Origin of the sequence: Streptomyces sp. NBC_00370 (genome assembly GCF_036084755.1) — a bacterium.
Taxonomy (GTDB): domain Bacteria; phylum Actinomycetota; class Actinomycetes; order Streptomycetales; family Streptomycetaceae; genus Streptomyces.
This window is the reverse complement of the sequence record NZ_CP107968.1, coordinates 1,828,998-1,886,206: the sequence shown is the minus strand read 5'-3', so window position 1 is coordinate 1,886,206 and position 57,209 is coordinate 1,828,998. Positions and strand designations below refer to the sequence as shown.

The following is a 57,209-nucleotide window of genomic DNA, read 5'->3' as shown; positions in this document are numbered from 1 at the left end:
GTGGTGGTCGGCGGGCCCATGACCCGCAGCGCGGGCTTCCTGATCGAGGCCACCGGCGCCCGGATCACCCTCCCCGAGCTGACCGTGCTGCTCAACGAGACCTTCGAGCGGCGCATCGGGCTCGGCGTACCGCTGATGCCGGGCGCCGCACGGCTGCTCGCCGAGCTGTCGGCCCACCAGGTGCCCACCGCACTGGTCTCCGCCTCGCACCGGCGCATCGTCGACCGGGTGCTTCTCTCGCTGGGTCCCGACAACTTCGCGCTGACCGTCGCGGGCGACGACGTGGCCCGTACGAAGCCGCACCCCGACCCGTACCTGATCGCCGCCCGCGGTCTGGGGGCCGATCCCGCGCGCTGCGCCGTCGTCGAGGACACCGCGACCGGGGTGGCGGCGGCCGAGGCCGCCGGCTGCCAGGTCGTCGTCGTACCGTCCGTCGCGCCCATCGCACCCGCGGAAGGGCGCACGATCGTCGGATCGCTGGAAGAAGTCGATCTGGTATTCCTGCGCGGACTGATGACGCCCAGGCGCTGATCCGCACTGCGCGTCTCTGCATTTTGCATTCAGAAACTCATCGCATTGGCCCGTGTATTTTCCGTGACATTGAGGGACCGCTATTCACCGCGGACTCGGCACGGAGTGAGTGACGTTTATCACGCGCCATGCCGTCGACAGCCGGGACAAGACCCTGCTTCGGGTGGTGCGGAGGGGGTTTGGCTGTGCCCATGTGTCCCGATTGGTGAACCGGTGTACGAAACATGACGGCACCAGGAAATGGCACCCCGGTCGGTAGTGATCACTTAGCGTTTACGCCGCCGTTCGCACCCGGTCCTGCATTCCCCGCACCGCCGACTAATCTCGTGCCGAGTACTTCGCCGCATCACCGACGTGTCCCGACGGTCCACCAAGTCGCCGTGAACACGGGACCGATCACCCTGTATCCCGGCCCGAACGCGCAGCCCCGAACGGGTGGCACGGCGGAGTCTCCTTCACACCGCTGTATCCCAGTGCCGCATGAGGAGTACGTCCAGGATGAACCGCAAGACCTTGGTGTTGACGGCCGTTGCCGGTCTGCTCGCGCCCGTGCTGGCCGGTTGCGGTGGTGCGGAGGGCGGTTCGGGCGGTGACGCCGCCATTGTCGTGGGCACCACGGACCAGGTCGTCGCCACGAAGGAAGTGCCGGCTCCGCTGGATCCCGCTTCCACGTACGACACTTCGACGTGGAACGTCATTCGGCAGACCCTGCAGACCTTGATGGCCGTGCCGCGCGGCGGCGGTGTGCCGGTGCCCGAGGCCGCCTCCAAGTGCGCCTTCACCGACAACGAGGACGAGAGCTACCGCTGCACGCTGCGCGAGGGCCTCACCTTCAGCAACGGTGACCCGGTCACGGCCGACGATGTGAAGTTCTCCATCGAGCGCGTCGTCGACATCAACGACCCCAACGGCGCCGCCGGTCTGCTGAACAACATCGACGCCATCGACACCAACGGCGACCTTGAGGTGATCTTCCACCTCAAGACGTCCGACGCGACCTTCCCCTACAAGCTCGCGACCCCCATCGCCGGTGTCGTCAACCCCAAGCAGTACGAGGCCAAGAAGGTCCGCAAGGGCTTCGACGTCGACGGCTCGGGCCCGTACACGCTCAAGGCCGAGGTCAAGAACGACAAGGTCACGAAGATCGTGTTCACCAAGAACCCCAAGTACAAGGGTGCTCTGAAGGTGAACAACAACAAGGTGGAGCGGATCACGTTCGACGATCCCGACACCATGGGCAAGGCGCTCGACAAGGGTGACATCGGGGTCATGCTCCGCACCATGTCGCCCGAGCAGATCAAGACGATGACCGAGCACCCCAGGGACGACATCGACCTGACGGAGATGCCGGGTCTGGAAATCCGCTACCTGGCCTTCGACACCTCGGCGCCCTCGGTGAAGAACAAGGCGGTCCGGCAGGCGATCGCGTACAGCGTCGACCGCAACAAGCTCGTCAACGACGTGTACGGCACGACGGCCGAGTCGCTCTACTCGCTGATCCCCTCGGGCATCAGCGGCCACACCAACTCCTTCTTCAACCAGTACGGCGACCCGTCGCTGTCCAAGGCGCAGACCGTGCTGAGGAACGCGGGCATCAAGACCCCGGTCGAGTTCACGCTGAACTACACGACCGACCACTACGGTCCCGCCACGAAGAAGGAATTCCAGACCCTGCAGAGCCAGCTCAACGCGACCGGGCTCTTCAAGGTCCAGATCAAGGGCACCGAGTGGTCGGCCTTCCGCCCGGCCGAAGTCGCCCGCAAGTACGAGGTCTTCGGGATGGGCTGGTTCCCCGACTTCCCGGACCCGGACAACTACGTCGCGCCGTTCCTCGACAAGGGCAACTTCCTCAACAGCCCCTACGTCAGCGCCGAGACGCAGAACCTGCTCATACCGGAGTCCCGCAAGGAAGCCAACCGCGCCGACGCTTCGGACACCTTCGGCCGGATCCAGGACATCGTCGCCCGGGACGTGCCGGTCCTGCCGCTCTGGCAGGGCAAGCAGTATGTGGCGTCGCGCGACGACATCACGGGCGTCGAATGGGCCGTCAACTCCGCGGCCGAGGTGAACCTCTGGGAGCTGGGCCGGGGCAGCTCCTGACCCCTGGGCACCGCCACAGCGGACCGAAGGGCCGGCCACGAGAGTGCGACGCACTCACGAGGCCGGCCCTTCGGCATGTGCCCTCCGTGTCCTCCGCGGCCCCCGGCGGCCGGGGGAGACCGGTCACTGGGCGCCGGGGCGCACCAGACCGCTCTCGTACGCGTACACCGCCGCCTGCACCCGGTCGCGCAGGCTCAGCTTCGTGAGCACATGACCCACATGCGTCTTGACCGTCGTCTCGCTCACGAACAGATCAGCCGCGATCTCCGCGTTCGACAGACCGCGCGCCACCAGCTTGAGCACCTCGACCTCGCGCTCCGTCAGGGTGTGCAGCGTGTCGGGGACCGGATCCTCGCCGGACGGCAGATGGTCCGCGTACTTGTCGAGCAGCCGGCGCGTGATGCTCGGCGCCAGCATCGCCTCGCCCGCGGCGACCACCCTGATCGCCTGCACCAACTCGTTGGCGGGCGCGTCCTTCAGCAGGAAGCCGCTCGCCCCGGCGCGCAGCGCCTCCACCACGTACTCGTCCAGGTCGAAGGTGGTCAGCACGAGCACCTTCGCCGGGCCGTCCCGGCCGGGGCCCGTGATCTGGCGGGTCGCCTCGACGCCGTCCATCCGGGGCATCCGGATGTCCATCAGCACCACGTCGGGCTGCAACGCCCGGACCTGGTCGATGGCCTGGAGGCCGTCCCCGGCCTCGCCGACGACCGCGATGTCCTGCTCCGCCTCCAGGATCATCCGGAAGCCGGTGCGCAGCAGCGGCTGGTCATCGACCAGTAGGACGCGGACAGTCACAGGGAACTCCCATTCACTAGACCGGCCCCATTCTGCCCTGACCGCCCCGCAGGGGCTCCGTCGGGCGCGCGGCCGCTATGCCGTCTCCCGCACGGTTTCCTGCTCCGGTACGGCGGCGGCCCCCGGCACCGTGAGGGGATAAACCGGCGGTGTGCCGCCGAATTCCGGACAGAGCGCCTGATGGTCGCACCAGCCGCACAGCTTCGTCGGCCGCGGCCGCCAGTCACCCGACTTCGTGGCGGCCTGGATCGCCTCCCACAGGGCCAGCAGCTTGCGCTCCACCCGCTCCAGGTCCGCCACTTCGGGGTCGTACGTCATGACCTCGCCGCTGCCCAGGTACACCAGCTGGAGCCGGCGCGGCACCACGCCCTTCAGCCGCCAGATCACCAGGGCGTAGAACTTCATCTGGAACAGCGCCCCTTCCGCGTACTCGGGGCGGGGCGCCTTGCCCGTCTTGTAGTCGACGATCCGCACCTCGCCGGTCGGCGCCACATCGACCCGGTCGATCACCCCGCGCAGCCGCAGCCCCGACGCCAGCTCCGTCTCGACGAACAGCTCACGCTCGGCCGGTTCCAGCCGGGTCGGGTCCTCCAGCGAGAACCACCGCTCCACCAGCCGCTCGGCCTCCGCCAGCCAGCCGGACAGCCGCTCACCCTCCGCGTCCTCGGCGAACAGCTCCGCCAGCTCGGGCCGCGACTCCAGCAGCCGGTCCCACTGCCCCGGCACCATCGCCCGCGCCCGCGGCGCCGTGCGCTCCGCCGCCGGGTCGTCGAACAGCCGCTCAAGCACCGCGTGCACCAGCGTGCCGCGGGTGGCCGCCTCACTGGGCTTCTGGGGCAGCTTGTCGATGACCCGGAAGCGGTACAGCAAGGGGCACTGCATGAAGTCGCTCGCACGCGACGGCGACAGCGACGAGGGCGGCGTGCTGGTAGTCATGACGCAGACCCTAAGGCCCCGCACTGACAGCAGGGTCCTGTCCGCCGGAGAGCACCCCGCCGAATACCATCGACTACAGAGCCTCTCGCACTGCATGATCGAGATAGCGACGCTGCCGCCGACGAAGGGGACCCGTGAAAGAGGACGACGAGAGCGGCGAGAGCAGCCGGCCGGAGCCCGGCCCCGGGGGCAAGCCCCCCGGCCGGAAGCCGCCGAGGCCCGCGGATCCCGGCGGTGGGATCCTCATGGGCCGGCCCTTCGGCGTGCCCGTCTACGTCGCCCCCAGCTGGTTCCTGGTGGCCGCGCTGATCACCTGGGTCTTCGGCGGCCAGATCGACCGGATCCTGCCAGGTCTCGGCGGTGCCCGCTATCTCGTCTCGCTCTTCTTCGCCGTCGCCTTCTACGCCTCCGTACTCGTCCACGAGCTGGCCCACACCGTGGCGGCGCTGCGCTTCAAGCTTCCCGTGCGACGCATCCAGCTCCAGTTCTTCGGCGGCGTCTCGGAGATCGAGAAGGAGTCCGACACCCCGGGCCGTGAGTTCGTCCTCGCCTTCGTCGGACCGCTGCTCTCGCTCGTCCTCGCCGGGGTCTTCTACCTCGGCATGCTGACCGTGGACGCCGACACCGTCCCCGGCGTCCTGCTCGCGGGACTGATGGTCTCCAACCTGATCGTGGCCGTCTTCAACCTGCTGCCGGGACTGCCGCTCGACGGTGGCCGGATGCTGCGCGCCGTCGTCTGGAAGATCACCGGAAAGCCGATGAGCGGCACCGTGGCCGCCGCCTGGGTCGGCCGGGCGCTGGCCGTCGTCGTACTCGTCGGCCTCATCGGGCTGCCCCTGTTCACGCACGGCGGCAGCTTCAGCAGCGCGGCGGGGGACATCGGCGGTTTCGAGACGGTCACCGACGCCCTGATCGCCGCGATCCTCGCCGCGATCATCTGGACCGGCGCCGGCAACAGCCTGCGGATGGCCCGGCTGCGCGAGCACCTGCCGGAACTCCAGGCGCGCACGCTGACCAGACGCGCCGTCCCCGTCGAACCGCAGACCCCGCTCTCCGAGGCGCTGCGCCGGGCCAACGAGGCCGGGGCGCGCGCCCTCGTGGTCGTCGACGGACAGGGCGACCCGACGGGCCTGGTACGCGAGGCGGCGATCGTCGGCGTCCCCCAGCACCGCCGCCCCTGGGTGGCCGTCAGCGGTCTCTCGCAGGACCTCACCGACGACATGCGGGTCCCCGCCGAACTGGCGGGGGAGGCGCTGCTCGACCGGCTGCGGGCGGCCCCCGCCACCGAGTACCTGGTCGTCGAGGAGACCGGTGAGATCTACGGCGTCCTGTCCACGGCGGACGTGGAGCGCGCCTTCGTCGCCGCGATGGCCCGCCCCGAGCCGCACTGACCGGCGTCAGGGGACCCCGCACAAAGCCGCTAGTGTGGTCGCATGTCCGAACCGACCGGTGCCGCCCGCCGACGTGGGCCCTTCAAGGTCGGGGACCAGGTTCAGCTCACCGACCCCAAGGGACGCCACTACACCTTCACGCTCGAAGCCGGGAAGAACTTCCACACCCACAAAGGGTCCTTCCCCCACGACGAGCTGATCGGTGCTCCCGAGGGCAGTGTTGTCCGTACCACGGGAAACGTCGCCTACCTCGCGCTGCGCCCCCTGCTCCCCGACTACGTCCTGTCCATGCCCCGCGGCGCCGCCGTGGTCTACCCCAAGGACGCGGGCCAGATCCTGGCCTTCGCCGACATCTTCCCCGGCGCGCGCGTCGTCGAGGCCGGGGTGGGTTCCGGGTCGCTCAGCAGCTTCCTGCTGCGCGTCATCGGTGACGAGGGCATGCTGCACTCCTACGAGCGCCGCCAGGACTTCGCCGACATCGCCCAGCAGAACGTGGAACGCTACTTCGGCGAACCGCACCCCGCCTGGACCCTGACCGTCGGCGACCTCCAGGACAACCTGTCCGACACGGACGTGGACCGGGTCGTCCTGGACATGCTCGCGCCCTGGGAGTGCATCGAGGCCGTCTCCAAGGCACTCGTGCCCGGCGGCATCCTCTGCGCGTACGTCGCGACGACGACCCAGCTCGCCCGCACCGTCGAGACGATCAGGGAGTTCGGCACGTTCAACGAGCCGGCCGCCTGGGAGTCGATGATCCGCAACTGGCACGTCGAAGGCCTCGCCGTGCGCCCCGACCACCGGATGATCGGCCACACCGGCTTCCTGGTCACCGCGCGCCGCCTCGCCGACGGCGTGGAGCCCCCGCTGCGCCGCCGCCGGCCGTCCAAGGGCTCGTACGGCGACGACTACGAAGGACCGGGCAGCAGCAACTCCCACTAGAGCCAGGCCGACCGGCCCTGTCCGGCCGAACGCCGCACCGCCGCCGCCGAGTTCCCGAGCAGCCCACGGAACTCGGCGGCGGCGCCGTTTTGTTGGCCGTAAGCACCGCCGAAGTTTCGTACCCCGCTGTTCCGCGCCGCTGTGACGTGTGGCACGATGCTGTCTCCCTCACACCGTTGGTTTCTTCTCCAGCACGGCCCTTCTCAGGAGACACTCCGCGTGCAGATCTCCGACGCTGCGGACCTCGCTCACACCAGGCCCGCCCCCATGCACTGGCTCGCCACGGCGACCGCGATGGCCGGTGTCGTGGCCGTCGCGGGACTCCTCCAGCCGGGCCCGGCCACCGCGTCGCAGGCGGCTCACCAGGGACAGGGACAGGTACGCGCGCAGAGCGCGCCGAACCACCAGGCATTGCCGGCCCCCGACCCGGCCGCCGCCCACTTCCCGCTGGAATGTGGCGCCGCCGGGACGGTCGTCACGAAAAAGGCATCCGGCGATCTGGACGGTGACGGCTCCCCGGAGACCGTGGCCGTCGTGCGCTGCGACTCCGGCTCAGGCACCCCGCCGAGCGGGGTCTACGTACTGACCAAGGGCACGGCGGCCACGCCCCGCATAGTGGCGACCCTGCTGGACCCGAAGGCGAAGCAGAGCGTCGGCACCGGCTTCGCGATAACCGGCGGCGCCGTCCTGGCCACCCTGCTGGGCTACTCGGACCCGAGCGTCCCGAGCTGCTGCCCCGACATCCAGGAGCGGGTCTCCTGGAAGTGGCGCGGCGGCGCGTTCGTCCGCAGCGAACAGCCCACCGCCAAGAGCGTCTGACGGCGGGCCGCGCCCCGGCTCAGACCGCGTCCGGGCCGTACACCTCGACGCTGTCCGAAACCCGCCGGACGTGGATGCAGTCGCCCGGACACTCCTTGGCCGAGTCCACCACGTCACGCAGCAGCGGCAGCGGCACCCGGGTGGTGGCACCGGGGGCCTGCAACAGCTCGTCCTCCGGGCTCTTCACATAGGCCAGGCCGTCGATGTCGAGCTCGAAGACCTCGGGCGCGTACTGGGCACAGATCCCGTCACCGGTGCACAGATCCTGGTCGATCCACACCTCCAGCGGATCCTGGGTCTCAGTGACACCTTCGGTGGGAGCCTCCTGCTGCACGATCATGTCTCCTGCCGTTTGCCGCTCCGGGTGGTGCAATATGGGGTAAGTCGCGCCAGCCCTGACGGGTGTTGAACACTTCGACGATACAACCGGCGGCTTTCCGATGTTGTTCGGTGGGTATTCCCCTCACGTGAGGGCGAGCGCAAGGGTGAAGATCGGACACACCCCGACAGTCTTTGTGATCTAGGGGTTTCAATCATCACCGGCCCAGGTAGGGTCAGGAAGCGTCCAGCTCCCCTTGGAGGAGGTGAGGACCGTGGCAGCACACGACGACGACATCAACCGCGGCACCCGGCCCGGTCGGGGGTCTGAAGACCCCGCCGGCCAGGTTGCCTATCTCGAGCAGGAAATCGCCGTCCTGCGACGCAAGCTCGCCGACTCTCCGCGGCACACGAGGATTCTCGAAGAGCGGATCGTCGAGCTGCAGACCAATCTGGCGGGTGTGTCCGCGCAGAACGAGCGGCTCGCCAACACGCTGCGTGAGGCCCGCGACCAGATCGTGGCCCTCAAGGAAGAGGTCGACAGGCTGGCACAGCCGCCGGCCGGTTTCGGCGTCTTCCTGCAGGCGAACGAGGACGGTACGGCCGACATCTTCACCGGGGGCCGCAAGCTCCGGGTGAACGTCAGCCCCAGCGTGGAGCTCGAAGAGCTCAGGCGTGGCCAGGAGGTCATGCTCAACGAGGCGACCAACGTGGTCGAGGCCATGACGTTCGAGCGGGCCGGTGACATCGTCACCCTCAAGGAGATCCTTGAGGACGGCGAGCGCGCCCTGGTCGTCGGGCACACCGACGAGGAACGGGTGGTGCGGCTGGCTGAACCGCTGCTGGACATCACCATCCGGCCCGGCGACGCCCTGCTGCTCGAACCGCGCTCCGGTTACGTCTACGAGGTCATCCCCAAGAGCGAGGTCGAAGAACTCGTCCTCGAAGAGGTCCCGGACGTCGACTACGACAAGATCGGCGGTCTGGGCGGCCAGATCGAGATGATCCGCGACGCGGTCGAGCTTCCGTACCTCTACCCCGACCTCTTCAAGGAGCACGAACTGCGGCCGCCGAAGGGCATCCTGCTCTACGGCCCTCCTGGCTGCGGCAAGACGCTCATCGCCAAGGCCGTGGCGAACTCGCTCGCCAAGAAGGTCGCCGAGGTGACAGGGCGGCCCGCCGGCAAGAGTTACTTCCTCAATATCAAGGGTCCGGAGCTCCTCAACAAGTACGTGGGCGAGACCGAGCGGCACATCCGCCTGGTCTTCCAGCGCGCCCGTGAGAAGGCCAGCGAGGGCACCCCCGTCATCGTCTTCTTCGACGAGATGGAATCCCTCTTCCGCACCCGTGGATCCGGTGTCAGCTCGGACGTGGAGAACACCATCGTCCCCCAGCTGCTCGCCGAGATCGACGGTGTGGAGGGTCTGGAGAACGTCATCGTGATCGGCGCCTCCAACCGTGAGGACATGATCGACCCGGCGATCCTGCGCCCCGGCCGGCTCGATGTGAAGATCAAGATCGAGCGTCCCGACGCCGAGGCGGCCAAGGACATCTTCGCCAAGTACCTGCGCTCCTCGCTGCCCCTGCACACGGACGACCTGTCCGAGCACAGGGACTCCCGTGAGGACGCGGTCCAGGGCATGATCCAGACCGTCGTCGAGCGGATGTACACGGAGTCCGAGGAGAACCGCTTCCTCGAGGTCACGTACGCCAACGGCGACAAGGAAGTCCTCTATTTCAAGGACTTCAACTCCGGCGCCATGATTCAGAACATCGTGGACCGGGCCAAGAAAATGGCCATCAAGGACTTCCTCGACCAGAACCAGAAAGGTCTCAGGGTCTCCCACCTCCTCCAGGCTTGCGTGGACGAGTTCAAGGAGAACGAGGACCTGCCGAACACCACCAACCCCGACGACTGGGCCCGCATCTCCGGAAAGAAGGGCGAGCGGATCGTGTTCATCCGTACGCTCGTCACCGGAAAACAGGGCGCGGACACCGGACGCTCCATCGACACGGTGGCGAACACCGGTCAGTACCTGTAAAACGCACACCGGCTGCGGATGTCCGGAAGGACATCCGCAGCCGCTGCTTTTCCCGTACCTTCCACCACACCAGGCCAATGACGGAAATGATCTCCCCACAAGCGCCATGGCGTTCTAGGCTCGTCGGTACCGCCGGGTCGCGCAGTGCGGGGAAGGGCACCGCACACGCACCGGAGCGACAGCGGTACTTGAGCACCTTTCCCGAAGGGGAGCGGTGCCGGGCAAGGAGGGCCGCATGACTGTACGGCGAGTAATGGGCATCGAGACGGAGTACGGCATCTCCGTTCCGGGTCACCCGAACGCCAATGCCATGCTCACCTCGTCCCAGATCGTGAACGCCTACGCGGCGGCGATGATGCGGGCCCGGCGCGCCCGGTGGGATTTCGAGGAGGAGAACCCGCTGCGGGACGCGCGGGGCTTCGACCTCGCCCGGGAGACGGCGGACTCCAGCCAGCTGACCGACGAGGACATCGGCCTGGCCAACGTGATCCTCACGAACGGCGCACGGCTCTACGTCGACCACGCCCATCCGGAGTACAGCTCACCGGAGATCACCAACCCGCGCGACGCGGTCCTGTGGGACAAGGCCGGCGAGCGCGTCATGGCCGAGGCGGCCGAGCGGGCGGCGCAGATCCCCGGCGCCCAGCCGATCCATCTGTACAAGAACAACACCGACAACAAGGGCGCCTCCTACGGCACGCACGAGAACTACCTCATGCGCCGGGAGACCCCGTTCTCGGACATCGTGCGCCATCTGACGCCGTTCTTCGTCTCCCGGCAGGTCGTCACGGGCGCCGGCCGGGTCGGCATCGGCCAGGACGGCCACGAGCACGGCTTCCAGATCAGCCAGCGCGCCGACTACTTCGAGGTCGAGGTCGGCCTGGAGACCACCCTCAAACGGCCCATCATCAACACTCGCGACGAACCACACTCGGACGCGGAGAAGTACCGCAGGCTGCACGTCATCATCGGTGACGCGAACCTGTCGGAGATCTCCACCTACCTCAAGCTCGGTACGACCTCGCTGGTCCTCGCCATGATCGAGGACGGTTTCATCAACGTCGACCTGGCCGTCGACCAGCCGGTCCGCACCCTGCACCAGGTCTCCCACGACCCGACGCTCAAGCAGCTCGTCACACTGCGCAGCGGACGCACCCTGACCGCCGTCCAGCTCCAGATGGAGTACTACGAGCTGGCCAGAAAATATGTCGAGGAGCGGTACGGCTCCGACGCCGACGAACAGACCCAGGACGTGCTCGGCCGCTGGGAGGACACGCTCAACCGGCTGGAGAACGATCCGATGAGCCTGTCGGGCGAGCTGGACTGGATCACCAAGCGGGAAATACTGGAGGGATACCGCCGCAGGGACGGTCTCGACTGGGACGCGGCCCGGCTGCACCTGGTGGATCTCCAGTACGCCGACGTACGCCCCGAGAAGGGCCTCTACAACCGTCTGGTGGCCCGCGGCAAGATGACCAGGCTGCTGGACGACCAGGACGTGGAACGGGCCAGGACGAAGCCTCCGGAGGACACCAGGGCCTATTTCCGCGGCCGCTGTCTTGAGCAGTACGCGGAGGACGTGGCCGCCGCCTCCTGGGACTCGGTCATCTTCGACCTGCCGGGCCGCGACTCGTTGCAGCGCGTGCCCACCCTGGAACCGCTGCGCGGTACACGTAACCACGTCAAAGAGCTGCTCGACCGGTGCCGTACGGCGGAAGACCTGGTCCGGGTGCTGTCCGGCGGCTGAAATGGTCCCCGGACGGGAATCATGAGGGTGGGCCCCGGACGTTGTACGAAAGTGCGGGGCCGATGTCGGACCCTGCTTGTAGGGTCTGATCTTGAAGGTCACATCGAGCGGGGCGAACCGAGCGGGGTGAGGATATGGCGACCAAGGACACCGGCGGCGGACAGCAGAAGGCGACGCGTTCCACGGAGGACGTCGAGGAGCAGGCGCAGGACGCGCAGGGCTCCGAGGACCTCAAGGAACGTCAGGAGAAGCTGTCGGACGACGTGGACTCCGTTCTCGACGAAATCGACGATGTGCTCGAAGAGAACGCCGAGGACTTCGTGCGTTCGTTCGTGCAAAAGGGCGGGCAGTAACCTGCGTCGCCGCCCCGGCGCCACCGGCGAAAGCCGGTCGCACCGGGGCGGATGACCCGCTGCGGCGCGGGTAAGGTCCGTGCACAGTGCGAAAGATCGGCCCGGCCCCAGCGGCGGGCCGCAGCCAATCCGGAAGGAAACGTGTGGAAGCCAATCCTCGGAGCACCGGGCGTCTGCCGGCGGCCTTCCTGACGCCCGGCTCGTCCTCGTTCATGGATTTCCTGTCGGACCAGTCGCCGGACATGCTCCCCGGCAAGCGTTCGCTGCCGCCGTTGCAGGGTGCCGTCGAGGCGCCGCACGGCACGACGATCGTCGCCGTGACGTTCCCCGGCGGTGTGGTGCTGGCCGGTGACCGGCGGGCCACCATGGGCAACATGATCGCCCAGCGCGACATCGAGAAGGTCTTCCCCGCCGACGAGTTCTCGGCGGTGGGCATCGCCGGCACCGCGGGGCTCGCCGTGGAGATGGTGAAGCTCTTCCAGCTGGAGCTGGAGCACTTCGAGAAGGTCGAAGGCGCCACGCTCTCCCTGGAGGGCAAGGCCAACCGGCTCTCCACGATGATCCGTTCCAACCTGGCCATGGCCATGCAGGGCCTGGCCGTCGTGCCGCTCTTCGCCGGGTACGACGTGGACCGCGAGAAGGGCCGCATCTTCTCGTACGACGTGACGGGCGGACGCTCCGAGGAGAATGGTTACGCCTCGACCGGCTCCGGTTCGATCTTCGCCCGTGGTGCGATGAAGAAGCTCTACCACGACGAGCTGACCGAGCAGGAGGCCACGACACTGGTCATCCAGGCGCTCTACGACGCCGCTGACGACGACTCGGCGACGGGCGGCCCCGACGTGGCCCGCCGGATCTACCCGATCGTCACCGTGATCACGGAGGACGGCTTCCGCCGGCTGGACGACACGGAGTCCGCCGAGATCGCCCGGACGATCCTGGAGCGCCGGCTGCAGCAGCCGGACGGCCCGCGGGCCGCGCTGCTCTGACGTCCCCTCTCCCGAACACATCTGCCACTGACTGAAAGGGACGGATAGCCGGTGTCGACGCCGTTCTATGTCTCACCCCAGCAGGCCATGGCCGACCGGGCGGAATACGCCCGGAAGGGCATCGCCCGCGGTCGCAGCCTGGTTGTGCTGCAGTACGCCGACGGCATCGTGTTCGTCGGCGAGAACCCGTCCCGAGCCCTGCACAAGTTCAGCGAGATCTACGACCGGATCGGCTTCGCCGCCGCCGGCAAGTACAACGAGTACGAGAACCTGCGGATCGGCGGTGTGCGCTACGCGGATCTGCGTGGATACACCTACGACCGCGACGATGTGACGGCCCGTGGCCTCGCCAACGTGTACGCGCAGACGCTGGGCACGATCTTCTCCAGCGCCGGCGAGAAGCCGTACGAGGTCGAGCTGGTCGTCGCCGAGGTGGGCGCCACACCGGACGGCGACCAGATCTACCGGCTGCCGCACGACGGATCGATCGTGGACGAGCACGGCTCGGTCGCGGTCGGCGGCAGCTCCGAGCAGATCAGCACCTATCTGGACCAGCGCCACCGCGAGGCGATGACGCTCGCCGAGGCGCTCAGCCTCGCCGTCCAGGCGCTGTCGCGTGACACCAACGGCGGAGAGCGTGAGATCCCCGCCGAGCGGCTCGAAGTGGCGGTCCTGGACCGCACGCGACCGCAGAAGCGCAAGTTCAAGCGGATCGTCGGCCGTCAGCTCTCCCGGCTGCTGGAGGCGGACGGCGCCGCTTCGACCCCGACCGACGCCCCGTCGGACGACGAGGACAGCTCGGGCACGGACGGAACGGCAGGCCCGAAGTCGATTCAGGATGTCGAGAAGAAGCAGGACAGCTCCGACGAGTGACGTGGGCTCCGCCGCGCGGAGCCCTGTGCCCCGGTCCGCCCCGTGCGGACCGGGGCACAGTCGTACTCGGCGCCGACAGTGCGTCAGAGGCCCGGCGGGGGCGCTGTCGAGCCCCTGACGACCAGCGTGACCGGCAGCTCGCCCCCGGCCGGCTGACGGCCGTCCAGGACCGCCAGGAGCGCCGACATGCCCCGCTCGCCGACCTGTTCGGCCGGCAGTCGCACGGTGGTGAGCTCCGGTTCCACGGCGCCGGCCAGCGTCAGATCGTCGAAGCCGGTCACCGACACGTCCTCCGGCACCCGCAGACCGAGCCTGCGTACGGCCTTGCACGCGCCGGCCGCCAGGATGTCGTCGTCGCAGACCAGGGCCGTCGGCCGGGGCCCCGCCCCGGTCAGGGCGTGTGCGGCGGCCTCGCGCGCTGCGCCCACCTCCAGCGCCGAGGTGACGGTGCGTACGCCGGCGCCCGTACCGCCCAGCGCCTCGGCGAGGGCCCGCGCGCGTACGTCGAAGGTCCAGGAGTCGACGGCGGCGGCGAGATGGACGAACCGCCGGTGGCCGAGGGCCAGCAGATGGTCCGTCACCTGCCGCATGCCGTCCGCCATGTCGAGATTCACCCGGGCGGCGGCGCCCGGCCGCTCCGGATCGCTGTCCAGCATCACCAGCGGCAGATCGGCGCCCCGGATGGTGGCCAGCGCCTCGGCCGCCATCGACGAGGCGATGACACCGTCCAGCGCGGCGCGCGCCGAGGCGAACGGGTCCCTGGCCGGGCCGATCCCGTCGGGTGACGGATACAGCACGACGCCGAAGTCGTGTTCGGCGGCGACCGCGGCTGCCCCCGTGTACACCCGGGCGAAGAACTCGTTGGTGAGCGCCGGCACGACCAGCAGCGCCGTCCTGGTCCTGCCGAGCCGCAGGTTGCGGGCCGCGAGGTTGGGCCGGTAGCCCAGCTCCCGCGCGCTGTCCCTGACCAGCAGCGCGGTCCGCTCGGAGACCCTGCCCCGCCACTTGTCGCCGAGCACCAGCGAGACCGTCGCCTGCGATACACCGGCGGCCCGCGCCACGTCCCTGCTGGTGGGCCTGGCGGCCTGCTCGTTCATGACTGCCGACTCCCTGCCGGTGGACCCGCGTGCTGCGCACATGGTACGTATGACGCCTGACGTTATACGTAACACTCCGGCCGTCGGGTGAAACCGGCGCACCGGGGGAGAGGGGCGGAGCGGGCTGTGGGAGCCACCGGATACAAGGACCTGCTCAAAACCCCGCACGCGGCCCGGCTGCTGGCGGGCACGCTGGTGGGCCGGCTGCCCAACGCCACGGCCCCGATCGCCGTCGTGCTGCTCGTACGGGCCGAGGGCGGCGGCTACAGCCTGGCCGGCGCGCTGGCCGCCGTGTACGGCATCGCCAACGCCGTCGGACAGCCGCTGCTCGGCCGGGCCGTGGACCTCTACGGCCAGCCACGCGTCCAACTGCCCGCAGCCGTGCTCTCCGCGCTCGGTGTGGTGCTGCTCGTGGCCGTCGGCACCGACCCGCCGCTCCTCGCCTACCTGGCCGTCGTGGTGGCGGGCCTGTGCACCCCGCCGCTCGAAGGCGGGCTGCGGGCCCTGTGGCCCAGCGTCCTCGGCAAGGAGGACCGGGTGCACCGGGCCTACGCCATGGACGCGGTGGCCCAGGAAGTGATGTTCACGGTCGGACCGCTGCTCGTCACCCTGCTGGTCGCCCTCTGGTCCCCGGGTGTCGCGCTGCTCGTCATCAACGCGACCGGGGTGCTCGGCGCGCTGTCCGTCGTGGTGTCCGAGCCCTCACGCGCGTGGCGCTCGGCGCCGCGCGAGGCCCATTGGCTGGGCGCGCTGCGCTCACCCGGTCTCCTCGCGCTGCTCGCCGCCTTCCTGTTCGTCGGGGTGGCCCTGGGCTCCATCACGGTCGCCGGCGTCGCGTACGCCGACGACCAGGGCCGGGAGTCGGTCTACGGCTGGCTGATGGCGGCCCTCGGACTCGGCGCGCTGCTGGGCGGGGTGGTGTACGGCTCACGGCAGTGGGCGGGCGCACCCGAACGGCGGCTGCGGACGATCGTCGCGCTGCTCGCGCTGGGCTATCTGCCGCTCACCCTCACCCCCGGCGTGGTGGCGATGACGGGGCTCTGCGTGATCGCCGGAGTCTTCCTCGCGCCCGCCATCGCCTGCGCGTTCATCGTCGTGGACCGGCACGCCCCGCGCGGCACCGTCACCGAGGCGTTCTCCTGGCTGGTGACGACCTTCGGGGTGGGCGCCGCACTGGGCACGGCGGCCGCGGGACCCGCCGTCGACGCGGGCGGTACGACGGCCAGCTTCGCCGTCGCCGGGGCCGGTGGCGTCGCCGCGCTGCTCGTACTGATCGCCACCCGACGGGTCCTCGCAGCTCCCGGCCGTACTTCGAATGCCACGGCCGGAACCGAAAATGATCGAAGCGGGGCGGCCGAACCCGGTTTCAGCTCAGGCCATCAGGCGTAATGTTCAGACATGGACCGCCGCATTTTCGGGCTGGAGAACGAGTACGGCGTCACGTGCACGTTCAGGGGACAGCGCCGACTGTCACCTGACGAAGTGGCGCGCTACCTCTTCCGCCGTGTTGTCTCATGGGGCCGCAGCAGCAATGTCTTCCTGCGGAACGGCGCCCGCCTCTATCTCGACGTGGGTTCGCATCCGGAATACGCGACACCGGAATGCGACAACGTGACCGAGCTGGTCACGCACGACAAGGCCGGTGAGCGCATTCTCGAAGGTCTGCTCGTCGACGCCGAACGCCGCCTGCACGAGGAGGGAATCGCCGGCGACGTCTATCTCTTCAAGAACAACACCGACTCGGCGGGAAACTCCTACGGCTGCCACGAGAACTATCTCGTCGCCCGCCACGGAGAGTTCTCCCGGCTCGCGGACATCCTCATCCCGTTCCTCGTCACCAGGCAGCTGCTCTGCGGCGCCGGGAAGGTGCTGCAGACTCCGCGTGGCGCCGTCTACTGCGTCAGCCAGCGGGCCGAGCACATCTGGGAGGGCGTCAGTTCAGCGACGACCCGCTCCCGTCCGATCATCAACACCCGTGACGAGCCGCACGCGGACGCCGAGCGCTACCGGCGGCTGCATGTGATCGTCGGCGACTCGAACATGTCCGAGACGACCATGCTGCTGAAGGTCGGTGCCACCGACCTCGTCCTGCGCATGATCGAGGCGGGCACGGTGATGCGTGACCTCACCCTGGAGAACCCGATCCGGGCCATCCGCGAGGTCAGCCACGACATCACGGGCCAGCGCAAGGTCCGGCTGGCGAGCGGCCGCGAGGCCTCGGCCATCGAGGTGCAGCGGGAGTACTACGAGAAGGCCGTCGACTTCGTCGACCGCCGCGGCATCCGCACCGGCACCGTCGAGCAGGTCCTGGAGCTCTGGGGCCGCACGCTCGACGCGATCGAGGCCGAGGACCTCGACCGGATCAGCACGGAGATCGACTGGGTCATGAAGTACCAGCTGATCGAGCGCTACCGGGCCAAGCACAACATGACCATGTCGCATCCGCGGGTCGCCCAGATAGACCTCGCCTACCACGACATCCACCGCCGTCGCGGGCTGTACTACCTGCTGGAGAAGAAGGGCCAGGCGGCCCGGATCTGCAACGATCTGAAGATCTTCGAAGGCAAGTCGGTGCCCCCGCAGACCACCAGGGCGCGGCTGCGCGGCGACTTCATCCGCCGGGCCCAGGAGCAGCGGCGGGACTTCACCGTCGACTGGGTCCATCTGAAGCTCAACGACCAGGCGCAGCGCACCGTGCTCTGCAAGGACCCCTTCCGGTCGGTCGACGACCGGGTGGAGAAGCTCATCGCCGGTATGTGACCGACGGCCACGACCGGATTTTCGCCGGGTTTTGGCCGGATACGCACGGGCCCCGTACGAACGCCGTACGGGGCCCGTGCGCACGCTGTACACCTGAGCGATCGGCGCAGGGTCGTAGAGTGGCCGCACGGACATCCCCCTACACCCCCGAGGACCCTCTGTGCGACGCCGTCTTGCAGCCCTGCTGATCGTGCCGGCCCTGGCGCTGACCGCGTGTGGAGGTGGTGGGGACTCCAAGAAGGACGACTCCGCCGCGTCCAAATCCGCGTCCCCTTCGGCCGGTCCTTCCGCCCCCGCGTCGCCGCCGGCGGTTCCCAAGCCCGTCGACACGGCGGATCCGATGCCGACCGTCGCGGGGGCCACGGGCAAGAAGGCGACCATCACCCTGCCCAAGGGCGACCCGAGCGACAAGTTCGTCGTGCACACCATCTCCAAGGGCAGCGGCACCGAGGTCAAGAAGGGCGACCTCGTGATGGCCGACTTCACCGTCAAGGTGTGGAAGGGCGGCAAGGACCTCGGCAGCTCGTACGACAAGGGCGCGGCCCCGCAGGTCATCCCGGCCGGCGCGCAGAACGTGATCCCGGCGTTCTCGGACGGTGTGGTCGGCCAGAAGCTCGGCAGCAGGGTGCTGGTCGTGGCCCCGCCGAACGCCGGCTTCGGCCCGCAGGGCAGCCAGCAGCTCGGGGTCAGCGGCACCGACACCCTGGTGTTCGTGCTGGACCTCGAAAAGGTGATTCCCACCCAGGCCGAGGGCACCCAGTCCTCGATCCCGAAGAACCTGCCGCAGGTCAAGGCGGGCAAGGGCGTGGCGGCGACGATCTCCGTGCCGAAGAACAACCCGCCGTCCGCCCTGGTCAGCAAGACGATCGTGGAGGGCAAGGGCGCCACGGTCAAGAACGGCCAGAGCGTCTACATGCAGTACACCGGCGCCACCTGGAAGCCCAACGAGGGCAAGCCGGCGGCCACGCCGTTCGACGACTCCTGGAAGACCGGGGCGCCGTTCGCGACGACCATCGGCACCAAGCAGGTCATCGAGGGCTGGGACAAGGGCCTCGTCGGCAAGAAGGTCGGCAGCCGGGTGCTGCTGGTGATCCCGCCGGCGCTGGGGTACAAGGACCAGGCGCAGGGTGACACCATCCCCGCCAACTCGACTCTGGTGTTCGTCGTCGAGATCCTGGCGGCGGTGTAACACTGTCCCGGTTGTCCCGTTCATCATTTCGAGGAGCAGTTCAGTGAGCAACGAAAAGCCCGAGGTCGACTTCCCGGGTGGCGAGCCGCCTGCCGATCTGGAGATCAAGGACCTCTGGGAGGGTGAAGGCCAGGAGGCCAAGGCGGGCGACAGCGTCTCCGTCCACTACGTGGGCGTGGCCTTCTCCACCGGCGAGGAGTTCGACTCGTCGTGGAACCGCGGCACCCCGCTGCGGTTCAACCTTGGCGCAGGACAGGTCATCTCCGGCTGGGACCAGGGTGTCCAGGGCATGAAGGTCGGCGGCCGTCGCCAGCTGACGATTCCCGCGCACCTCGCGTACGGGGACCGCGGCGCACCGGGTGCCATCGCGCCCGGCGAGACGCTGATCTTCGTCTGCGATCTGGTCGCCGTCTGATCACATCCGGACATGATCCGTGTCCACCTGGGGCCCATGCCGTCAGGCATGGGCCCTCGGCTTTTGCGGGCACACTCCGGGACGGTACGGTCAACGGTCGGAAGTACCACCAGAAAGGGCTTCGATGGCCATTGCCAAGGCCGAGCGGTTGATGAACCTGGCGCTGTGTCTGCTCGGGACCAGGCGGCCGCTCAGCAAGCGCGAACTGCGCGGCTCCATCGAGGCCTATCTGGAGGCAGGCTCCGACGACTCCTTCAACCGCATGTTCGAGCGGGACAAGGACGATCTGCGCGAACTTGGCCTGGTCATCGAGACCGTGGAGAACCTGGACGGCGACACGGGCTACGTGGCCCGGCGCGACAGCAACCGGCTGCCCGCCATCACCCTCGACGCCGAGGAGGCCGCGGCCCTCGGCCTCGCGGCGAAGGTCTGGCAGCAGGCCCGGCTGGCCGGCGCGGCCAGCGGCGCGCTGCAGAAGCTGCGGGCCGCCGGGATGCCGGAGGCCGAGGACAGCTACGAGGCCCACCACAGCGCCCTCGAACCCCGTATCCCCGTGCACGAGGCGGCCTTCGAGCCGCTGATGCTGGCCTGCCGCGACCGGCGGCCCGTCGTCTTCGACTACCGCAAGGCCAACGCGGCGCGCCCCGAGCAGCGCCAGGTCGAGCCCTGGACGCTGGAGTGCTGGCGCGGCCACTGGTACTTGGCCGGCTGGGACCGGGAGCGCGGGGCCGAGCGGGTCTTCCGGCTCTCCAGGATCACCGGCCGGATCCGCTCCAGGTCGGGCGAGTTCTCGGCGCCGGTGCCCGACGTGGTGACCGTACGGGAGACCGTGGAGAGCTGGGCGGGGGAGACGGCGACCCGCTCCGCCCTGATCAAATTGCGCTCGGGCAGCGGCTATCCGCTGCGCGCCAAGGCGCTGTCGTCGCGTGAGCTGGGCGACGGCTGGGACGAGCTGGAGGTCCCGTACGGGCACGGTCTGGACGCCTGGCTGGTGGAGTTCGGCCCGGACGCTGTCGTGCTGGAGCCCGCGGACCTGCGGGCCGACGTCGTGGAGCGGCTGCGCGCCGTGGCCAAGGGCTGAGGGGAGGCGACCACCATGGCTGCCAACGCCATCGACCAGACCCGCCGGATGCTGTCGCTCGTGACGTATCTGCGGGAGCGCCCCGGCGCCCATGTCAGCGATGTCGCGCGGGCGTTCGGCATCACCGAGGACGAGCTGATCTCCGACCTCGACGTGCTGCCCATGTGCGGCACGAGCTTCCGGGGCGGCGACCTCCTCGACATCGACACCGACGGCGACCGCATCTGGTGGCACAACCCGGACGATGTCGCCGAGCCGCTGCGGCTCGCCGCCGACGAGGCGACGGCGCTGCTCGTCGCCGCCCGCGCGGTGGCCACCCTGCCCGGGCTCCGGGAGAGCGACCGGCAGGCGCTGCTGCGCGCCACGGCCAAGCTGGAGGCGGCGGCGGGCGAGGCGGCGGGAGCCAGCTCCCGGCTGTCGGTGACCTTCGAGTCGGAGGGCGGCGTCTTCGCCGACGTCGATCGGGCGATCTCCGAGCGCCGCAGGCTGTGGCTGCGCTACTACTCCCCGGCCAGGGACGAACTGACCGAGCGGGAGGTCGACCCGATCCGGCTGTTCGCCGTGGGCCACACGTACATGGAGGCGTGGTGCCGTACGTCCGAGGCCCGGCGGACGTTCCGGCTCGACCGGGTGGCCGAGATCAAGCTCCTCGACGCGCCCTCCGCCCCGCCCGAGCTGGAGCTGCGCGATCTGTCGGAGGGTCTGGTGCAGCCCTCGGCCGACGATCCCGAGGTGGTCGTCGAGGTCGGCCCCGGCGGTCGCTGGGTGGCCGAGTACTACCCGCACGACAGCGCGGATGAACTTCCCGACGGCGGGCTGCGTATCACGCTGCGTACCCCGGCCCCCGCCTCCCTGCGGCGCCTCGCGCTGCGGCTCGGCGGTGACGGCCGGATCGTCTCCCCGCAGGACCTGGCCGAGAGCGCGCGGCTGGCGGCACACGAGGCGCTCGCCGCCTACGACGGCCAAGAGTAGGAAGACTCAAAGACATGTCGGGAGTATCTGGGATGGTCGGAATGTCTGGGATGTCCGGTGCGGCGTACGAACTCTCGACCGTCACCCCGGTCCTCTTCAAGGCCGCCTGCCCGCATTGCAGAGCCGGCTTCGAACTGTCCGCGGGGGCGCTGTGCCTGGCGATAGGCGCGAGCAGGCGGACCACCTTCTACTCCTTCACCTGCCCGGAGTGCGAGAGCGCCGTACGCAAGCCCGCGGGCGAGCGCATCGTCGAACTCCTCACCGGCGGCGGGGTACGGACGCTGCGCCTCCACTCCCGCTCCGGGGCCAGCTGAGAAAGGGCCTAGGCTGCCGGTATGTTCTGGCCCATGCTCGCCATCGCCCTCGGGTTCTGCGGTATCGCCGTGCTCGGGGTGCTGGCCGTACGCGTCTTCCTGGAGACCCAGCGGCTCGGCCGTCAGGTCGCCGCCACCACGGAGCGGATCAACCGTGCCTCGGAGGATCTGGAGCGCGCCGCGACCCGGCTCGCCGCCACCGGCGAGGCCCTGCGGTAGCCGCACCCTCCGGTGCGATGTCCCGCCGTGACACCTACCCAGGTCAGGTCGTGCCCGACGCACCCTCCTGCATCGCCAGTTCGGGCGGTAAGGTGATCGGCGTGGCCCAGGTAGCGAGGCACGGGCCGCATGCGGAAGAGCGAGAGTGCCGTCAGGGGCTTGCTTTTTGTTCACCCCTGGGCGTTACGATCGCTGCACATGGCACGGTCGGGCCCCTATGCCCGGCCGCGATCGTGCAGGCCCGTCCCATGCAGCCTCGGTGAGAAGGTAAACGCTTATGTTCGGAAGGCTCGGAGCCCCCGAGATCATTCTCATCCTCGTCGTGATCGTGCTGCTGTTCGGCGCGAAGAAGCTTCCCGACATGGCGCGTTCGCTCGGCAAGTCGGCCCGCATCCTCAAGAGCGAGGCCAAGGCGATGAAGTCGGAAGGCGCTGCGACGGCCCCGGCGGACCCGCCGACCGACCCGACGGCCCAGGACCAGTCGGCTCCCCGTACCATCAAGGCCGCGCCCGGTGACGTGACGAGTGCCCGTCCGGTGAGCGAGCCGACGGACTCCACTCAGCGCTGAGACCAGGGCCGGAGCGGACGCTGTCAGCGGTGGTCCGCCGCACGAGATGAGGACGTGGGTTGCTCAAGTCTGCCCGCAAGCAGGAGACGGATCCCGAGGGGCGCATGCCCCTCGTGGAGCACCTGCGTGAGCTGCGCAACCGAATGGCGAAGGGCCTGCTGGCAATCGTCGTCGTCACGCTTGTCGCCGCCTTCTTCTACAACGAAATAATCGACTTCTTCACGAAGCCGGTGCTCCAGTCGGTCGGCTGCCCCACCGACTTCAGCGCGCTCGCTCAGCAGACCAAGGGCAACACCCAGTGCGCCCACATCACCCTCAACGGGCTCCTGGCGCCGTTCACCCTCGCCCTCAAGGTCTCCCTGACGGCGGGCGTGGTGCTCGCCTCGCCGGTCTGGCTCTACCAGCTCTGGGCGTTCCTCGCGCCCGGCCTGCACAGCAACGAGAAGAAGTACACGCTCTCCTTCGTCGGCGCCGGTGTGCCGCTGTTCCTCGGCGGCGCCCTCTTCGCCTACAAGGTGCTGCCGACCACGGCCAAGGTCCTGCTGGGCTTCTCGCCGAGCGGTGTGGACAACCTGCTGCCGCTGGACGACCTGCTCGACCTCGTGACCCGCATGGTCGTCGTCTTCGGCCTCTCCTTCGAGATGCCGCTGCTGCTCGTCATGCTGAACTTCGCGGGCATCCTCACCGGCCGCCGGATGATCGGCTGGTGGCGGGCCATGATCTTCGGCATCACCGTCTTCGCCGCCATCGCGACGCCGAGCACCGACCCGCTGTCGATGCTCGCCCTGTCCGCGCCGATCTGGGTGCTGTACTTCGCGGCCTGCTTCGTCTCGATGTACAACGACCGGCGCCGCCGGCTGCGCACCGCGACGGGCCCCTCCGACGACGAGGCGTCCGATCTGGACCTCACGCCGGAAGACGTCGACTCGGCCATAGAGCCCGTCTCCGCCTCGCCCGTGCTGCCCGAGCAGACGGACGCCGGCCGGGCGAACCGGCTCAACGGCTACGACGACGTCACCTGATCCCGTAACGGCTCTCGTCCGTCGGGGCACCGTCTTGTAGGGTCCGCCGGGTGACCAGCGAGATCACCCTCTTCGTCAACCCCACAGCGGGTCGCGGCAGGGGCGCGCGTGCCGTGCGGCCCGCCGCCGACGCACTCCGGGCCGCCGGCTTCTTCGTACGGACGGTCCTCGGCTCCGACGCGCCCGACGCGCTGCGCCGGGCAGGGGAAGCGGTCGACGGCGGCACCGGCGCCCTGATAGCCGTCGGCGGCGACGGGCTGATCTCCCTGGCGCTGCAAGCGGTCGCCGGTACCCACGTCCCGCTCGGCGTGATAGCCGTCGGCACCGGCAACGACTTCGCCCGCGCGCTCGGACTGCCCGTACGCGACCCGGTGGCGGCCGCCCTGCTGGCCGCCGACACGCTCAAGAACGGCACACCGCGCGCCGTCGACCTCGGCCGGGTCACCGGCGGGAGCGGCGACAGATGGTTCGGCACGGTCCTCGCCTCCGGCTTCGACTCACGGGTCAACGACCGGGGCAACCGGATGCGGCTGCCCGCCGGCCGGTTCAAGTACGACCTCGCCATGCTCGCCGAGCTGGCCGCCTTCGCGCCCGTCCCGTACCGGATGACCCTGGACGACGGGGTCGAGCGGCGGATCGAGGCCACGCTCGTCGCGGTCGGCAACGGCTCCTCGTACGGCGGCGGGATGCGGATCGCCGCCGGCGCCGAGATGGACGACGGCCTCTTCGACGTGACGGTCGTCGCCGGATGCAGCCGCTCCACCCTGCTCCGGGTCTTCCCGAAGGTCTACCGGGGGACACATCTGAGCCACCCCGTCGTCACGGTCCACCGCACCGCGCGGATCACCCTCGCGGCAGACGGCCTCACCGGCTACGCCGACGGCGAACCGCTCGGCCCGCTGCCGCTCACCGCCACCTGCGTGCCCGGCGCCGTGCGCGTCCTCGCCGGAGCGGACGACGGCCGCTCCAAGTCGAAATAAAGATCGCGGTGACTGTCATACCTGGCGGGTAGGCTCGACAGCAAGATGACTGAGGACCTCTCACCAGCCGAGCGGTACGCCGCTGCCCGGATCCGCGCCGTCGAGCAGGCCACGGCGCTCGCCTCCTTCCGGGAGATGTACGAGTTCGGCCTCGACCCGTTCCAGGTCGAGGCGTGCCAGGCCCTGGAGTCCGGGAAGGGCGTGCTGGTCGCGGCGCCCACCGGCTCGGGCAAGACGATCGTCGGCGAGTTCGCCGTCCACCTGGCCCTGGCCGAGGGCCGCAAGTGCTTCTACACCACGCCCATCAAGGCGCTCTCCAACCAGAAGTACGCGGATCTGGCCAAGCGCTACGGCGCCGACAAGGTCGGCCTGCTGACCGGGGACAACAGCGTCAACTCCGACGCGCCGGTGGTCGTCATGACCACCGAGGTCCTGCGGAACATGCTCTACGCGGGCTCGCAGTCGCTCACCGGGCTCGGCTATGTGGTGATGGACGAGGTCCACTACCTCTCCGACCGGTTCCGCGGCGCCGTCTGGGAAGAGGTGATCATCCACCTCCCCGAGTCGGTCACGCTGGTCTCGCTCTCCGCGACGGTCTCCAACGCCGAGGAGTTCGGCGACTGGCTCGACACCGTGCGGGGCGACACCGAGGTCATCGTCTCCGAGCACCGTCCCGTGCCGCTGTGGCAGCACGTGATGGCGGGCCGCCGGATGTACGACCTCTTCGAGGAGGAGTCCGACCACGGCGGCCGTGGCGTCGGCAAGCGCGAGACCAACCCGGACCTGGTCCGGATGGCCCGCATGGAGAACCAGCGCACGTACAACCCGCGCGACCGGCGGCGCGGCAAGATGGTCCGCGAGGCCGACCGGGAGCGCGAGCGCAGACAGCGCAGCCGGATCTGGACGCCGTCACGGCCCGAGGTCATCGAGCGGCTCGACGCCGAGGGGCTGCTCCCGGCGATCACGTTCATCTTCAGCAGGGCCGCCTGCGAGGCAGCCGTACAGCAGTGCATGCACGCCGGCCTGCGGCTGAACAACGACGAGGCGCGCCGCAGGGTCCGCGAGATCGTCGAGGAGCGCACCGCCTCCATCCCCGGCGAGGATCTTCATGTCCTCGGCTACTACGAATGGCTGGAGGGCCTGGAGCGCGGTATCGCCGCGCACCACGCCGGCATGCTGCCGACCTTCAAGGAGGTCGTGGAAGACCTGTTCGTGCGCGGCCTGGTCAAGGCCGTCTTCGCCACGGAGACGCTGGCGCTCGGCATCAACATGCCGGCCAGGACCGTGATCCTGGAGAAGCTCGTCAAGTGGAACGGCGAGCAGCACGCCGACATCACCCCCGGTGAGTACACCCAGCTCACCGGGCGGGCCGGCCGCCGCGGCATCGACGTCGAGGGCCACGCGGTGGTGCTGTGGCAGCGCGGGATGGACCCGGGCGCCCTCGCCGGGCTCGCCGGGACCCGTACGTACCCGCTGCGCTCCAGCTTCCGCCCGTCGTACAACATGGCGGTCAATCTGGTCCAGCAGTTCGGCAGGCACCGCTCGCGTGAGCTGCTGGAGACCTCCTTCGCCCAGTTCCAGGCCGACAAGTCGGTCGTCGGGATCTCCCGGCAGGTGCAGAAGAACGAGGAAGGGCTCGACGGCTACCGCCAGGGCATGACCTGTCACCTCGGTGACTTCGAGGAGTACGCGCGGCTGCGCCGCGAGCTGAAGGACCGGGAGAACGAGCTGGCGAAGCAGGGCGCCGTGCAGCGGCGCGCCGCTGCCGCCGCCTCGCTGGAGAAGCTGAAGCCGGGCGACGTGATCCACGTACCGACGGGGAAGTTCGCCGGGCTCGCGCTGGTCCTCGACCCCGGGGTGCCGGCCGGGCGCTCCAACGGACACCGCGGCCTGGAGTACCAGGAAGGGCCCCGGCCCCTGGTCCTGACCGCCGAACGGCAGGTCAAGCGGCTGGCGTCGATGGACTTCCCGGTGCCCGTGGAGGCGCTGGACCGGATGCGGGTCCCCAAGTCGTTCAACGCGCGCTCGCCGCAGTCGCGCCGCGACCTGGCGTCCGCGCTGCGCACGAAGGCCGGGCACATCGTGCCCGAGCGGCACCGCAAGCAGCGGGCCGAGGCGGCGGACGACCGGGAGATCGCCCGGCTGCGCACCGCCCTGCGGGCCCACCCCTGCCACGGCTGTGACGAGCGGGAGGACCACGCCAGGTGGGCCGAGCGCTACCACCGGCTGCAGCGGGACACGCGGCAGCTGGAGCGCCGGATCGAGGGCAGGACGAACACGATCGCCCGCACCTTCGACCGCATCGTCAAGCTGCTCACCGAGCTGGACTATCTGCGCGGCAACGAGGTCACGGAGCACGGCAAGCGGCTGGCCAGGCTCTACGGGGAGCTGGATCTGCTGGCCAGTGAGTGTCTGCGCGAGGGCGTCTGGGAGGGGCTCGGCCCCGCCGAGCTGGCGGCGTGCGTGTCGGCGCTGGTCTACGAGGCCCGGCAGTCGGACGACGCGGTGACGCCCAAGGTCCCCTCGGGCAACGCGAAGGCCGCGCTCAACGACATGGTGCGGATCTGGAGCCGGCTGGACGATCTGGAGGAGGACTTCAAGATCAACCAGGCGGAGGGCGTCGGTCAGCGCGAACCCGACCTCGGGTTCGCCTGGGCGGTCTACATGTGGGCGTCCGGGCGCGGGCTCGACGAGGTGCTGCGCGAGGCCGAGATGCCGGCGGGCGACTTCGTCCGCTGGTGCAAGCAGGTCATCGACGTGCTCGGACAGATCGCCGCCGCCGCTCCCCGGGAGAACAGCACGGTCGCGAAGAACGCCCGCAAGGCGGTGGATGAGGTACGGCGCGGCGTCGTGGCGTACAGCTCGGTCGGCTGACCGCCGGGCCGGCCGCGCCTCAGCCGCTCAGGTAGGCGCGCCAGCCACCGTACGAAGTGATGTCGACGGCGCCGTCGAGCGCAGCGGGCTCGCACAGGAAGCCCGCGGTACTCGCGCCGTCCGCCAGCTCCACCCGGCCGATGGTCATGGGCCGGGGGAGCGCGGCCACGATGGTGCCCAGCCCCTCGGTGGGCAGCTCCCATACCTCGGCCTCGATCGCGGCACCGGCCTCGGTCCCGGTCTCGACTGCTTCTCCGGTGTGCACGAGGCCCGGTTTGGGCGGGTCGGTGCGCAGGGCGTAGAGCCGGTAGCGGGGTGCGGTGCTGGTCGTACGGACCAGCCGGGCGCCCGCCGCGAGCAACTGCGGATTCAGCGGCTGCCCGGACAGATGCGCGCCGACCACGGTGAGAGTGACGCGCTGGCGGCTCCGGCCCAGGTCTTCGGCCAGCGTCGCCAGCCGGTCGTCCGTGCCTGCCGGGCCGACGAGCATGACCCCGAAGGGCCTGCCGCGCACCTCACCCGCCGGGACGGCGACGGCGGCCAGGTCGAAGAGATTCGTGGAGTTGGTGAACCGGCCGAGGTCCGCGTTCACGCCCAACGGGTCGGCGGCCACCTCCGCGAGCGTGGGATGCCGGGGCGCTGTCGGCAGCAGCAGGGCGTCGGCGTCGCCCAGCGTCGCCAGCGCGGCGGCGCGCAGCTCCGCGAGGCGCGCCTGGTCGGCGTAGAGCCGGTGCGCGGGGATGTCCCTGGCCCGGCCGATGATGGTCGCCACGGTCGGATCGAGGTCGGCGGCGCCGGTGTGTTTGTCGATAAAGGCACCTACGGCGGTGTACCGCTCGGCGACGAAGGCCCCTTCGTAGAGCATCGCCGCCGCCTCGGTGAACGGGGTCAGATCGACCGTCACGAGTTGGGCGCCCGAGGTGGTCAGGCGCGCGGCAGCCGCTTCGTACGCCACGGCCCAGCCGTCCTCCAGCGGTCCGAGCTGGTCCGTCGGCGGTACGGCGACCCGCCAGGGCCCCGGGCGCCTGCGTGGTGCGTCGCGGCCGGTCCCGTCCCGGCCGGACTCCGCAGGATCGGCCATCAGCGCCAGGGCGAGCCGCGCCTCGGTAAGTGTTCTGGCGAAGACGCTGACACAGTCCAGGCTGGCGCAGGCGGGCACCACGCCCCGGATCGGCACCAGCCCGCGCGACGGCTTCAGCCCGACGATCCCGTTGAAGGCGGCGGGCACCCGGCCCGAGCCCGCGGTGTCGGTGCCGAGGGCCAGATCCACGATGCCGAGGGCCACGGCCACCGCCGACCCCGAACTCGACCCGCCGGAGATACGTTCCAGGTCGACGGCGCACCGTACGGCGCCGTACGGAGAGCGGGTGCCGACCAGGCCCGTGGCGAACTGGTCCATGTTCGTGCTGCCGATGACCAGCGCGCCCGCCTGCCGGAGCCGCGCCACCACGGGTGCGTCGCCGGCGGGCTCGTACGCGTAGGACGGGCAGCCCGCGGTGGTGGGCAGGCCCGCGACGTCGATGTTGCCTTTGACCGCGAGCAGGTGACCGAGCAGCGGCAGCCGTGGGGCGTCCGGCGGGTGTGAGGTGTCCGGCGTGCGCGTGGCGTCGGGTCCGCGTGTGTCGAGGGCGCGGGCCTCGGCTTCCACGTCCTCCTGCGGCCGCAGGGTGATCCAGATCTCGGGCCGTCCGGTTTCTTCGATACGCCGGTAGGCGGCGCGTACCCGCTCAAGGACGGTGGTGACAGGGCCGGTTGCCATGGGGGCCTCCTGAGTCATGACGGGCCGTCAGGCCGGGGACAGGATCAGCAGCGGGGTACCGGCCTCGACCTGGGCACCGGGCGCGGTCAGCACCCTCGTGACCACGCCGTCGGCCGGCGCGTGGACCCGGGACTCCATCTTCATCGCCTCCAGGGCGAGCAGCGGCTGTCCGGCCTTGACCGTGTCACCCTGGGCCACGTTCAACTGCCACACCGAGGCCGCGAATTCGGCCTCCAGCAGCCGGCTGCCCGGTGGGACGGTCAGCTCGGCCCGATCGGGGTGCTGCGCGGCCGGCTCTTGTGTCGCGCGGGCGAACTCGCCCGACGCCTCCCACGCCGCGCGCTCGGCGCCGAACGCCGCCGCCTGCCGTGTCTTGAACTCCTCGATGGCAGCCGCGTTCCGGGCGAGGAACCGCTGATGGTCGGCGAGCGCGAACGTACCGTCCTCGGTGCGCGGTACGAAGCGTCCCGCCGCCATGTCGGCGCGCAGCGCGAGGAGTTCGTCCGCGCTCACCGAATACCACTTGATCCGGTCGAAGAACCGCAGCAGCCACGGCTGTTCGCGCCAGCGGGACCAGACCTGGGTGGTCCTGCCCACGAACTGGTAGCCGCCGGGCCCCTCCATCCCGTACACGCACAGATAGGCGCCGCCGATACCGACCGAGTTCTCGGCGGTCCAGGTGCGGGCCGGGTTGTACTTGGTGGTGACCAGCCGGTGCCTCGGGTCCAGCGGCGTGGCGACCGGCGCGCCCAAGTACACGTCGCCCAGGCCCAGTACGAGATATTCGGCGTCGAAGACCGTGCGGTACACGTCGTCGACCGACGCCAGACCGTTGACCCGCCGGATGAACTCGATGTTCCACGGGCACCACGGCGCGTCGTCCCGTACCCCCGTCATGTAGCGCTCGATGGCCTCGCGGGTCGCCGGATCGTCCCAGGAGAGCGGCAGATGGACGGTGCGCGACTCCACCACCAGCTCGTCGGCGGGCGGCAGCGCCGCCTCGGTGCGGCGGAGCAGCCGCAGCAGTTCGGACTGCGGCAGCACGGCCGGATCGGTCCGGATCTGCAACGAGCGGATACCGGGCGTCAGATCGGTGATCCCGGGGACGGCCTGGGCCGCCAGCGCTTCCATCAGGGCGTGCACCCGCATCCGCAGCGCCAGATCGAGCTGCATCGGACCGTACTCGACCAGGATGTTGTCGTCGCCGCAGCGCCGGTAGGTGACATCGTCCTCCCGGTACAGGACGCCGCCGTCGACGATCTCGGGCCTCGCCTCGCCCGTGACCGTCACCGGGGTGAAGCGGACGGTGTCGCCGGGGCGCAGCTGTCCCAGCTTCCAGCGCTCGGCGGTCACGACGGTCGCAGGGCAGACGAATCCGCCCAGCGAGGGGCCGTCGGGGCCGAGCAGCACCGGCATGTCGCCGGTGTAGTCGACGGCGCCCACCGAGTACGGCGTGTCATGGATGTTGGACGGGTGAAGTCCCGCCTCACCGCCGTCGGTTCGCGCCCAGCGCGGGGTGGGCCCGATCAGCCGGACGCCGGTGCGGGCCGAGTTGAAGTGCACCTTCCAGTCGGCGCCGTAGAACGCCCTGATGTCGTCCTCGGTGAAGAACTCCGGCGCCGCGTGCGGACCTTCGGCCACTGCGAGCTGCCAGGTGTGCGCCATGGCGGGCCGTTCGGCGGGCGGCACAGCACCGGCGGACGTGGCCTCCGCACCCCCGTGCAGGACGTCCCCTGTCCGCAGCGCCCGGCCGCCGTGGCCGCCGAACCGGCCCAGGGTGAAGGTGGCGGCGCTGCCCAGGAAGCCGGGGACGTCGATCCCGCCGCCCGCGAACAGGACGTACGTCCGCAGCCCGGTCCCGTCGGGCGCGCCGACGGTGAGGGACCCGCCGGCGGGGACCGTGACCGGCTCCCACAGCGGCGCGGGTGCGGTGACTCCGCCGCTGTCGACGGTGACCGGTGCCGGGGCGCCGGTGACACAGACCGTGGTCGCGTGGCTGAAGCGCAACGTCGGTCCTCGCAGGGTGCATTCGAGCCCGGGGGCGCCTTCGTCGTTCCCCAGCGCGCGGTTGCCGAGCCGGAACGAGCGGCTGTCCATCGGGCCCGACGGCGGCACGCCCACCTGCCAGTAGCCGGTGCGGCCCGGCCAGTCCTGCACGGTGGTCAGGGTGCCGCCCGCCGTCACCTCGATGCGCGGCGTCGGATCGGTGACCGAGGCGAGGGTGGCGGTGGAATGGGTGGCCGCCGCCACCGACGGCTCGGCGAGGGCGGCGCGGACAAGCCCCAGATTGGTCTCGATGCCGTCGACGCGGGTGCGGGCCAGTGCCGAGTCCAGGGTGGCGAACGCCTCGGCCCGGTCCGCGCCCCGGGCGACGACTTTCGCCAGCATCGGGTCGTACGCGGTCGTCACCTCCGTACCCGTCTCGATCCAGGAGTCGACCCGTACGGCCGGCATGTCGGAGGGGAAGGCGACCTGGGTCAACAGCCCGGCGCTCGGGCGGTGTTCGCGTGTGGGGTCCTCGGCGTAGACGCGGGCCTCGACGGCGTGCCCGCGAGGTGCGGCGGGCTGCTGGACGACGTCGGTCTCGCCCTGCGCGAGCCGGAGCATCCACTCGACCAGATCGATGCCGTGGATCGCCTCGGTGACGGGATGTTCCACCTGGAGGCGGGTGTTGACCTCAAGGAAGTACGCCTCTTCGCGGGCGGCGTCGTACACGAACTCGACCGTCCCCGCCGACCGGTAGTCCACGGACGCGCACAACTCCCGCGCCGAGGAGGCCAGGCGCTCACGTACGGCGCTGGGCAGGCCGGGGGCCGGGGCCTCTTCGAGCACCTTCTGGTTGCGGCGCTGGAGTGAGCAGTCCCGGTCGCCGAGGGTGACGACCCGGCCGAGACCGTCGCCGAAGACCTGCACCTCGACATGGCGCGCGTCCTCGACCAGCCGTTCCAGGAACACCCCGGCGGACGAGAACGACGCGGCGGCCACCCGCTGCACCTGCTCCCACGCGTCGGCGAGCCCGGCCGCGTCACGGACGGCGCGCATGCCGATGCCGCCTCCGCCGCCGGTGGCCTTGAGCATCACCGGATAGCCGACGGCCTCGGCGGCGGTGAGCGCGGCCACGAGGTTCGGCAGCAGACCGGTGCCGGGTGCGAGCGGGACACCCGCCGCCTCGGCCGCCGCCCGGGCGGTGTGTTTGGCGCCGAAGAGGTCGAGCTGACGGGGCGTCGGGCCGACGAACACGATTCCGGCGTCCTCGCACCGGCGGGCGAAGGCCGCGTCCTCGGAGAGGAATCCGTAGCCGGGGTGGATGGCGCCGGCGCCGGTGTCCTTGGCGGCCCGCAGCACCAACTCCGCGTCCAGGTAGGACTCCTTGGCGGGCGCGGGACCGATCCGTACGGCTTCGTCGGCGAGGCGTACGTGGGGCGCGGGGCGGTCGGGGTCGGAGAAGACGGCGACGGTACGCAGCCCGAGCCGCCGCGCGGTACGGATGATCCGTACGGCTATCTCGCCCCGGTTGGCGACCAGCAGCGTGTCGAAGCTCATGCGGCGGCGCCCGAGTCGGCGGCGGCCGTGTCGGTGGCGGGCGCATCGGCAGGGGTCGTGATGGTCATCTCGACGGGGGTCGGGTCGAACCCGTTGCAGGGATTGTTGAGTTGAGGGCAGTTGGAGACCAGGACCAATACGTCGGTCTCGGCGCGGAGGGTGACGCGCAGACCGGGCGCGGAGATGCCGTCCACGATGCCGAGCGTGCCGTCCTTCTCCACCGGCACGTTCATGTACCAGTTCACGTTGGAGACCAGATCGCGCTTGCCGAGACCGTAACGGGCCCCCTCGCTCAGGAAGTTGTCCACGCACGCGTGCTGGGACCAGGTGTGGTGGCCGTAGCGCAGGGTGTTCGACTCCTTGGAGCAGGCGCCGCCGAGTGTGTCGTGCCGGCCGCAGGTGTCCTCGGTGACCGTCATCAGCGGGGTGTGTTCGTTCGACATCAGCACACTGCCGGTGGTGAGGTAGATGTTCGACTGCGCCTGGATGGTGTCGGGGGCGCTGTAGCGGACGGCGGTGTCCTGGGCGTCGTACACCAGGAAGTCCACGGCCTGGTTGCCGCGCAGATCGGTGAGGGTGAGGAGCCGGCCCGCGCGGACGACGGCGGACCAGGCGGCCCGGGCGGGTACGACGGTGCTGCTGGTGCCGGTCATCGGACGCCCTTCGCTGCGAGGAATTCGGCGGTGTTGAGGAACGCGCGGCGGCCCTCGGGCGTGGCGTCCCACAACGGGTCGCCGGGCTGCGTGGCGGCGGCCGTCCAGGCGAGTACTTCCAGCGGGGTACTGGTGTAGTCGGGCCGTGGGTCGAGCGGGTGGGGCACATTGGCGATCAGTACGGTCAGGTCCTGCTCGGCGCGCAGGGTCACCGAGCCGCCGGGGCCGGCCGAGCCGGTGAGGACCGGGGTGCCGTCCTTGCGTATCTCCACTCCCTGGAAGAACGAGACGGAGGGCGGCAGATCGCGCGGCTCAAGGCCGTTCTTGAGCGCGGCGAGCTTCAACAGCTCCCGTCCGGCGGGGGAGTTGGAGTGCACGGCACCGTCGCCGTACCGCGCGGTGTTCGAGGCGCGGGTCGAGGTGCCGCACAGCGCGTCGTGCCGGCCATCGGCGGTGTCCTCGGTCAGCGAGGCGAGGACCCGCCCCTGGTCGGACAGGAGCAGCCGGCCCGCGCGCAGATAGGCGTTCCACTGGACCTTGACCGTGTCGGCGGTGTTCAGCCGCTCCCAGGGCCGGCCGTCCGCGTGGAGCAGCAGATGGGCGCAGGCGTCGCCGCGCAGGTCGGTGAGGCGGATCTCGGTGCCGCGCGCCACGACACGATGCGTGTAGCCGCCGCCGGCGACGGTCTCGGCCCACACCAGATGCCCGGCGCCGCAGGGCGGCGCGGGCCAGTCGGTGGCCGGCACCACGGGCATGGCGTCGGCCCGGCGTCCCGCCTGGGCGCGGGCGTGGGTCCTGGCCCCGTGTGTCGTGGCTGTCTTCATGACTCGGCCTCCGGGCTCCTCGGTCGCTGCTTCCCTGGCTCTTAGGGCACTCCGTTGTTTCTGTCGCCCGACAGAAATTAGGCGGGGGCGGCTTCGGCGCCGTTGCCCGGCCGTTGCGCGCGCGTTACCGGAAACTCACCAAGATCCGGGGACGCGGCGCGCTGTGCGACGATCGGTGCATGGGCACGACGGGACGACGGGTCGGACGGCCACGCGCGGCGCAGCGACCGGACAGCGGGCTGTCCGCCCGCGACGAACTGCTGGGCGCCGCAGCTGAGTTGTTCACGACGCTCGGGTACGCGGCGACGACGACCCGGTCCGTCGCCGAGCGCGCCGGTATGCGCCAGGCGACGATGTACCACTACTTCGGCGGCAAGGAAGACCTGCTGGCCGAGCTGCTGGAATCGACGGTGGCCCCGTCGCTGACCCTGGCCAGGGGACTGCTCGCCGACCGCGACCGCCCGGCCGAGGACCGGCTGTGGGAGCTGTGCCGCTCCGACGTGCAGCTGTTGTGCGGCGGCCCGCACAACCTGGGCGGCCTCTACCTGCTGCCCGAGGTCCGGTCGGAGCGCTTCACCGGCTTCCACCGCACCCGCGCCGACCTCAAGGACACCTACGGCAGCCTGCTGACGGCGACAGCACCGGGCGCCCGCCTCGACCCGGCCGAACGGGCCCTGCGTACGGACCTGGTCTTCGGCCTGATCGAGAGCGTCATCCTCGTCCACCGCTCCGACCCCGCGCGCCCGGTCGAATCCTTCGCCTCGGCAACGGCGGACGCGGCACTACGCATAGTCGGCGTCCCGACCAAGACCGCCTGAGCCGACGTCACCGGTCCAACGCGGCAGCCAAATGGGCCAGTTCACCGACCCAAGGTGCCCGATCGCCGAACCCGGGCAGCGGCGTGTGCGAAGAGATTAGCCGGGTTCCGCTTGTTCCGCCGGGAGTTGCCGAAACTGCCACGAGTCCCCGTTCGTCCGGATACATTCACGCACCCCGGTGCAAAACGTCCGGAAAATTGTCTTAAGGGGACATGTCACGTGAGTCAGCAGCACGACCCGCTCCCGCAGCCGGACGGACCGGAGGCGGAACCGTCGCCGCCCGGTCCCGGTTGGTTCGCGCGGCATACGGTGTTCACCACCGTCGGGGCAGTCCTCCTGGTCCTTGTTGTCGGCAGTATCGCGACCGGCGGCGGGGGCCGGGATCCGCGTGGTGAGGACACCGCGGCCGTGCTCCCCGCCCCGGGTGGCGGGGAGGAGTTCGGGGACGGTGACTACACCGTCGGCCAGGACCTCCCCGAGGGCACGTACGTCTCGGACGGCGCCCGTTCGGCGCCCCCGCTGATCTGCTCGGTGACCACCGAGCCCAGCGACCCGGACCGGCTGCCGCAGTTCCGCGCGGGCGGCCGGAACGAGCGGATCGAGATCACCCTGGACACCGCCGACGGCGTGGTCACCGTACGGGGCTGCCAGCCGTTGACGCTGCGTCAGCAGCCGGCGTAGATACGGACTTGAGCGGATCCGGCCGACGGCCCCGCCTCGCTACGAACGCGCGGTACAGACCGCCCAGTCCCACCGTGGCCAGCAGGAACAGGATCGTGAACCACTGGAAGTACCAGTGGCCACCCGCCGGGTCGTAGACCGTGGCTCGGGGCCAGGCCAGGTTGACCGTCATCGCCACGCCGTAGAGGCAGGCCAGGGCGTTGACCGGCAGGCCCCAACGGCCCAGGGAGAAGAGCGGCTTGCCGCTCTCGTCGGTCGTGTCGGGGTGTGTTGTGTCGGCCCGCGTCGTGTCGTACCTGCCGCGCAGTCTGCGGAGCAGCATCGGGGCCGTGACCATCAGGTAGGCGAGGTAGAGCATCGCGATGCAGGTCGTGCCGATGGCCAGAAAGGCCTCCGGGGAGGCCAGGTTGAGCAGGCACAGGGCGGCCGCCGCCACGCCCACCGTCAGGGCCGTCGCCGTCGGCATGCCCGTGCGGGGTGAGACCTTGGCCAGCAGGCCGGCGCCCGGTAGGGAGCCGTCGCGGGCCATCGAGAAGAGCATCCGTGAGCCCGACGTCTGGATGGCCAGGGTCGCCACCGCGATGGCCACCACCACGTCGACGAGCAGCGCCCGGCCGACGCCCTCCCCGAGAGTGCTGGTCAGTACGTAGGACAGGCCCTCGGTGCCCAGCCGTCCGTCGGTCAGGCTCGGCGCCGCCAGCACTCCGCCGAGCAGCAGCAGCCCGCCGAGGACCCCCGCGGCGGCGAGGGCGAGCAGGATCGTACGGGGCGCGGTACGCCGCGGGGAGCGGGTCTCCTCGCTCAGCTCGCCCGCGCTGTCGAACCCGATCAGTACGTACGCCGCGGTGAAGGAGCCCACCAGCAGCGCGCCGATCGCGCCGCCCTGGCCGCCGGTGTGCAGCGTGACGCCGGGGCCGCGGTCGGCGTGGGTGAACAGCAGCACCACGATCAGCACAGCGCCGACGATCTCGGCCGTGACCCCCACCCGGTTCACCACCGACATCACGCGGTTGTCCAGCAGGTTCACCACCGTCGTCACCACCAGCAGCGCCACGGCGAGCAGCGCCGCGTTCGCCGCTCCGCTCGCCGACGCCGGTGAGCTGTCCGTACCGACGAGCTGGAAACCGCTCCAGATCGCGGGCAGCACGACCTGGAGCGCGAGCGCTGCCGCCGCCACCACGACCATCTGTCCGATCACCATGATCCAGCCGGCGAACCAGCCGAACGACGGGGTGGAGAGCCTGGTCGACCACTGGTAGATCGCGCCCGACAGCGGGTAGCGGGCGGCCAGTTCGGCGAAGCAGGCCGCGACGAGCAACTGCCCCGCCAGCACGGCGGGCCAGGTCCAGAAGAAGGCGGCCCCGCCGAACGAGAAGCCGAACGCGAAGAACTGGAAGACGGTGGTGAGGACGGAGATGAAGGAGAACCCGGCGGCGAACGACGCGTACTGCCCCAGGCTGCGGTGCAGTTCCTGGCGATAGCCGAAACCGGCCAGCGCGACTGAGTCGCCCTGGCCGGCCTCGGAGCGGGCTCCGGCTGCGGATGCGGTGACGCTCATGAAGGGCCCCTGTCCCTGATTCTGTCGATTGACAGAAATTAGGGAGAGGCTGTTTCACCGGCGTGTCACCACGGTCACATCTTCGGCATCAGCACCGTGTCGATGATGTTCACCGTCGCGTTGGAGGTGGGGACGTCGCCGCAGACGATGTTCGCCGAGTCGTTGACCTTGAAGGCGTCGCCCGAACCGGCGGTCGTCAGGGTGCCCTTCTCCAGCGTCGGGTACGTGCCGCTCGCCAGGTCCTTGGTGGTGAGCTTCTGGCCCACGACGTGGTACGTAAGGATCTTGGTGAGCGTCGCCTTGTCGGCGAGCACCTTGTCCAGGTCGGCCTTCGGGATCTTCGCGAACGCCTCGTTGGTCGGCGCGAACACCGTGATGTTCTGGGCGCTGTTGAGGGTGTCGACGAGCCCGGCCTTCTTCACCGCTGTGACCAGCGTGGACAGGTCGGGGTTGTTGGAGGCGGCCGTCGCCACCGGGTCCTGCGCCATGCCGTCGAAACTGCCGGCGCCGCTCGTGGGCACCGAGGCACACGCCGGGCCGAAGGGCTTGCCCGCCATGTTGTCCATGCCGTCGCTCGGCATGTCCGAAGCCGGCTTCGACGCCTCGGCGGCGGCCGACGCCTTGCTGTCGGTGTTCGAGTCGCTCTTGTCGTCGCTGGAGCAGGCGCTGAGGGCGAGCGGCAGGACGACGGCACCGACGACGGCGAGGGCGGCACGGTGGAGGCGAGTGGCGATCATGAGGTTCTCCTTGGAGGTGATTCGAGAGGTGATTCTGAAAGTGATTCAGGGGTTTTCAGGGGAAGTTCGGAGAGAGCGGGACGCCGGAGGGCTCAGGTCACGGCGACCACCACCGAATGCCAGCCGGTCGCGCCGTTCGGTACGGTCCCGACGCGCTTGTCCGTCTGCGTGTAGCCGTCCCTGTCGGTCGCGCGGACTTCGAGGGTGTGGCTCCCCGAGGAGGCCGGCCACTCCCAGGTCCACTGCCGCCAGGTGTCCTTGCTGTCCTCGGCCGCCAGCCGCGCCTCGTGCCAGCCGCCGCCGTCGACCCGTACCTCGACCTTGGCGATCCCCCGGTGCTGCGCCCACGCCACCCCGGCGACGGGCACCTTGCCCGACTTGGGGCTCGCGAACGGCCGGGGGGTGTCGATGCGGGACTCGGTCTTGATCGGGGCCCGCTTGGACCAGGTGCGCTTGACCCAGTACGGGTCGTAGTCGTCGAACGTGGTGAGTTCGAGGTCCTCTATCCACTTGCAGGCCGAGACGTAGCCGTACAGACCCGGCACCAGCATCCGGACCGGGAAACCGTGCTCGAAGGGCAGCGGCTCCCCGTTCATGCCGAGCGCCAGCATCGCGTCACGGCCGTCCATGACCGTGTCGACGGGGGAGCCGATCGTCATGCCGTCCACCGAACGGGCCACCAGCTGGTCGGCCGGGCCGCCCTGGGACGGCGGTTTCACCCCCGCCTCGCGCAGCAGGTCGGCCAGCCGCACCCCGATCCAGCGGGCGTTGCCCACATACGGGCCGCCGACCTGGTTGGACACGCAGGTCAGGGTGATGTCGCGTTCGATCAGCTCCCGGCGCAGCAGATCCTGATAGGTCACGGTGAGCGGCTTGCGGACGCCCTTGCCGTGGATCCGCAGCCGCCAGCTGCCCGCGTCCACCCGTGGCACGACGAGCGCCGTGTCCACCCGGTAGAAGTCCTTGCTGGGCGTGGTGAAGGGGCTGAGCCCCTTCACCCCCAGCTCGGCGCCCGCCGGTACCGGACGCGCCGGTGAGGCGGGGCGGGGCAGCACGATGTCCTGACGTGAGGCGGCGGCCTCGGCGGCCCCTGATGCGTTGAGCCGGCGCCCCGCTACGCCCGCTCCCGCCGATGCCGCCACCGCGGCCGTCGCGGCGATCACAAAGCCGCGCCGGTCGAAGGTGCCTGCCGTCCCGCCCGCCCCGGCGACCGCGAACGGCCCTTCCGACACGCCGGAAGCGGGAGCCGGGGCGGGACGGGCGGCCAGCCGGCCGGCCAGCAGATACAGCACTCCGCAGGCCAGCACGCCACCGACGGCCGAGGGCAGCGCGTCGAGTGTGTGGCCGTCAGGCCGCCCCACCGCCGCTACCGCCCCGACCACACCGAAGACCAGAACCAGGGCCGAACCGACCCGCCGCCACCGCAGCGCGACCACTCCGATCGCCATGGCGAAGAGCGCCAGGAGGACCAGGATGCCGAGCTGCAGGACGAGCTTGTCGTTCGTGCCGAAGTGCCGTACGGCGAAGTCCTTCAGCTCGGGCGGCGTGCGGTCGATGACCGCTCCGCCGACCGCCGTCACCGGACTCGACTCGGGCCTGACGGCCGCGGAGACGAGCTCGGCGACGCACAGCGCGGCGAGGCCGGCGAGCAGGCCGCTCAAACCCGCCAGACCCACCCGCACTGCTGTAAGGACTTTCCGATCTTCGCTCACGTCGGCCATTCGGTGCGAGAACCACGGCGGATTGGTCGTTCACCCGAAGGAATTGAGGTTGTCGCTGTATCAAGAAAGATCGCCGCAGAAACCAATCCCGCGGCCCTCCGGCCTCGAATGCACTGTGCGGGGCCGTGTGTGAGGGCCGTGCAGGCAGCGGAATCCGAGGAGCGGAGCGACATGAGCGGTGAGCGTCGGCGTACGGCCGTGGTGGGCGGCGGAGTGGCGGGCCTCACGGCCGCCTACGTACTCCGGAACTCGCACGAGGTGGCGTTGTACGAGTCGGACGACCGGCTCGGCGGACACGCCCACACCCACGACATACCGTCGTCGGACGGCGGGGTGCACCGCGTCGATTCCGGTTTCATCGTGCACAACACCCGGACATATCCGTTTCTGCTCCGGCTCCTCGGGGAACTCGGCGTTGCCACGCAGGAGTCGGAGATGAGCATGTCGGTGCGGTGCGAGGGCTGTGGCCTGGAGTACGCGGGCGCGCGCGGCCCCGGCGGTCTCCTCGCCCAGCCGCGCAACGCGCTGCGCCCCCGCTACCTGCGGATGCTGGCCGAGGTCCCGGTCTTCCACCGGCGGGCCCGCGCCCTGCTCGCCACACCGGACGCCGGAGCGGCCGAGCAGACCCTGGGCGAGTTCGTCGCCGCCGGGCGCTTCTCGCCCTACTTCACCGCGCACTTCCTGACCCCGGTGGTCTCGGCGGTCTGGTCCTGCGACCCCACCACCGCGCTGCGCTACCCGGCCCGCTACCTGTTCCGCTTCCTCGCCCACCACGGCATGCTCGCGATCAGCGGCTCGCCCGTCTGGCGCACCGTCAGCGGCGGCTCACGCGCGTACGTGGAACGTGTCGGCAAGCAGCTCGCCGCCGTCCACACCGCCACACCGGTACGGGCCGTGCGCCGACCCGACAACGGACGCGCCGGTGTCGACATCGTCTCCGACGACGGCAGCACCGCCCACTACGACTCCGTGGTCATCGCCGTCCACCCCGACCAGGCGCTGCGGCTGCTGGCCGATCCCACCGATGCGGAACGGCGGGTGCTCGGCGCCTTCCGCTACTCCCGCAACCCCACCCGGCTGCACACCGACACGAGCCTCCTGCCCCGCGCCGCGCGCGCCCGCGCCTCCTGGAACTACGTCATGCCCTCCTGCACGGCGGGCGCCGACGCCGTACAGGTCAGCTACGACATGAGCCGGCTCCAGCGCATCGAAGGCCCCGACACCTACGTGGTGACACTGAACGGCGAAGGCCGCGTCGACGAGGACCGCGTCCTCGCCCGGATGACGTACGAACACCCCGTCTACACCCCCGAGTCGGTCGCCGCCCAGCGGCTGCTGCCCGAGCTGAGCGGCCCCGTCACCGCCTACGCGGGCGCCTACCACGGCTGGGGATTCCACGAGGACGGCTGCCGCTCCGGCGTCGAGGCCGCAGCCGCGCTGGGAGTCGCGTGGTGAGCGAAGTCCCCGCCGTCTACACCTGCCTGATCAGCCATGTGCGCACCTCGCCGCGCCGCTACGCGTTCGGCTTCCGCACCTACATGTGGCTGACCGACCCCGACCGGCCGCCCGCGCTGCCCCGGCTGCTGCGCCCGCTCGCCCGCTTCGACGCCCGCGACCACTTCGACGGCACCGAGCCCACGATCCGCGAGGGACTTGCGGCGTTCCTCGCCCCGCGCGGCATCGACCTGGCGGACGGCAGTGTGATGATGCTCAGTCACGCCCGGGTGTTCGGGTACGTCTTCAACCCACTGACCCTGTACTGGTGCCGCGGCGCCGACGGCACCCCGCTGTGCACCGTCGCCGAGGTCCACAACACCTACGGCGGGCGGCACGCGTATCTGCTGCGCCCCGACGCCGCCGGCCGCTCGCGCGTGGACAAGGAGTTCTACGTCTCGCCGTTCTTCCCCGTGGACGGCGCGTACGACATGCGGCTGCCCGAGCCCGGCGAGCGGCTGGGCCTGCGGATCCGGCTGGAGCGTCCTGGCAGCACCCCGTTCACCGCGACCGTACGGGGCGAACGCCGCCCCGCCACGTCCCGGACCCTGCTGCGGGCGGCCCTGCGCCATCCGTGGTCCACCGCCCTCGTCTCCGCCGGAATCCGTCTGCACGGCATCCGGCTCTATCTGCGCGGACTGCCCGTGCAACCCCGTCCCCGGCCCCAGGAAGGTACGAAGTGAGCACGTCAATCCAGTCGTCGGTAGCCCGCAGGACGAGGTCCGCAGCCGTCGACGCGGCACGCTGGCCCGACGTGGCCCGGCTGCCGCAGGCCTCCTGGCTGCGTACGGCGATCGCCGAGCGGATCGTCCGGTACGCGCTCGGCAGGCTCCCGCTGCGCGTCAGGCTCGGCGACACCGGGACGCTCGGACTCGGCGGCCCGCTGATGGTCGTGCACGAGCCGCGCGCGTTCTTCCGGCGGATCGGCGCCGGCGGTCTGATCGGCTTCGGCGAGTCGTACATGGCGGGGGAGTGGGAGGCCGACGACCTGGTCGGCCTGCTGACCGTACTCGCCGAGCACGCGGCCTCGCTCGTACCGGCGCCGCTGCGCACCCTGCGCGCCGCGTGGGCGCCGCGCCACCCGGCGGCGCAGCGCAACACCCCCGAGGGTTCGCGGGAGAACATCAGCCACCACTACGACCTGTCCAACGACCTGTTCGCGCTCTTCCTCGACGAGACGCTGTCGTACTCGTCGGCGCTCTTCCGCGGCTTCCCCGCCGACCGGGCGCTGCTGGCGGCGGCCCAGCACCGCAAGATCGACCGGCTCCTCGACGAGGCCGGCGTCGGCGCGGGCACCCGGCTGCTGGAGATCGGCACTGGCTGGGGCGAACTCGCCGTCCGCGCGGCGGCGCGCGGCGCGACCGTGACCACCGTGACCCTCTCCCGCGAACAGCGGGAACTGGCCCAACAGCGCATCGCCGCCGCCGGGTTCAGCGAGGCCGTCACGGTCCTGCTCAGCGACTACCGGCTGGTGGAAGGCACCTTCGACGCCGTCGTCAGCGTCGAGATGATCGAGGCCGTCGGCGCCGAGTTCTGGCCCGACTACTTCACCACCCTGGACCGGCTGCTGGCACCCGGCGGCCGGATCTCGCTCCAGGCGATCACCATGGCCCACGACCGGATGCTCGCCACGAAGGACACCTTCACCTGGATCCAGAAGTACATCTTCCCCGGCGGTCTGCTGCCGTCGACCGAGGCGATCGAGCAGATCACCGAACGGCACACGGCGCTGCGCGTCGCCGACAGCGACGGCTTCGGACCGCACTACGCCGAGACGCTGCGCCTGTGGCGCGAGGAGTTCGAGGCGCGCACCCCGCAGATCGACGCACTCGGCTTCGACGAGACGTTCCGCCGGATGTGGACCTTCTACCTCGCCTACTCCGAAGCGGGCTTCCGCTCCGGCTATCTCGACGTGCGCCAGATGATGCTCACCAAGGAGGCACAGCCCCGATGACGCGACCCGCCCCGCACGACGGCGCCGCCCAGCGGCTCTTCCCCCTCGCCGAACAGCTCTTCGGCGGCCGGCTGCCGCTGCGGCTGCGCGCCTGGGACGGCTCGGTCGCGGGACCCGACGACGCGCCCACCGTCGTGCTGCGCTCCCGCCGCGCGCTGCGCAGACTGGTCTGGCAGCCGAACGAACTCGGCCTGGCCCAGGCGTACATCACCGGAGAGCTGGACATCGAAGGCGATCTCGCCGACGGACTGCGCACCGTCTGGCGCGCCGTGCGGGAACGCGGACTGCGCCCGCCGAAGCTCACAGCGGGCGACCGGGCCAGGGCCGCCGCCACCGCGCTGCGGCTCGGCGCGCTCGGCCCCCGGCCGCCGGCCCCGGCCTCCCAGGCCAGGCTGGGCGGCGCCCTGCACAGCAGGTCACGCGACCGGGCCGCCATCAGCCATCACTACGACCTGTCGAACGAGTTCTACGCGCTGCTCCTCGACGAGACGATGGCGTACTCCTGCGGCTACTGGACGAGCGACGAGCCCGGTTACAGCGCCGCCGACGCGCAGCGCGACAAGCTGGAGCTGATCTGCCGCAAGCTCGAACTGCGCCCCGGCGCCCGGCTGCTGGACATCGGCTGCGGCTGGGGCTCGCTCACCCTCTACGCGGCGCAGGAGTACAAGACCCAGGTCACCGCCGTCACCCTCGCCGCCGAACAGGCCGACCACGTGCGGGCCCAGGTGCGCGAGCGCGGCCTTGATGAGCTGGTCGACGTACAGCTGCGGGACTACCGCGACATCGTCGGCGGCTCGTACGAGGCGGTGTCCACCGTCGAGATGGGCGAGCATGTCGGCGACGCCGAGTACCCCGGCTTCACCGCGACCCTGCACCGGATGCTGCGGCCCGGCGGCCGGGTGCTCGTCCAGCAGATGTCCCGGGGCACCACGGCACCCGGCGGCGGCGCGTTCATCGAGTCCTACATAGCCCCCGACATGCACATGCGCCCGCTCGGCGAGACCGTGTCGCTGCTGGAGGGCGCCGGGCTCGAAGTACGGTCGGTGGAGGCCCTGCGCGAGCACTACATCCGTACGGTCGGTGCCTGGCACCGCACCCTGGAGGAGCGCTGGGCGGAGTTCGCCGCGCTCGTCGGCGCGCAGACCGCGCGGGTCTGGCGGCTGTACCTGGTCGGCGGCGCCCTCGCGTTCGAGGAGCGCCGGATGGGCGTGGACCAGATCCTGGCGGTACGACCGACGGACGACGGGGTGAGCGGGATGGCGGCGACGCCGCGTGACTGGTACCGGCCGGGTGAGCTGCGATGAACGGCTACCCGTGGGGCGCGTTCGGCACGGGCGTCGGGATCTGCGCCGCCACCGCGCTCGCCGTCATGCTCGTGACCTTCGCGATCGGCGCGGCCAAGGGGCTGCACCGCGTCGTCGACATCGCCTGGGGCGCCGGGTTCGCCGCGGTCGCCGTCGTCTCGTACGCCCTGTCGGCGGGCGAGGGCGACGACGTACGGCGGCTGCTGGTGACGGTCCTGACCGCGGTGTGGGGGCTGCGGCTCGCCGTCCATATCGCGGCGCGCGGCCACGGCCACGGCGAGGACCCCCGGTACGCGCGGATGCTCGACAAGGCACCCGGCAACCGGAACCTCTACGCGCTGCGGATGATCTACCTGCTCCAGGGCGCGCTGGTGCTGCTGGTCTCGCTGCCCGTCCAGGCCGCGATGTACATCCCGGGCGCTGTGGGGCCCGTCGCCTACGTCGGCTGGGCGCTGTGGCTGGTCGGCCTCGTCTTCGAGGCGGTCGGCGACCGGCAGCTGGCCCGTTTCAAGGCGGATCCGGCCAACAAGGGCCGGGTGATGGACCGGGGGCTGTGGAGCTGGACCCGGCATCCCAACTACTTCGGCGACTTCTGCGTCTGGTGGGGGCTGTTCCTGATCGTCTGCGACGACCCGGTGGTCGCGGCGGCGACCGTGGTCAGCCCGCTGGTGATGAGCTACCTGCTGACCAAGGGCAGCGGGAAGCGGCTGCTGGAGCGGCACATGGCGGACCGGCCGGGGTTCGCCGAGTACACCGCCCGCACCAGCGGCTTCTTCCCGCTGCCGCCGCGCAGGTCACGGGAGTCGTAGCGGCCTCACGGCTGCTGACCACGGCCCCGCAGGAACCGGTCGCGGCCCTCACCGAGGTCCACGACCGGTTCGGGGCTGTCGGCGTCCGCACCGAGCCAGCGCCGTACGTACGCGCCGTCCCGGTCGAAGCGCTTGGCCTGGGTGAGCGGGTTCAGCACCCGGTTGGGGCGGGTGTCGGTACCGGTACCCGCCGCCCACTGCCAGTTGAGCTGGTTGTTGGCGAGATCCCCGTCGACCAGCAGGTCCAGGAAGTGCCGGGCGCCGACGCGCCAGTCCACGTACAGCGTCTTGGTGAGGAAGCTCGCCACCAGCAGCCGGCCCCTGTTGTGCATCCACCCCTCGTGCGCCAGCTGCCGCATCGCCGCGTCGACCAGCGGATAGCCGGTACGGCCCGCCCGCCAGGCGGCGATGTCCGCGCTGTCGTCACGCCAGTGGTCGGCCCGGCCGCGGTAGTCCGACCAGGCGGAGTCGGGACGGGCGGCGAGCACCTGGTGGTGGAAGTCCCGCCAGACGAGCTGCCGTACGAACGCCTCGGCGCCCGGACCGCCCTTGCGGCCGGCCTGGTGCACCAGCTCCACGGCCGACAGGCAGCCGAAGTGCAGGAAGGGCGAGAGCCGGGAGGTGGCGTCGCCCGCCAAGTCGTCGTGCCGGTCCTCGTACGACTCGATGCCCGCGCGCAGCCAGGCCGCCAGCCGTTCCCTGCCCACCGCCTCACCGCCGTCGGTGAGACCGGGGGACACGCCGGTCACGTCCGCCCGCTTCGGCAGCGGATCGCTGTCGAGCGCGGGGACGCGTACCGCCTTCGGCGCCGGCATCACCGCGCGCAGCCCGGTCGCCTGCCAGCGCCGGAAGTACGGCGTGAACACGGCGAAGTGGTCACGGCCGCCCGCCGGGGTGAGGTCCCCCGGCGGCACGGCCGTGACCACCGCCTCGTGCACGTCGAGCGCGCAGCCGGCCCCCGCCAGCGCGGCGCGCAGCCGCTCCTCCCTGCGCGCCGCGTACCGGCTGACCCCCGCCGCGACATGGACCTGCCGGGCGCCGCTCTCGCGCACCACCCGGCAGACCGCGTCGACGACTTCACCCGAACGGACGATCAGCCGGCCGCCTCTCTCCCGCAGTCCGTCGTCCAGGGACGCCAGACAGTCGGCCAGGAAGGCGCGCCGGTTCGGCGCGTCGAACCCCGCCGCCCGCACCCCCGGATCGAGGACGAACAGCGGTACGACCTCGTCGGCGCCGCGCAGGGCCGCGCGCAGCACCGGCTGGTCGTGCACCCGCAGGTCGGAGGTGAAGAGCACCACCGCAACGCTCATGTAGCTGTCCTCACGGTCCTCAGGCGGGGAAGTTCATCAGGGCCAGCGGGTCCGACGTGGGCTGGTCGGAGCCGCCCGCCGGTTCGACGGTGATCCCCATGCCCGAAGCCTCCCCGACGGTCCCGGACAGTAGTACGGCGTCCGATCCGGCGGAGGGGCTGAGCAGCCCCGCTGCCCGCATCTTGCCGCCGTCGTTGAACCAGAGCTCGTACACCTTGCCGTTCGGCGGTTCGGGCAGCCCGGCCGCGACGAAGGCCGCCTTGTCCTGGTTCCGCGAGACGACGACGGTGCCGGTGGCTCCGTCGGTCAGCTTGCCCGTGGTGACCTTGGCGTCCGGCGCGGCGAGCACCGAGGCCAGCGCCTCGGACCGCTGCTGCGACGACTGCGCCTGGGCGCGGGCGTCCTGCGCCTGCTGATGCTGCCAGGCGGCGATGCCGCCGAACGCGGCGGCGACGGCGAGGCACGCGGCCAGCGCGAAGCGGGACAGTGCCCGGCCGCGCCTGCCGGCGGCGCCCGAACGGGACTCCGGGGCGACCCTGGGCGGGTCCTGGCGCTCCGTCGCGATCCTGCGGAGCAGCTGCTCCTTCATCGCGGGCGGTGGTGTGACGGACACGGCGAGGCCGAGCCGGGCCGCCGTCGCCGCCAGCTCGCTCACCTCCTGGGCACAGGCCGGGCATTCGGCGAGATGCCGCTCGAAAGCGTCGCGCTCGGCCGGTTCCAGTGCGTGCAGTGCGTAGGCGCCGGTCAGCGTGTGCAGTTCCGCGGTACTCATGAGCTCACCCCCAGGCAGTCGCGCAGCCGGATGAGTCCGTCGCGCAGCCGGGTCTTGACCGTGCCCAGCGGTACGGCGAGCAGTTCGGCCACTTCGCGGTAGGCCAGACCCTGGTAGTAAGCCAGCGTCACCGATTGGCGTTGCAGTTCGGTCAGGGTGCGCAGACAGCGCCGTACCTGTTCCCGCTCCAGCCGGGCCTCCACCTGTTCGGTGACCTCGTCGAAGGCGGGGGTACGGTCCAGCAGCGCGGCCCTGTGCTCGCGGTCGCTGGACGCCTGGGCCGAGCGCACCCGGTCGACGGCCCTGCGGTGGGCCAGCGTCAGCACCCAGGTCATACCGCTGCCCCGGGACGGCTGGAAGCGGGTGGCGGACCGCCAGATCTCCAGCAGCACCTCCTGGGTGACCTCTTCGGACTGGGCGGGGTCGCGCAGCACGGAACGCACCAGACCGAGTACGGGCCCGCAGACCGTGTCGTACACGCGGGCGAAGGCGTCCTGGTCGCCCCGGGCCACGAGACCCAGCAGTTCTTGCAGATCAGGCCCCGCCGAGGCGGGTCCGCCGATGTGTACGGCTTCTTTCACGCGAGCTTTCCTCCTTCGAACACTCTTCAGGACCGATTCGGAGCCGGTGCCCGAACGGATTGGTCGACTTCCGCCCGTACCGGAAGTCCGTCCGACGGCCCCGCGGCAGCACGACGCTACGGCCCCACGGCAACGGCGGCGCCCCCCTGCTTCGGGGGACGCCGCCGTTGCCGTAGCCGTACGTGTCTCAGGCCGCGCTCTCCTGCTCGCGCTCCACCTGCTCGTTCCACTCCCGCTTGACGGCCCGCCACGCCTCGTCGGTCTTGCCCAGGCGCCAGTACCCCGAGACGGACAGCCGCTCGCGCGGGACGTCGCGCTCCACCCGGAGATAGCGGCGCAGGTCCTTCACGAAACCCGCCTCGCCGTGGACGAACGCGTGCACGTCGCCCGCCGGGAAGTCCAGTTCGCGTACGGCGGCGACCAGCGCCTCGCCCACCGGGCGGTCGCCGCGGTGCAGCCAGGTGAGCGCGACCCCGTCGGGGGCGGCGATCTTCTGCTCCTCCTCGGGGCCCGCGACCTCGACGAAGGCATGCACCACCGCGCCGGCCGGGGCCCGCTCCAGTGAGGCCGCGATGGCGGGCAGGGCGCTCTCGTCGCCCACCAGCAGATGCCAGTCGGCCGCCGGGTCCGGTGCGTAACCGCCGCCGGGGCCGAGGAACCTCACCGGGTCGCCCACCTGGGCGCGCGCCGCCCACGGGCCCGCCAGGCCCTCGTCGCCGTGCACCACCAAGTCGACGGTCAGCTCACCGGCCGCCGCGTCCCAGCCGCGCACCGTGTACGTACGGGTCGTGGGCCACTGCTCGCGCGGGAGGTCGGCCCTGATCTGCTCCATGTCGAACGGCTCGGGGTAGCTCACGCCCTCGGGGGCGAACAGCACCTTGATGTAGTGGTCGGTGAACTCGTCGGCTTCGAGGCCGTCGAGACCTTCACCGCCGAGCACCAGCCGCACCATGTGCGGGGTGAGCTGTTCCGTGCGCGTCACGCGCGCCTCACGGGCCTTCGGTGTCCTGCGGGCCGGTCGGTCTGCCACTGCGCTCTCCCTGATGCTTGCCCGACGATGCGTGCACGACGGCTGCTTAGGCTTACCTAAGCTAGCACTTCAGCTCCGCAGCGTCGCCAGCAGTCGCTGCAGCGCACCGCCAAGACCCCAGCGCGCCGCCAGGGCGTCGAGCATCGCCGGATCGCGCGGCTCGGACGGCAGCGCCGGGTCGAAGTCCGGCAGGGGTACGTCACCGGCGACGCGCACCACGGTCGGCGCGACCGCCACATAGTCCCGGGCCTCGTCCAGCCGCTTGCGCTGCGAAGGGGTGAGCTTGGCGTGCGGGTCGTCCACGGCCGCCATGATCCCGGCCAGGTCGCCGAAGGCGTCCAGCAGCTTGGCGGCCGTCTTCTCGCCGATCCCCGGCACCCCGGGGAGCCCGTCGCTCGGGTCACCGCGCAGCAGCGCCAGATCCACATATCCCCGGCCGTCGACCCCGTACTTCTCCCGCAGCGCGGCCTCGTCCGTCAGCTGGAGGGTGCCGACCCCCTTGACCGGGTAGAGCACCCGCACGCCCCGGGTGTCGTCGACGAGCTGGTACAGATCCCGGTCGCCGGTGACGATGTCGACTGGCCCCGCGGACCGGCCGGCGAGCGTGCCGATCACATCGTCCGCCTCGTACCCGGCGACGCCGACGCGGGCGATGCCCAGCGCGTCCAGCACCGCCTCGATGATCGGCACCTGGGGCGCCAGCGTGTCCGGCGTCTCCTCCTCGTCCGGTCCCTCGCTGCGTTCCCGCGCAACCCGGTGCGCCTTGTAGGAAGGGATGAGATCCACCCGCCACTGCGGCCGCCAGTCGGCGTCCATGCACGCCACCAGATCGTCCGGGTGGTGGTCCTGGACCAGCCTGGCGATGAAGTCCAGCAGGCCGCGCACCGCGTTGACCGGGGTGCCGTCCGGAGCGCGTACGGAGTCCGGCACGCCGAAATAGGCGCGGAAATAGAGGGAAGCGGTGTCGAGGAGCATCAGGCGTCGCGTCACACGCCTGATGATGCCGCACCCCACTGACAGCGGACCGCGGTCGGTCGGCGGCCAACGGCATGTCACCCTCCGTACAGGGAACGGAAATGTGACCTGGAACACATACTTGTTTGCGCTCTACAACGTAGGGCAGGGGCGAAGCCGGAGCGGACCCGGCCCTTTTCGCCATGGGCCGGGCGCTGCGGGCCGACCCCGCCCCGCTCCACGGCCCGCCCGCGGGGGTGCCGGGCCGTACTCGGTTCGACGCGTGAGGTGTATGTGTCCAGGCTCCAGGCCGAACATCTGTACAAGGTGTTCGGTATACGACCAGACGAAGCTGTGCCGAAGCTCGAAAGCGGCAAGGACCGTGAGGAGCTCCGCGCCGAAGGTACGACCGCAGCAGTGATCGACGCCTCGTTCTCGGTCGAGCCCGGCGAGATATTCGTCGTGATGGGGCTCTCGGGATCCGGCAAGTCCACGCTGCTGCGCATGCTCAACGGACTCTCGGAACCGACATCGGGCCAGGTTCTGTTCGACGGCGACGACCTGACTGCCCTGACCCCGCAGCAGCTGCGGGAGGTGCGCGCGAACAAAATCAGCATGGTCTTCCAGCACTTCGCGCTCTTCCCGCACCGCAACGTGCTGGAGAACGTCGCCTACGGCCTCGAAGTACAGGGTGTCCCGCGTGAGCAGCGTGTCGAGCGCGCCGGCGAGGCACTGGAGCTGGCGGGGCTCGGCGGCTGGGAGAAGTCCTGGCCCGACGAACTCTCCGGCGGTATGCAGCAGCGCGTGGGCCTGGCCCGCGCCCTCGCCACCGACGCCGACGTCCTGCTGATGGACGAGGCGTTCAGCGCGCTCGACCCGCTGATCCGGCGCGACATGCAGGACCAGCTGCTGGAGATACAGAAGCGGCTCAAGAAGACGATCGTCTTCATCACGCACGACCTCAACGAGGCCATGCGCCTCGGTGACCGGATCGCCGTGATGCGCGACGGCAGGATCGTCCAGCTGGGCACCGCCGAGGACATCCTCGTCACGCCCGCCAACGACTACGTGGCCTCCTTCACCCAGGATGTCGACCGTTCCAGGGTGCTCACGGCAGGCGCGATCATGGCCGACGTGGAGACCGCGCTCGGCACCACGACGGAGAGCGGCAAGGAACTGCGCACCCCCGAGGACATCATCGAGGCGGCCCCCGCCGTCGTCCCCGCCGCCACCCCGATCATCGAACTCTTCACCCCCTGCTCCACCAGCGGGGTCGCCGTCGCCGTCACCGGCGACGACGGGGAGCTCATCGGGGTCGTACCGCGCGCCAGACTGCTCGCCGTGCTCGGCGAGCCGATGACGCCGGCCACCCCGGCCGACACCCAGCTGACCACGCCGGTATCCACCGACAAGGCGGTGGCCGGTGCCTAGGATCCACTTCGGTGACTGGGTCGAGAACGTCGTCGACTGGCTCACCGACCATCTCAGCTGGCTCTTCGACGCCATCACCTGGCTGCTCACCCACATGGACGACGGCATCAACGCCGTCCTCTCCGCCCCGCAGCCGCTGCTGCTCGCCGGCATCTTCGCCGTCATCGCCTGGTGGCTGCGGAACCTGAGCGCGGGCGTGCTCACCTTCATCGGCTTCGCGCTCATCGACTCGTTCGAGTTGTGGGACCACGCGATGCTGACGCTGACCATGGTCCTCGTCGCGACGATCATCATCCTGGTCATCGCCGTGCCGCTGGGCATCTGGACGGCGCGCTCCAAGGCCGTCAGCTCCGTCGTACGGCCGGTGCTCGACCTGATGCAGACCATGCCCGCCATGGTCTATCTGATCCCCGGTGTGCTGTTCTTCGGCATCGGCGTGACGCCCGGCATCATCGCCACCATCATCTTCTCCCTGCCGCCCGGCGTCCGGATGACCGAACTCGGCATCCGGCAGGTAGACGAGGAACTGGTCGAGGCCGCCGACGCGTTCGGCACCAGCCCGCGCAACACGCTGCTCCGGGTCCAGCTGCCGCTGGCGCTCCAGACGATCATGGCCGGGGTCAACCAGGTCATCATGCTGGCGCTGTCCATGGTGGTCATCGCCGGCATGGTCGGCGGCGACGGCCTGGGCGCCGACGTCTTCGAGGCCATCGGCAACGTCAACATCGGCCTCGGCGCCGAGGCGGGCCTGTCCGTCGTCATCCTGGCCATCTACCTGGACCGGATCACCGGCTCGCTCAGCCTGCACGTCTCACCGATCGGCCGCCGCGCGCTGGCCAAGGCGCAGGCGCTGACCGGCGGACTGAAGATCTGGAACCATCGCCCGCAGCCCGCCGTCGCACTCGCCGGCGTGGTGATCCTGGCGCTCGTCGCCGGCGGTCTCGGCATCTTCGGCGGCTCGGACTCGTCGGACGACACCGCCGCGTCCGACCCCGGCAACGTGGGCCAGGGCAAGACCGTCAGCATGGGCTACATCCCCTGGGACGAAGGCATCGCCACCACATTCCTCTGGAAGGAGATGCTGGAGCAGCGCGGCTTCAAGGTCGACGCCAAGCAGTACGACGCGGGACCGCTCTACGCGGGCCAGGCGGGCGGCCAGGTCGACCTCCAGACCGACTCCTGGCTGCCGACCACGCACGCCACGTACTGGGCCAAGTACCACGACAAGCTGGAGGACATGGGATCCTGGTACGGCCAGACCTCCCTGGAGATCGCCGTCCCCAGCTACGTCAAGGGCGTCAAGACCATGGCGGACCTGAAGGGCAAGAGCTCCACCTTCAAGGGCCGGATCGTCGGCATCGAGCCGAGCGCCGGTGAGATGGGCCTGCTCAAGAGCAAGGTCCTCAAGGCGTACGGGCTCGACAAGGAGTACAAGGTCGTCGACAGCTCGACCCCCAGCATGCTGGCCGAGCTGAAGCGGTCGTACGCGAAGAAGGAACCCATCGCGGTCGTCCTCTGGTCGCCGCACTGGGCCTACGCCACGTACGACATGACCAAGCTCGCCGACCCGCAGAACGCGTGGGGCAAGGGCGACGGCATCCACATGCTCGCCCGCAAGGGCTTCACCGACGACAACCCGCAGGCCGCGGCCTGGCTGAAGAACTTCAAGATGACCGAGGACCAGCTCGGCTCTCTTGAGGCCAAGATCCAGTCGACCGGCAAGGGCAAGGAGCAGGAGGCCGTACGCGCCTGGCTGAAGGCCAACCCGGACGCCCTCGACAAGTGGGCGCCGGTCCCCAAGGCCAAGGACAAGGTGAGCAAGGCGGCCAACGGCAAGGACGAGCGGGCCAGGGCGCTGACCGTCGCCTGGTTCCCGTGGGACGAGGACATCGCCGCCACGTACCTGTGGAAGAACGTGCTGGAACAGCGCGGCTACAAGATGAACCTCAAGCAGTTCGACGTCGGCCCGATGTACACGGCGCTCTCGCGTGGCCAGCTCGACGTCCAGTTCGACGGCTGGCTGCCCAACACGCAGAAGAGATACTGGGACAAGTACCACGACGACCTGACGAAGATCGGATCCTGGTACGGCCCCACCTCGCTGGAGATCGCGGTGCCCAGCTACGTCAAGGGCGTCAGCACCCTGGACGACCTCAAGGGCAAGGGCTCCGAGTTCAAGGGCCGGATCATCGGCATCGAGCCGGGCACCGAGACCATGAACATCCTGAAGAACAAGGTCGTCCCCGGCTACGGGCTCGACAAGGAGTACAAGGTCCTCGACAGCTCGACCCCCGGGATGCTCTCCGAGCTGAAGCGGTCGTACGACAAGAAGCAGCCGGTCGCCGTCATGCTGTGGAGCCCGCACTGGGCCTACAACGAGTACAAGCTGACCAAGCTGGCCGACCCCAAGAAGGCGTTCGGCACCGGTGACCAGATCACCACCGTCGCCAGCAAGAAGTTCCCCGAGCAGTACCCCCAGCTGACCAAGTGGCTCAAGGACTTCAAGATGAGCGAGGGCGACCTCGCGAGCCTGGAGAACCAGATCACGAAGAGCGGCAAGGGACACGAGGAAGAAGCGGTGGAGGCCTGGATGAAGACCAAGCCGGGCATCGTGGACAAGATGGCTCCGCTCTAGACCTCTGGTCCGGACCGGGCCGGAGTACCTTCGATGGGGTGGGTGTCGCCGATGGCGGTACCCACCCTTTCGGGGTTGTGGCCGGCGCCGGTGGCCGAGTCGTGGGCCGGTCGCCAGGCGGTGGGTGCGGCCGGACGGCTCTTGTACCGCCGTCAACTCTGCGAAGATGGCGATCCGGCGGGAGGGAGCCAACATGGACGACAAGGAAGCGCTCAGGGTGGGCGCCGCCGTCCGCAGACGGCGCAGGTCCCTGGGGCTGACGCTCGCAGCGGTCGCGGAGCGCAGCGGACTGTCCGTGCCGTTCCTGAGCCAGATCGAGAACGAACGCGCCCGGCCCAGCACCCGCTCGCTCGACCGGGTCGCCGAGGCGCTGGAGACCACCCCCGCCCGGCTGCACGCGGCGGCCGACTCGGCGCGCACCGTCGATGTCGTACGGTCTGCCGCCCCCGTCGTGCCGGGTGCGCGCCGGGTGGTGCGCGGCGGACACCAGCTGGACGCCCAGGAGTTCACCGGCGAGCTGGACACCGGGCGTGAGTACCAGCACCGCAACGACGAAGTGATGTACATCGCCGACGGCGCGGCCGAGGTCGAGGCCGAAGGCCGGGCGTACCGGCTGGAGCGCGGCGACACGCTCTATCTCAGCGGCGGTGTGACGCACCGTTGGCGCACCACCGAGCCCGGCACCCGCATCGTGATCGTCGCCGTCGCCGAGCACATCGACGCGACGGTCGACCGCAGGAACTGACGCCGTGACCGGCCGGACAGGCCCCGCGCGGGTCGTCTCGCTCGTCCCCTCGCTGACCGAGGCGGTCGCGGTCAGCGCGCCGGGGCTGCTGGTGGGCGCCACGGACTGGTGCGTACGGCCCGCCGGACTCGACGTCGTACGGATCGGCGGCACCAAGAACCCCGATGTCGCGGCGATCGTCGCGCTGCGCCCCGATCTCGTCATCGCCAACGAGGAGGAGAACCGCGCCCCCGACCTCGCCGCACTGGCCGCCGCCGGGCTCGACGTACTGGTCACCGAGGTGCGCGGCCTCGACCAGGCGTTCGCCGAGCTGGAGCGGGTCCTGCTGGCCGGCTGCGGCCTGCCCGCCGCGCCGCGCTGGCTGGACGACGCCCGTACCGCCTGGGAGCGGCCCGCGGCCCCCGCCGCCCGGCGCAGCGCGTTCGTACCGATCTGGCGGCGGCCCTGGATGGTCGTCGGCAGCGACACGTTCGCCGGTGATCTGCTGGCCAGGCTCGGCGTCGACAATGTGTACGGCGCGCACGCCGAGCGCTATCCGCGCATCCCCGTGGACGAGCTGCGGTCCGCCGGCGCCGATCTGGTGGTGCTGCCCGACGAGCCGTACCGCTTCACCGCCGATGACGGGCCGGAGGCGTTTCCCGGGCTGCCCGCCGCGCTCGTCGACGGGCGGATGCTCACCTGGTACGGACCGTCGCTGGTGCGGGCACCGGCGGCGCTGCGGGCCGCACTGAGCGACGCCCGCTGATCGGACTCATACGCGGCGGGCGCCCGCCGCTTCGACCAGTGCCCGCATGACCCGGGTGTCCGCCGCCATCTCCGGGTGCCACTGGACCCCCAACGCCCACTGAGGCTCGGGCAGTTCGACGGCCTCGACCGTGCCGTCGGCTGCGACGGCTGAGACGGTGAGCCCGTCACCGAGCTGGTCGACCGACTGGTGGTGCTGGGTGGGGACGCTGAACTCCCCGGCCACCAGGGTCGCGTAGCGGGTGCCGGGCAGCGGCGTCACGGGATGCTCGCCGAACCGGCCGACGACGGGGGAGACATGACCTTCGATGTGCTGGACGAGCGTGCCGCCGCAAGCGACGTTCAGCAGCTGCATCCCCCGGCAGATGCCCAGCAGCGGGGTGCCCGAGGCCAGCGCCGCCTCGATCAGCGCCAGTTCCCAGGCGTCCCGCTCGCGGGCGGGCGGGCCGGTACGGGGGTGCGGCTCGGCGCCGTACCGTACGGGCTCGACGTCGGGACCGCCGGCGATCACCAGACCGTCGAGCCGCGCCACCACGGCTGCCGCCGCTGCCGGGTCGTCGGGCGGCAGCATCGCGGCGAGCCCGCCGGCCCGCTGGACGAGCCGGGGATAGCCGACCGGCAGCAGCGCCGCAGGCAGGGTCCAGGTGCCCCAGCTCGCGGACTCCTCCAGATAGGTGCTGACACCGATGAGCGGCTTCACGACGGGATCCTCCGGGGGGCGTGCCAAAAGTACGTTCCCATACCATTCCAGACGGTGGGGACGTCGCTCAAGCGAGGAAGCCCCGCAGCAGCGCCGCCGTACCGTCGCAGTGCTCGCGCATCGTCTCCCGGGCCGCTTCCGCTTCCCCCGCGAGCACGGCGTCCACCAGCGCGGTGTGCTGCCGCTGTGAATGCTCCAGATTGCGCACCAGCAGCGGGATGCAGTCCAGCAGGTCGTTCACGGTCGCCCGGACGGCCGCGTACTGCGCGGTCAGTGTCGCCGACCCGGACAGCTCGGCCAGCGTCAGATGCAGCAGCGTGTCCAGCCTGCGATAGTCCGCCAGCGGCGCATCCCTGGTGGCGGCGAGCGCAGCCCGCAGCCGGTCGGCCCGCGCCCCGTCGAGGCCGTGCGCCGCGCACAGCCCGGCGGCGCCGGTCTCCAGCACCTCGCGGAAGCGCAGCACGTCCTCGATGTCGACGCCCGCCACCCGCCGGCGCAGCTCCTCCTCGGCCCCGCCCGCCCGCGCGTCGGGGCGCCGCCTCACGAACGTACCGCCGTACCTGCCGCGCCTGCTCTCCACCAGCCCCTGCTCGTGCAGGACCTTGAGCACCTCGCGCAGGGTGACCCGGCTGATCCGCAGCCGGTCGGCCAGCTCCCGCTCGGCCGGCAGCCGCCCGCCCGCCGCCACCAGGCCGAGCCTGACGACCTGGAGGATCTGTTCGAGTGCTTCCTCGAACCCGTTCCCCGCGCGCACGGGCCGCAGTACAGGGGTCAGTGCGTCCATCGGTTCGGTGTTGTCCGCCACGGCGCCGTTTCCCCTTCCCAATCAATGGTCTCCCCGCATACCTTATGGGTCGCTGACCGACGTGAGGAGCAGTCCCGTGGCAGACCGCACAGCACCGCTGGCCGTCGAGGAGCTGCGCGCCCTCGTGGCGAGCGGCGAGATCGACACGGTCGTCCTGGCCTTCCCCGACATGCAGGGCCGGCTCCAGGGCAAGCGGTTCGCGGCGCCGTTCTTCCTCGACGACGTCCTGGAACACGGCACCGAGGGCTGCAACTACCTGCTCGCTGTCGACACGGAGATGAACACCGTCGACGGCTACGCGATGTCGTCCTGGGACCGCGGCT

At 70.5% G+C, this 57,209-nt stretch carries 53 protein-coding genes (2 of these 53 cut by a window edge); 34 read left to right on the top strand and 19 right to left on the bottom strand.

Annotation, left to right across the window (positions count from 1 at the left end):
* Both OHS57_RS08070 and OHS57_RS08065 read left to right on the top strand, forming a co-directional pair.
* Window positions 1-531, top strand: partial view of an HAD family hydrolase gene (locus OHS57_RS08070; protein WP_328581504.1) — the 3' portion only. The gene continues 171 nt to the left of window position 1, outside the view; the window shows 531 of its 702 coding nt (coding positions 172-702); its start codon lies off the left edge, out of view; the stop codon is at window positions 529-531.
* 498 nt (window positions 532-1,029) lie between these two features.
* A complete protein-coding gene (locus OHS57_RS08065) occupies window positions 1,030-2,631 on the top strand; it encodes an ABC transporter substrate-binding protein (RefSeq protein ID WP_328581503.1) in 1,602 nt (533 codons plus the stop codon).
* Window positions 2,632-2,754: 123 nt separating this feature from the next.
* On the opposite strand, the gene OHS57_RS08060 is transcribed toward OHS57_RS08065, so the two are convergent.
* A complete protein-coding gene (locus OHS57_RS08060) occupies window positions 2,755-3,426 on the bottom strand; it encodes a response regulator (RefSeq protein WP_041991370.1) in 672 nt (223 codons plus the stop codon).
* Between the two features lie 75 nt (window positions 3,427-3,501).
* Window positions 3,502-4,362, bottom strand: a complete 861-nt coding sequence (locus OHS57_RS08055; protein WP_328581502.1) for a RecB family exonuclease — start codon at window positions 4,360-4,362, stop codon at window positions 3,502-3,504.
* Between the two features lie 134 nt (window positions 4,363-4,496).
* Here OHS57_RS08055 and OHS57_RS08050 point away from each other — a divergent pair, with 134 nt between their 5' ends.
* Entirely contained in the window at window positions 4,497-5,753 is a 1,257-nt protein-coding gene (locus OHS57_RS08050; protein ID WP_328581501.1) for a site-2 protease family protein, read from the top strand.
* Between the two features lie 42 nt (window positions 5,754-5,795).
* Entirely contained in the window at window positions 5,796-6,692 is an 897-nt protein-coding gene (locus OHS57_RS08045) for a tRNA (adenine-N1)-methyltransferase (RefSeq protein WP_041991374.1), read from the top strand.
* On the opposite strand, the gene OHS57_RS08040 is transcribed toward OHS57_RS08045, so the two are convergent.
* Window positions 6,689-6,847: a hypothetical protein gene (locus tag OHS57_RS08040; protein ID WP_328581500.1), complete on the bottom strand. Its 159-nt coding sequence runs from the start codon at window positions 6,845-6,847 to the stop codon at window positions 6,689-6,691. The genes OHS57_RS08045 and OHS57_RS08040 overlap by 4 nt on opposite strands.
* 64 nt (window positions 6,848-6,911) lie before the next feature.
* Here OHS57_RS08040 and OHS57_RS08035 point away from each other — a divergent pair, with 64 nt between their 5' ends.
* A complete protein-coding gene (locus OHS57_RS08035; protein WP_041991376.1) occupies window positions 6,912-7,511 on the top strand; it encodes a hypothetical protein in 600 nt (199 codons plus the stop codon).
* A 19-nt stretch (window positions 7,512-7,530) separates the two neighbouring features.
* Here the strand turns inward: OHS57_RS08035 and OHS57_RS08030 are convergent, their stop codons facing one another.
* Window positions 7,531-7,851, bottom strand: coding sequence for a ferredoxin (locus OHS57_RS08030; RefSeq protein ID WP_041991379.1), 321 nt, complete (start codon window positions 7,849-7,851; stop codon window positions 7,531-7,533).
* A 253-nt stretch (window positions 7,852-8,104) separates the two neighbouring features.
* On the opposite strand from OHS57_RS08030, the gene arc reads away from it, so the two are divergent.
* The 5 genes from arc to prcA all read left to right on the top strand — a co-directional run bounded on the left by arc (window position 8,105) and on the right by prcA (window position 13,833).
* Window positions 8,105-9,871 carry a proteasome ATPase gene (arc, locus tag OHS57_RS08025; protein ID WP_041996798.1) on the top strand — a complete coding sequence of 589 codons (1,767 nt, stop codon included), beginning with the start codon at window positions 8,105-8,107 and terminating at the stop codon, window positions 9,869-9,871.
* Window positions 9,872-10,106: 235 nt separating this feature from the next.
* Window positions 10,107-11,618 (top strand): depupylase/deamidase Dop, encoded by a 1,512-nt coding sequence (gene dop, locus OHS57_RS08020; RefSeq protein WP_078863715.1) that lies wholly within the window; start codon window positions 10,107-10,109, stop codon window positions 11,616-11,618.
* Window positions 11,619-11,752: 134 nt separating this feature from the next.
* Complete coding sequence (locus OHS57_RS08015) at window positions 11,753-11,971, top strand: ubiquitin-like protein Pup (RefSeq protein WP_041991383.1); 219 nt, start codon at window positions 11,753-11,755, stop codon at window positions 11,969-11,971.
* A 143-nt stretch (window positions 11,972-12,114) separates the two neighbouring features.
* Entirely contained in the window at window positions 12,115-12,960 is an 846-nt protein-coding gene (gene prcB / locus OHS57_RS08010; protein WP_041991384.1) for a proteasome subunit beta, read from the top strand.
* 51 nt (window positions 12,961-13,011) lie between these two features.
* Window positions 13,012-13,833, top strand: coding sequence for a proteasome subunit alpha (prcA, locus tag OHS57_RS08005; RefSeq protein WP_041991387.1), 822 nt, complete (start codon window positions 13,012-13,014; stop codon window positions 13,831-13,833).
* A gap of 83 nt (window positions 13,834-13,916) precedes the next feature.
* Here prcA and OHS57_RS08000 read toward each other — a convergent pair whose 3' ends face one another.
* Window positions 13,917-14,930, bottom strand: a complete 1,014-nt coding sequence (locus tag OHS57_RS08000; RefSeq protein ID WP_328581499.1) for a LacI family DNA-binding transcriptional regulator — start codon at window positions 14,928-14,930, stop codon at window positions 13,917-13,919.
* 126 nt (window positions 14,931-15,056) lie between these two features.
* Between OHS57_RS08000 and OHS57_RS07995 the strand changes: the two genes are divergently transcribed.
* The 12 genes from OHS57_RS07995 (at window position 15,057) to OHS57_RS07940 (ending at window position 27,324) form a co-directional block, all read left to right on the top strand.
* Window positions 15,057-16,319 carry an MFS transporter gene (locus OHS57_RS07995; protein WP_328581498.1) on the top strand — a complete coding sequence of 421 codons (1,263 nt, stop codon included), beginning with the start codon at window positions 15,057-15,059 and terminating at the stop codon, window positions 16,317-16,319.
* Window positions 16,320-16,328: 9 nt separating this feature from the next.
* Window positions 16,329-17,690 carry a Pup--protein ligase gene (gene pafA / locus OHS57_RS07990; RefSeq protein ID WP_041991391.1) on the top strand — a complete coding sequence of 454 codons (1,362 nt, stop codon included), beginning with the start codon at window positions 16,329-16,331 and terminating at the stop codon, window positions 17,688-17,690.
* A gap of 160 nt (window positions 17,691-17,850) precedes the next feature.
* Window positions 17,851-18,879 carry an FKBP-type peptidyl-prolyl cis-trans isomerase gene (locus tag OHS57_RS07985; protein ID WP_328581497.1) on the top strand — a complete coding sequence of 343 codons (1,029 nt, stop codon included), beginning with the start codon at window positions 17,851-17,853 and terminating at the stop codon, window positions 18,877-18,879.
* Window positions 18,880-18,922: 43 nt separating this feature from the next.
* Window positions 18,923-19,294 carry an FKBP-type peptidyl-prolyl cis-trans isomerase gene (locus OHS57_RS07980; RefSeq protein WP_041991395.1) on the top strand — a complete coding sequence of 124 codons (372 nt, stop codon included), beginning with the start codon at window positions 18,923-18,925 and terminating at the stop codon, window positions 19,292-19,294.
* 124 nt (window positions 19,295-19,418) lie between these two features.
* Window positions 19,419-20,375: a helix-turn-helix transcriptional regulator gene (locus OHS57_RS07975; protein ID WP_041991398.1), complete on the top strand. Its 957-nt coding sequence runs from the start codon at window positions 19,419-19,421 to the stop codon at window positions 20,373-20,375.
* Window positions 20,376-20,390: 15 nt separating this feature from the next.
* Window positions 20,391-21,347, top strand: a complete 957-nt coding sequence (locus OHS57_RS07970) for a helix-turn-helix transcriptional regulator (protein ID WP_041991400.1) — start codon at window positions 20,391-20,393, stop codon at window positions 21,345-21,347.
* A gap of 32 nt (window positions 21,348-21,379) precedes the next feature.
* Window positions 21,380-21,661: a hypothetical protein gene (locus OHS57_RS07965; protein WP_041991402.1), complete on the top strand. Its 282-nt coding sequence runs from the start codon at window positions 21,380-21,382 to the stop codon at window positions 21,659-21,661.
* 21 nt (window positions 21,662-21,682) lie between these two features.
* Window positions 21,683-21,880, top strand: coding sequence for a hypothetical protein (locus tag OHS57_RS07960; protein WP_041991404.1), 198 nt, complete (start codon window positions 21,683-21,685; stop codon window positions 21,878-21,880).
* Between the two features lie 277 nt (window positions 21,881-22,157).
* Entirely contained in the window at window positions 22,158-22,448 is a 291-nt protein-coding gene (gene tatA / locus OHS57_RS07955) for a Sec-independent protein translocase subunit TatA (RefSeq protein WP_041991406.1), read from the top strand.
* A 59-nt stretch (window positions 22,449-22,507) separates the two neighbouring features.
* Window positions 22,508-23,470, top strand: coding sequence for a twin-arginine translocase subunit TatC (gene tatC / locus OHS57_RS07950; protein WP_041991407.1), 963 nt, complete (start codon window positions 22,508-22,510; stop codon window positions 23,468-23,470).
* Window positions 23,471-23,520: 50 nt separating this feature from the next.
* The gene (locus OHS57_RS07945) at window positions 23,521-24,450 is read left to right on the top strand and encodes a diacylglycerol kinase (RefSeq protein ID WP_328581496.1); all 930 of its coding nucleotides are present in this window, start codon (window positions 23,521-23,523) and stop codon (window positions 24,448-24,450) included.
* 45 nt (window positions 24,451-24,495) lie between these two features.
* Complete coding sequence (locus tag OHS57_RS07940; RefSeq protein WP_041991411.1) at window positions 24,496-27,324, top strand: DEAD/DEAH box helicase; 2,829 nt, start codon at window positions 24,496-24,498, stop codon at window positions 27,322-27,324.
* Window positions 27,325-27,343: 19 nt separating this feature from the next.
* Here the strand turns inward: OHS57_RS07940 and atzF are convergent, their stop codons facing one another.
* Genes atzF through OHS57_RS07920 form a run of 4 tightly spaced genes read right to left on the bottom strand, consistent with a single transcriptional unit; the run spans window position 27,344 to window position 34,103 of the window.
* A complete protein-coding gene (gene atzF, locus OHS57_RS07935; protein ID WP_328581495.1) occupies window positions 27,344-29,083 on the bottom strand; it encodes an allophanate hydrolase in 1,740 nt (579 codons plus the stop codon).
* A 27-nt stretch (window positions 29,084-29,110) separates the two neighbouring features.
* Window positions 29,111-32,626, bottom strand: coding sequence for a 5-oxoprolinase/urea amidolyase family protein (locus OHS57_RS07930; RefSeq protein ID WP_328581494.1), 3,516 nt, complete (start codon window positions 32,624-32,626; stop codon window positions 29,111-29,113).
* Window positions 32,623-33,279, bottom strand: a complete 657-nt coding sequence (locus OHS57_RS07925) for an urea amidolyase associated protein UAAP2 (protein WP_328581493.1) — start codon at window positions 33,277-33,279, stop codon at window positions 32,623-32,625. The genes OHS57_RS07930 and OHS57_RS07925 overlap by 4 nt, the downstream gene beginning before the upstream one ends.
* The gene (locus tag OHS57_RS07920; RefSeq protein WP_328581492.1) at window positions 33,276-34,103 is read right to left on the bottom strand and encodes an urea amidolyase associated protein UAAP1; all 828 of its coding nucleotides are present in this window, start codon (window positions 34,101-34,103) and stop codon (window positions 33,276-33,278) included. The genes OHS57_RS07925 and OHS57_RS07920 overlap by 4 nt, the downstream gene beginning before the upstream one ends.
* Window positions 34,104-34,282: 179 nt before the next feature.
* Here OHS57_RS07920 and OHS57_RS07915 point away from each other — a divergent pair, with 179 nt between their 5' ends.
* Window positions 34,283-34,921, top strand: coding sequence for a TetR/AcrR family transcriptional regulator (locus OHS57_RS07915; protein ID WP_041991421.1), 639 nt, complete (start codon window positions 34,283-34,285; stop codon window positions 34,919-34,921).
* A gap of 219 nt (window positions 34,922-35,140) precedes the next feature.
* Window positions 35,141-35,602 carry a hypothetical protein gene (locus OHS57_RS07910; protein ID WP_328581491.1) on the top strand — a complete coding sequence of 154 codons (462 nt, stop codon included), beginning with the start codon at window positions 35,141-35,143 and terminating at the stop codon, window positions 35,600-35,602.
* Here the strand turns inward: OHS57_RS07910 and OHS57_RS07905 are convergent.
* From OHS57_RS07905 to OHS57_RS07895, 3 genes are all read right to left on the bottom strand, one after another.
* Window positions 35,553-37,160: an amino acid permease gene (locus OHS57_RS07905; RefSeq protein WP_328581490.1), complete on the bottom strand. Its 1,608-nt coding sequence runs from the start codon at window positions 37,158-37,160 to the stop codon at window positions 35,553-35,555. The two genes, OHS57_RS07910 and OHS57_RS07905, sit on opposite strands and share 50 nt — an antisense overlap.
* Window positions 37,161-37,234: 74 nt before the next feature.
* On the bottom strand, window positions 37,235-37,897 hold the full coding sequence (locus tag OHS57_RS07900; protein ID WP_041991427.1) for a fasciclin domain-containing protein: 663 nt from the start codon (window positions 37,895-37,897) through the stop codon (window positions 37,235-37,237).
* Window positions 37,898-37,989: 92 nt separating this feature from the next.
* Window positions 37,990-39,618, bottom strand: a complete 1,629-nt coding sequence (locus tag OHS57_RS07895; protein ID WP_328581489.1) for a molybdopterin-dependent oxidoreductase — start codon at window positions 39,616-39,618, stop codon at window positions 37,990-37,992.
* Between the two features lie 171 nt (window positions 39,619-39,789).
* On the opposite strand from OHS57_RS07895, the gene OHS57_RS07890 reads away from it, so the two are divergent.
* The 5 genes from OHS57_RS07890 to OHS57_RS07870 are packed head-to-tail and all read left to right on the top strand — an operon-like array spanning window position 39,790 to window position 45,179.
* Entirely contained in the window at window positions 39,790-41,073 is a 1,284-nt protein-coding gene (locus OHS57_RS07890; RefSeq protein ID WP_328581488.1) for an NAD(P)/FAD-dependent oxidoreductase, read from the top strand.
* Window positions 41,070-41,795, top strand: coding sequence for a DUF1365 domain-containing protein (locus OHS57_RS07885; protein ID WP_443042851.1), 726 nt, complete (start codon window positions 41,070-41,072; stop codon window positions 41,793-41,795). The genes OHS57_RS07890 and OHS57_RS07885 overlap by 4 nt, the downstream gene beginning before the upstream one ends.
* Window positions 41,792-43,066: a class I SAM-dependent methyltransferase gene (locus OHS57_RS07880; protein ID WP_443042850.1), complete on the top strand. Its 1,275-nt coding sequence runs from the start codon at window positions 41,792-41,794 to the stop codon at window positions 43,064-43,066. The genes OHS57_RS07885 and OHS57_RS07880 overlap by 4 nt, the downstream gene beginning before the upstream one ends.
* Entirely contained in the window at window positions 43,063-44,370 is a 1,308-nt protein-coding gene (locus tag OHS57_RS07875; protein WP_328581486.1) for a cyclopropane-fatty-acyl-phospholipid synthase family protein, read from the top strand. Before OHS57_RS07880 ends, OHS57_RS07875 begins: the two co-directional genes overlap by 4 nt.
* Entirely contained in the window at window positions 44,367-45,179 is an 813-nt protein-coding gene (locus tag OHS57_RS07870) for a DUF1295 domain-containing protein (protein WP_328581485.1), read from the top strand. The genes OHS57_RS07875 and OHS57_RS07870 overlap by 4 nt, the downstream gene beginning before the upstream one ends.
* A 5-nt stretch (window positions 45,180-45,184) precedes the next feature.
* Here OHS57_RS07870 and OHS57_RS07865 read toward each other — a convergent pair whose 3' ends face one another.
* The 5 genes from OHS57_RS07865 to OHS57_RS07845 form a co-directional block, all read right to left on the bottom strand.
* Complete coding sequence (locus tag OHS57_RS07865; protein ID WP_328581484.1) at window positions 45,185-46,489, bottom strand: cryptochrome/photolyase family protein; 1,305 nt, start codon at window positions 46,487-46,489, stop codon at window positions 45,185-45,187.
* Between the two features lie 19 nt (window positions 46,490-46,508).
* Entirely contained in the window at window positions 46,509-47,261 is a 753-nt protein-coding gene (locus OHS57_RS07860; protein WP_328581483.1) for an anti-sigma factor, read from the bottom strand.
* Entirely contained in the window at window positions 47,258-47,842 is a 585-nt protein-coding gene (locus OHS57_RS07855) for a sigma-70 family RNA polymerase sigma factor (RefSeq protein ID WP_041991442.1), read from the bottom strand. The genes OHS57_RS07860 and OHS57_RS07855 overlap by 4 nt, the downstream gene beginning before the upstream one ends.
* Before the next feature lie 187 nt (window positions 47,843-48,029).
* Window positions 48,030-48,872 carry a siderophore-interacting protein gene (locus tag OHS57_RS07850; RefSeq protein WP_328581482.1) on the bottom strand — a complete coding sequence of 281 codons (843 nt, stop codon included), beginning with the start codon at window positions 48,870-48,872 and terminating at the stop codon, window positions 48,030-48,032.
* A gap of 69 nt (window positions 48,873-48,941) precedes the next feature.
* Entirely contained in the window at window positions 48,942-49,847 is a 906-nt protein-coding gene (locus OHS57_RS07845; RefSeq protein WP_041991446.1) for a 5'-3' exonuclease, read from the bottom strand.
* 273 nt (window positions 49,848-50,120) lie between these two features.
* On the opposite strand from OHS57_RS07845, the gene OHS57_RS07840 reads away from it, so the two are divergent.
* From OHS57_RS07840 to OHS57_RS07825, 4 genes are all read left to right on the top strand, one after another.
* Window positions 50,121-51,257: a quaternary amine ABC transporter ATP-binding protein gene (locus tag OHS57_RS07840; RefSeq protein WP_328581481.1), complete on the top strand. Its 1,137-nt coding sequence runs from the start codon at window positions 50,121-50,123 to the stop codon at window positions 51,255-51,257.
* Entirely contained in the window at window positions 51,250-53,892 is a 2,643-nt protein-coding gene (locus tag OHS57_RS07835) for an ABC transporter permease/substrate binding protein (protein WP_328581480.1), read from the top strand. Before OHS57_RS07840 ends, OHS57_RS07835 begins: the two co-directional genes overlap by 8 nt.
* A 193-nt stretch (window positions 53,893-54,085) precedes the next feature.
* A complete protein-coding gene (locus OHS57_RS07830) occupies window positions 54,086-54,637 on the top strand; it encodes a helix-turn-helix domain-containing protein (protein WP_041996812.1) in 552 nt (183 codons plus the stop codon).
* 4 nt (window positions 54,638-54,641) lie between these two features.
* The gene (locus OHS57_RS07825; RefSeq protein ID WP_328581479.1) at window positions 54,642-55,382 is read left to right on the top strand and encodes a helical backbone metal receptor; all 741 of its coding nucleotides are present in this window, start codon (window positions 54,642-54,644) and stop codon (window positions 55,380-55,382) included.
* 6 nt (window positions 55,383-55,388) lie between these two features.
* On the opposite strand, the gene OHS57_RS07820 is transcribed toward OHS57_RS07825, so the two are convergent.
* Together OHS57_RS07820 and OHS57_RS07815 are read right to left on the bottom strand one after the other, a co-directional pair.
* Window positions 55,389-56,081: a gamma-glutamyl-gamma-aminobutyrate hydrolase family protein gene (locus OHS57_RS07820; RefSeq protein WP_328581478.1), complete on the bottom strand. Its 693-nt coding sequence runs from the start codon at window positions 56,079-56,081 to the stop codon at window positions 55,389-55,391.
* A gap of 67 nt (window positions 56,082-56,148) precedes the next feature.
* Window positions 56,149-56,865 carry a FadR/GntR family transcriptional regulator gene (locus tag OHS57_RS07815; RefSeq protein ID WP_328585019.1) on the bottom strand — a complete coding sequence of 239 codons (717 nt, stop codon included), beginning with the start codon at window positions 56,863-56,865 and terminating at the stop codon, window positions 56,149-56,151.
* A gap of 97 nt (window positions 56,866-56,962) precedes the next feature.
* On the opposite strand from OHS57_RS07815, the gene OHS57_RS07810 reads away from it, so the two are divergent.
* Window positions 56,963-57,209: the 5' portion of a glutamine synthetase family protein gene (locus tag OHS57_RS07810; RefSeq protein ID WP_328581477.1), read on the top strand. It continues 1,118 nt past the right edge of the window; 247 of the gene's 1,365 nt are visible here — the first part of the coding sequence; it begins with the start codon at window positions 56,963-56,965; the stop codon falls past the right edge of the window.

Bases quoted from the DNA above. Each gene is read 5' to 3' on its own strand.
- OHS57_RS08065 (WP_328581503.1), top strand. From the start codon at position 1,030: ATGAACCGCAAGACCTTGGTGTTGACGGCCGTTGCCGGTCTGCTCGCG.
- OHS57_RS08055 (WP_328581502.1), bottom strand. From the start codon at position 4,362: ATGACTACCAGCACGCCGCCCTCGTCGCTGTCGCCGTCGCGTGCGAGC.
- OHS57_RS08045 (WP_041991374.1), top strand. From the start codon at position 5,796: ATGTCCGAACCGACCGGTGCCGCCCGCCGACGTGGGCCCTTCAAGGTC.
- OHS57_RS08030 (WP_041991379.1), bottom strand. From the start codon at position 7,851: ATGATCGTGCAGCAGGAGGCTCCCACCGAAGGTGTCACTGAGACCCAG.
- dop (WP_078863715.1), top strand. From the start codon at position 10,107: ATGACTGTACGGCGAGTAATGGGCATCGAGACGGAGTACGGCATCTCC.
- OHS57_RS08015 (WP_041991383.1), top strand. From the start codon at position 11,753: ATGGCGACCAAGGACACCGGCGGCGGACAGCAGAAGGCGACGCGTTCC.
- OHS57_RS08000 (WP_328581499.1), bottom strand. From the start codon at position 14,930: ATGAACGAGCAGGCCGCCAGGCCCACCAGCAGGGACGTGGCGCGGGCC.
- pafA (WP_041991391.1), top strand. From the start codon at position 16,329: ATGGACCGCCGCATTTTCGGGCTGGAGAACGAGTACGGCGTCACGTGC.
- OHS57_RS07975 (WP_041991398.1), top strand. From the start codon at position 19,419: ATGGCCATTGCCAAGGCCGAGCGGTTGATGAACCTGGCGCTGTGTCTG.
- OHS57_RS07970 (WP_041991400.1), top strand. From the start codon at position 20,391: ATGGCTGCCAACGCCATCGACCAGACCCGCCGGATGCTGTCGCTCGTG.
- OHS57_RS07965 (WP_041991402.1), top strand. From the start codon at position 21,380: ATGGTCGGAATGTCTGGGATGTCCGGTGCGGCGTACGAACTCTCGACC.
- OHS57_RS07960 (WP_041991404.1), top strand. From the start codon at position 21,683: ATGTTCTGGCCCATGCTCGCCATCGCCCTCGGGTTCTGCGGTATCGCC.
- tatA (WP_041991406.1), top strand. From the start codon at position 22,158: ATGTTCGGAAGGCTCGGAGCCCCCGAGATCATTCTCATCCTCGTCGTG.
- OHS57_RS07940 (WP_041991411.1), top strand. From the start codon at position 24,496: ATGACTGAGGACCTCTCACCAGCCGAGCGGTACGCCGCTGCCCGGATC.
- atzF (WP_328581495.1), bottom strand. From the start codon at position 29,083: ATGGCAACCGGCCCTGTCACCACCGTCCTTGAGCGGGTACGCGCCGCC.
- OHS57_RS07930 (WP_328581494.1), bottom strand. From the start codon at position 32,626: ATGAGCTTCGACACGCTGCTGGTCGCCAACCGGGGCGAGATAGCCGTA.
- OHS57_RS07925 (WP_328581493.1), bottom strand. From the start codon at position 33,279: ATGACCGGCACCAGCAGCACCGTCGTACCCGCCCGGGCCGCCTGGTCC.
- OHS57_RS07920 (WP_328581492.1), bottom strand. From the start codon at position 34,103: ATGAAGACAGCCACGACACACGGGGCCAGGACCCACGCCCGCGCCCAG.
- OHS57_RS07915 (WP_041991421.1), top strand. From the start codon at position 34,283: ATGGGCACGACGGGACGACGGGTCGGACGGCCACGCGCGGCGCAGCGA.
- OHS57_RS07905 (WP_328581490.1), bottom strand. From the start codon at position 37,160: ATGAGCGTCACCGCATCCGCAGCCGGAGCCCGCTCCGAGGCCGGCCAG.
- OHS57_RS07900 (WP_041991427.1), bottom strand. From the start codon at position 37,897: ATGATCGCCACTCGCCTCCACCGTGCCGCCCTCGCCGTCGTCGGTGCC.
- OHS57_RS07895 (WP_328581489.1), bottom strand. From the start codon at position 39,618: ATGGCCGACGTGAGCGAAGATCGGAAAGTCCTTACAGCAGTGCGGGTG.
- OHS57_RS07890 (WP_328581488.1), top strand. From the start codon at position 39,790: ATGAGCGGTGAGCGTCGGCGTACGGCCGTGGTGGGCGGCGGAGTGGCG.
- OHS57_RS07875 (WP_328581486.1), top strand. From the start codon at position 43,063: ATGACGCGACCCGCCCCGCACGACGGCGCCGCCCAGCGGCTCTTCCCC.
- OHS57_RS07870 (WP_328581485.1), top strand. From the start codon at position 44,367: ATGAACGGCTACCCGTGGGGCGCGTTCGGCACGGGCGTCGGGATCTGC.
- OHS57_RS07865 (WP_328581484.1), bottom strand. From the start codon at position 46,489: ATGAGCGTTGCGGTGGTGCTCTTCACCTCCGACCTGCGGGTGCACGAC.
- OHS57_RS07860 (WP_328581483.1), bottom strand. From the start codon at position 47,261: ATGAGTACCGCGGAACTGCACACGCTGACCGGCGCCTACGCACTGCAC.
- OHS57_RS07845 (WP_041991446.1), bottom strand. From the start codon at position 49,847: ATGCTCCTCGACACCGCTTCCCTCTATTTCCGCGCCTATTTCGGCGTG.
- OHS57_RS07830 (WP_041996812.1), top strand. From the start codon at position 54,086: ATGGACGACAAGGAAGCGCTCAGGGTGGGCGCCGCCGTCCGCAGACGG.
- OHS57_RS07815 (WP_328585019.1), bottom strand. From the start codon at position 56,865: ATGGACGCACTGACCCCTGTACTGCGGCCCGTGCGCGCGGGGAACGGG.